This window comes from Pseudomonas sp. 2,4-D (assembly GCF_030418155.1).
GTDB lineage: Bacteria > Pseudomonadota > Gammaproteobacteria > Pseudomonadales > Pseudomonadaceae > Aquipseudomonas > Aquipseudomonas alloputida.
The window spans coordinates 1-56,522 of the sequence record NZ_JAUHUI010000004.1; the positions used below are offsets into that span (position 1 = coordinate 1).

The following is a 56,522-nucleotide window of genomic DNA, read 5'->3' on the forward strand; positions in this document are numbered from 1 at the left end:
TTCCTTGGGTTGCTCACCTCCGGCGGTGGTGGTGGTTTAAACGCAGGGATGCTGTGGTTCAACATCTTATCGCTCAAGACGGCCTACAACAGCCTGCAGAAGAGTGATGCACCGGAATACACCCTGGGGTTCGCTTCTTCTGTCTTCGGGGTGATTGGTGCAGCGGCGGCGACATTGGTCAGCGTGCGGGCGACGCAAAAGGCCATGATGTTGAAGTGGATCTCAACGGCGCCAGGCATGGCCTTTGGTAACGGCATCATCAACTTTCTGACGAGTAATCTTTTCGCGCGGGCATCAGGCTACCCGGCGATAATAATGGGGTTTTCCTCAGATATTTTTAAGGCAATACGTCAATGGCAGAACGGCAATCTTATTTCAGGCTTATATACAGCGGCTGCCAGCGCGACTACTGCTTTAGGTTCGATTCTTGTTCTAGAAGGAAGCCTTGCCATCGCAGGCACGACAGTCCTCATTCCCTTTGCAGGCTGGACAGCAGCTGGAATCGCCTTGATCGGAGCAACTTTGATCGGTGGAGGTCTATTCCTCTACTCAAAAGCTCACTCCCGCCTTCACAGCCCTTTAGAATTATGGGCCAGCAGAAGCATCTTCGGGACAAGGGAAAACGATGGAGAAATACGGGAGAATATAAAGTTAGACTTTGATAAAAAATTGCCACCCTTTCGCCACATCCACGAAGAAATCAAGTCATGGCAGATTGAATTTTTCTCACCGAAAGCATTGTTGGCACCGTACTCTGAGCAGCTCGGCTTAGGCGCCCTAACGACACATTTGGATATAAATAACAAATGGCCAACACCTGACTGGGCAACAATTATCCATACCCAGGTCACTAAACAAAACGCAACACTCGAGCTAACTATACTTTTACCAGAATTCGTAGTAGGTCAAAGCGAATGGTCAGGGAGTTTAGTGAGCCAGAATCTCGACAGGCAGACAACCCCACTCCAAATAACCCCTGACTGCCATATCACCCAAGCAGGTTTATTACTTCATTACAAAACTGATGCTAGACAAATCAGGTCTGCCACGCTAACGATTAATTACTATACCAACCAAGGACTGGATGACGACACTCCTTCTACTACCACTATTCATCTGGAACGCTAAACCTATGGCGACTATCTGGCTTTTTAATCAAGCCCACAATTCAGGATTCAAGCCAAAAATTTCCGGACAACTTATCCAAACAACCAGTTCACACTTATGCCTGCGCAACCCTTGGGTGTCCGACTCTGTATTCATGGGAAAAATCTACACTGCCATGTTTCTATTTACCTGGATATTATCATGTTACAATCTCATTAATGAAAATATAGACTACTCAATCAACGGCGGCGACATTTTCGTTGCCATCCTGATCTCACTCCCCTTTATTTTTACCCCATTCTTAGCCTACAGAATACTTTTCATAAAAAACTTATCGAACATATATTTAAATCGACACACAAAGAAAATCTACTATAAGCGATTCAAAAAACTCATAATATTTGACTGGAGCCAAGTCGCAGGCGGTCTTTTCAGTCGCACAGAATTCAGTGGTTCCTCCTTCACTACCAGCTATGCCCTCGCCTTCGCCCCCCGCCGCGAAGACGGCAGCCTGCATCAAAAAGACTGCCTCTGGATCGACAGCAACGAACCCACCGAACCGGGCGTCAAGCATGTCGCCGAGGCATGGGAATACCTGCGCCACTTCATGGACCACGGCCCGGACAAACTCCCCCCGCCCGGTGAACCCAACTGGTGGCACAAGCCACTGCACGCCATCTGCCTGACCCCGGCAGAAGCCTGGCGCCACTACGCCCCTTGGCGAACCGGTGAGCCCGGTGAAATGCAGGGCAAAAAGAACTGGCAATTGCCGTTCTGGGCGGTGCTGTTCCCCTACAACCTGACCGTCGCTCTCTGTTGGTACTGTGTCTGCAAGCTTTTCAATGTCCGTGCAGCGCCACCACCGGCGGAGGCTTTCGAAGTTGGGCCTGCTAAGCCCGAATAGTCACCACCTGAAGTGGATAGGAAGAGAACGCTACGCCCCTGGATGGCAACGCGGCAAGACAGAATGAGGATGGCGCCCAGATCAAAGGGCTGTAGGACGGCTCCTGACTTATCGCAGGCAAGCCAGCGTCCACAGGTTCGGCACAAATCTCAAGAGCGGTGCAATACCTGTGGCGCTGGCTTGCCGGCGGTGATTGGGCGCAGCGCCTGTCAGGCGAACTTGGCCCGGGCCGCGTGCAGTTTCTTGTAGCTGTCGATCAGGCGCAGGTGGCGATCAAGGCCTTCGAGCTTCATGCTGGTCGGGGTCAGGCCATGGAAGCGCACACTGCCGTCCAACGAGCCCAATACCGCGTCCATGCGCGCATTGCCGAACATACGGCGGAAGTTGGCTTCGTAGTCATCCATCTCCAGTTCGTCATCCAACTGCACTTCCAGCACCACGTTCAGCGCCTGGTAGAACAGGCCGCGGTCTACGGTGTTGTCGTTGAACTGCAAGAATGCCTCGACCAGTTCCTTGGCATCCTCGAAACGCTGCACCGCGAGGCAGATCAACAACTTCAGTTCGAGAATGGTCAGTTGGCCCCACACTGTGTTTTCGTCGAACTCCACACCGATCAGCGTGGTGATGGTGGTGTAGTCATCCACATCGCAGTTGTCCAGGCGCTTGAGCAGCAGCTTCAGCGAGCGGCTGTCGAGGCTGTGCAGGTTGAGGATGTCGGCACGGAACGACAAGGCGCGGTTGGTGTTGTCCCAGATCAGGTCCTCGACCGGGTAGATTTCCGAGTAGCCTGGCACCAGGATACGGCACGCGGTGGCACCAAGGTTGTCGTACACCGCCATGTACACTTCCTTGCCCAGGTCTTCCAGGATGCCGAACAGCGTCGCGGCCTCCTGCTGGTTGGAGTCCTCGCCGTGCCCGGAGAAGTCCCACTCGACGAATTCGAAGTCGGCCTTGGCGCTGAAGAAGCGCCACGACACCACGCCGCTAGAGTCGATGAAATGCTCGACGAAGTTGTTCGGCTCGGTCAGCGCATGGCTTTCGAAGGTGGGTTGCGGCAGGTCGTTCAGGCCTTCGAAGCTGCGACCCTGCAGCAGTTCGGTGAGGCTGCGCTCCAGCGCCACTTCCAGGCTCGGATGGGCACCGAACGAGGCAAACACACCACCCGTGCGCGGGTTCATCAAGGTCACGCACATGACCGGGAACTCGCCCCCCAGCGACGCATCCTTGACCAACACCGGGAAGCCTTGCTCTTCCAGGCCCTGGATGCCAGCGAGGATCGCTGGGTATTTGGCCAGCACCTCTTGCGGCACGTCCGGCAGGCACAACTCGCCCTCGAGGATTTCGCGCTTCACCGCGCGCTCGAAAATTTCCGACAGGCACTGCACCTGCGCCTCGGCCAAGGTGTTGCCCGCGCTCATGCCATTGCTGAGGAACAGGTTTTCGATCAGGTTGGACGGAAAGTACACCACCTGCTGGTCGGACTGGCGCACAAACGGCAGCGAACAGATGCCCCGCGCCGTGTTACCCGAGTTGGTGTCATACAGGTGCGAACCACGCAGCTCCCCGTCAGGGTTGTATATCGCCAGGCAGTGCTCATCGAGGATCTCGGCCGGCAGCGCGTCGCGCGGGCCCGGCTTGAACCACTGTTCGTTCGGGTAGTGCACGAACGGGGCGTTGGCCAGGTCCTCGCCCCAGAACTGGTCGTTGTAGAAGAAGTTGCAGTTGAGGCGCTCGATGAACTCGCCCAGCGCCGAGGCCAGCGCAGCCTCCTTGGTGGCCCCTTTACCGTTGGTAAAGCACATCGGCGACTGCGCATCGCGTACGTGCAGCGACCAGACGTTAGGGACAATGTTGCGCCACGAGGCGATCTCGATCTTCATCCCCAGCCCGGCGAGGATGCCCGACATGTTGGCAATGGTCTGCTCCAGCGGCAGGTCCTTGCCGGGGATATAGGTGCTGGTGTCCGACACCGGCATCAGCAACCCCTGGGCATCGGCATCGAGGTTGTCGACCACTTCGATCACGAACTCAGGGCCGGTCTGCACCACCTTTTTTACCGTGCAGCGGTCGATGGAGCGCAGGATGCCTTGACGGTCCTTGTCGGAGATGTCTTCGGGCAGTTCGACCTGGATCTTGAAGATCTGGTTGTAGCGGTTTTCCGGATCGACGATGTTGTTCTGCGACAGGCGGATGTTTTCGGTGGGAATATCGCGGGTCTGGCAGTACAGCTTGACGAAGTAAGCCGCGCACAAGGCCGAAGACGCCAGGAAATAGTCGAACGGGCCTGGGGCCGAACCATCGCCTTTGTAGCGGATAGGTTGGTCGGCGATCACCGTGAAGTCATCGAATTTGGCTTCGAGACGGAGATTGTCGAGAAAATTGACCTTGATTTCCATGCGGGATTACCGTGATTTAAGCGTGCAAAACGAAATTGGCCGGCATTATCCGGGTTTTCGTTGCGCAAGTCCTGTTCAACGCCGACCGCAGGCTTGATTTTTCGAAGCTGGCTTGCGTATTCCGCCGGATTACTTGCCTGATCCTCTGAAGCCACCTCCGCCACCAGACCAGCGGTCATCCTCCTGTGCTAGCGTTTCTGCACCGGGGGACAACGTATTCCCCATGCAGAAAAAACACAGCGACAACAACCGTGACGGGCAGGTGAAACCATGGAACTACGCATCAACCAGAAGACCTATCAGGTCGAGGCGGACGCCGACACGCCCCTGCTGTGGGTAATCCGCGATGACTTGGGGCTGACCGGCACCAAGTATGGCTGCGGCTTGGCCCAATGCGGCGCCTGTTCGGTGCTGGTGGACGGCACCGTGGTGCGCGCCTGCGTTACCCCGGTGGCCGGTGTGGTGGGGCGTGAGGTCACCACCATCGAGGCGATCGAGGCCGACCCCGTCGGCAAACGGGTAGTCGCCGCCTGGGTCGAGCACCAGGTGGCTCAATGCGGCTATTGCCAGTCCGGCCAGGTCATGGCAGCCACGGCGCTGCTCAAGCACACACCCAAACCCAGCGATGCGCAGATCGATACAGCCATGGTCAACCTGTGCCGCTGCGGCACCTACAACGCCATCCATGCCGCCGTGCATGACCTGGCCCAGGGGGAGCAGGCCTGATGAACACGCCAGTCGATACACCTGCCGAACTGCTCAGGCTGCAGCGGGGCGAAACGATCAATCTGTCACGTCGGCGCTTTCTTGCCGGCACCGCAGTCGGTGCCCTGGTGCTAGGTTTCGGCTTACCCATGGGCCCGGCCCGCGTGCAGGCAGCCGCCGCTGCGGCAACTGCGGAACGAGGCACCCAGGTGCCTGCATTTCTGGAGATTCGCCCGGACGGTACGGTGCGCCTGCTGAGTCCGTTCATGGAAGGCGGGCAAGGCCCGTTCACCGCCATGGCGCAGATTGTGGGTGAAGAACTGGATGTCGACCCGGCCCATTTCGTGGTCGATAGCGCACCACCGGGCGAAGCCTACGTGGTGATGGAGAACGGCATGCGCATCACCGGAGGCAGCATGTCGGTGCGCATGAGCTACCCGACCATGCGCCGTCTGGGCGCGCTCGCCCGGGGCATGCTGCTGCAGGCGGGCGCCGAACACCTGGGTGTACCGGTCGATGAGCTTTCTACCACACCGGGTAACGTAGTACATACCACGACCGGACGTTCCGTACCCTACGGTGAGCTGGCCGGTCGCGCCATGGACCTGCCGGTGCCCGACCCGGCCAGCGTCAAGCTGCGTGACCCCAGCCAGTTTCGCTGGATTGGAAAGCCCGTACGCCGCCTGGATGCCTACGACAAGTCCACCGGCAAGGCCCAGTACTGCATCGACATCAAAGTCGACGGCATGCTCCACGCTGCCGTGCAGCATGCACCGCGCCTGGGCATGACGGTTGGGAGCCTGCGCAACGAAGACCAGGTCAAGGCCATGAAAGGCGTACATTCTGTGCATCAGTTGCCAGGCGCCGTGGCTGTGGTCGCCGAGCGCTGGTGGCACGCCAAGCGTGCAGTGGAGGCGATGCAGGTGGACTGGAAAGAACCGGCCGCCGACAGCAAAGTGCGCCCGATGCCGGCCGATTTTTCCAGCGACGCCTGGCGCGAACACCTCGCGACGGTGCAAGGGCCGTCCCGTGATGAAGAGAACGAAGGGGATATTGCCGGCGCCTTGGCCAACGCCAAGACCCAGGTCGAGGCCAGCTACCACAACCAGTACCTGAACCATGCCCAGCTGGAGCCACCGTCCGCCCTCGCCCGCTTCAACCCGGACGGCAGCCTCGACGTCTGGCTGCCCAACCAGGCCCCGGACATGTTCCGTGACGACATTGCCAGACGCACCGGCCTGGAGCCTGCACAAATCAACCTGCACTCGCCGCTGCTGGGCGGCTTCTTTGGCCGCCACTTCCTGTACGACTCTGCCAACCCCTACCCGCAGGCCATTGCCCTGGCCAAAGCGGTTGGCCGGCCGGTGAAGCTTATCTGGAGCCGCGAGGAGGAGTTTTTGCGCGATGTACTGCGCCCCGTCGCAGTGGTGAAGTTCCGCGCCGGGCTGGACGCAGACGGTATGCCAGTGGCGCTCGAAGCGGTCAGCGCCACCGAGGGCCCAACCGAAGCCCTTGCTGGAAAACAAGGGGAGAAGATCGACCCGACCGCGCTTGAGGGGCTGTCAGGCAAGTCCTACGCCATCGCCAACAAGCGCATCGCCCAGATCTATGTCAAAGGCCCGGCCATGCTCGGTTACTGGCGCTCGGTAGGTAACTCGCTGAACGACTTCTTCTACGAATCATTCCTGGACGAACTGGCTGACAAAGGCGGCAAGGACCCGTTTGAACTGCGCCTGCACCTGCTGCGCGACAACCCGAGACTGACCAACCTGCTGAACGCAGTGGCCGACTTGTCCGGGGGCTGGAAGCGCGGACCGTTCACCGCCGAGGACGGCAGCAAGCGCGCACGCGGCGTGGCCATGGCCTCACCGTTCGGCTCGGAGGCTGCGGTCATTGCAGAGGTTTCCATAGACAACGGCCAGGTCAGGGTGCACGACATCTGGCAAGCCATCGACCCGGGCAGCATCGTCAACCCGGCGATCATCGAGCATCAGGTCAACGGCGCCGTCGCCCTGGGCCTGTCGCAGACGCTGGTGGAAGAAGCGGTGTACGTGGATGGCAAGCCGCGCGCACGCAATTATGACCTGTACCCGATCCTGCCGCCTTCGCGCATGGCGCGGGTACATGTGCGCATCATCGAAAGCGGGGCGAAGATGGGCGGCATCGGCGAACCACCGCTGCCCGCCGTGGCCCCGGCGGTGGCCAATGCGGTCGCGCAGCTCACTGGCCAGCGCGTGCGCAGTTTGCCATTGAGCCGCCACACCTTCAGCTGATCGCACAAGGGACGCCTCATGACCCATCGTTTCGCAAGAACCGCTGGCTGGCTGGCGCTGCCGTGCCTGGTCGCGGCGGGCCTGCTGGCCTGGTATGTCACCCGTGAACCCGCATCGCCGTTTGCCGACGCACAGGCCACTGCTGCCGACCCGGCGCTGGTCAGCCGCGGCGAATACGTAGCCCGGCTCAGTGATTGCGTGGCCTGCCATAGCCTGCCGGATGGCAAACCGTTCGCCGGCGGGTTGGAAATGGCCACCCCGCTGGGGGCGATCCACGCCACCAACATCACCCCCGACCGCGACAGCGGCATCGGTAACTACACCCTGGCCGACTTCGACCGCGCCGTGCGCCAGGGTGTCGCGCCTGGTGGCCGACGGCTGTACCCGGCCATGCCTTACCCGTCCTACGCCAAGCTCAGCGATGATGATGTCAAGGCGCTGTATGCGTTCTTCATGCACGGCGTGCAACCGGCGCGGCAGGCCAACCTGGCCAGCGACATCCCCTGGCCGCTGAACCTGCGCTGGCCCATCGCCTTGTGGAACGGCCTGTTCGCCGCCACCACGCCTTACACCGACAAGGCCGGGGAGGATGCACAGTGGAACCGTGGCGCCTATATCGTCCAGGGCCCCGGACACTGCGGCAGTTGCCATACGCCACGTGGCCTGGCCTTCAATGAAAAGGCGCTGGATGACAGCGGCAAGCCGTTCCTGTCCGGCGCACTGCTCGACGGCTGGTATGCACCCAGTCTGCGCGCCGACCACAACACCGGGTTGGGGCGCTGGAGCGAGGCAGAGATCGCGCAGTTTCTGAAGACCGGACGCAACCGGCATGCAGTGGTATATGGTTCGATGACCGAGGCGTTCAACAACTCCACGCAATTCATGCGTGACGACGACCTGGCTGCCATCGCCCACTACCTGAAGTCGCTGCCCGGCGACCCTCAACGTGACGGCGCACCATGGCAATACCAGGCCGAATCGCTAGCGACACGGCTGGACAGCCCAGGAGCGCGCACCTACGTGACACGCTGTGCGTCATGCCACGGCCTGGACGGCAAGGGCCAGGCCGAATGGATGCCCCCCTTGGCCGGGGCAACCTCGGCACTGGCCAAGGAGAGCGCCTCGGCAATCAATATCACGCTCAATGGTTCGCAGCGGGTGGTGGCTGCAGGGGTGCCGGATGCCTATCGTATGCCGGCTTTGCGCGAACAGTTGAGTGATCAGGAGATTGCCGACGTGCTCAGCTTTGTGCGTACGGCCTGGGGCAACCAAGGAGGGGCGGTGGATGCGCAGGCGGTAGGCAAGCTGCGTGGGCATACCGACCCGGCCAGCAGCAGCCCCATCATCTTGCATATGCGTTGAATTGGAGTGGCACATGTACCGACGCGAGGCTGCGCCCACAAAAACCGCGCAGCGCATGAGCCACTCTGTCACTGCCACCGCTCCAGATTCTGTTTCAACCACTGCTCGGGCAAGGCCCCGCCAACGATCTTCGCCATCTCCCGCGCCAGCGCCTCACGCAGCAGTGGCCGGTTGCAAGGCGACTCTTGTGAGATTGCCAGGTACAACCCTTCGCTGGAAACCGGTGGCTGCAATACCTGCACAGCGGCAGCGATGCCCAATGTGCGCGCCAGCGCCATGCCAGGATACTGCTCGTACACCACGTAATCGCTGCGCTTGTGCATCAGCTTTTCGAACGCCTGCCTGGCAGTGGGCACCGCCTCGAGGGTGAGATTGGCCTGAGCGTATTCATCGAACTGTTGGCCGTGGCTGTTGTTGACCAGAGTGCCACCCTTGCGGCCTTTGAGGTCGGCCCATTGCTGGTAGGCAAAGGCATTGTCCTGGCGCACCCAGATGACGCTGGGTGTGCGCAAAAACGGCGGGGCGATGAAGTCCACATGCTGTCGGCGCGCTTCGGTCAGGAAATACCCGGCCATCAAGTCGATCCGCCCGGTGCGCACTTCTTCCTGGGCTCGCGACCACGGCCCGGCGTAAACCACCTCTATGTCCATCCCCAACTGCTTGCCCAGGTATTTGAGCAGGTCGGCATTGGCACCGATCAGTCGTTGAGGGTTCAGCGGGTCGCGCCACAGGTACGGCGGGTATTCCGGGTTGCCTGTGGCGGTCAACTGTAGGCATCCATCATCCGCTGTGGCAGCCAGGGGCAGCAGTGACAGGCACATCAGGAGCAAGACGTGGCGAAAGCAACGCTCGATCATCTACGACCCTCGGCACATGAAACACCCGGCGATCCGGCGTAGTGGCCAAAGGCTGCCACCTGCCGTGGTCACCTGCAGCTATCATCTGCGCGCTGTAGACAGTCTGGACCATCAGCAACCCGCAGACGAGCCTTTCATCGTCCCGTTGATAAATCTGCCGAAGGACAGACAGTGAGCGCCTGCACGGCCGGCGACAAACTGGGCTTTTCAGGCACCCTGCCGTCGCATCGCCAGGATCGCCGCGCCAAAACCGATAAAGGTGGTGCCCACCACCCGGTTCACCCAGCGCGACAGCGATGGCCGGGTCAGCACCCCCTTGGCCCGCGCAGCCAGGGCGGCATACGCGCTCAGTGAAGTGAGTGACAAGGCCACGAAGATCCCGGTCAAGGTCAGGAACTGCGGCAATAGCGCAGCCCCTTGGTCGATGAACTGCGGGAACAGTGCTGTAAAGAACATGGTCGCCTTCGGGTTGGTCACTGCAGTCAGAAAAGCCGATTTGAACAGTTTCAGCGGCGTAGGCCGCACCTTGGCCGCACACTCTGCGGCACCCTGCTCCAGCATCGGGCTCTTCTTCAGCAGTTGTCGCGCACCCAGGTAGAACAGATAGCCCGCCCCCAGGATCTTCACGGCGTTGAACAGTATCTCAGAACTGGCCAGCAGTGCGCCTAGCCCCAGCATGGCCGCTGCCGACAGACAGAACAGACCCGTGCCATTGCCCAGCGACGACCAGATCGCGCTGCGCTGGCCATGGGCAAGGCTGTTGTTGATAGCCATCAAGGTGGCAGGGCCGGGGCTGGCGATCGCGATGGCAGCGACCAGGGTGAACGCGAACAGCGAGTGAGAATCCATTTCAGGCTCGTCAGACAGTCAGGAAAGGCTGCGTCAATTGCACGCAGGTTCAGCCGGCATTCTGCCGCTTGGCCACCTTTTTGGCGATAGCCTTCATTCGCGTCGCCGCACGCTGCACAGTGGCCATTTTCTCGGGCCTCTTCATGCCCCGCCACTTGCGGATTTCGTCACGGGTACGGCCGCAGCTCACGCACAGTTCGCTGTTGAGCTGGCATAACGAGACGCAGGGGTTGTCGATGTCTTTGGCCATGCCACTACTCAGCCAGGCAGTTCTGCCCGCGCACGTTCGCCAGCACTGTGGAAGACCTGGCGCACTTCCTCGGCCTTGACCTTGGTTACCGACCTGGCCACCAGCAACTCTTCGACCACGCGCAAGCCCTGCTCCAGGGCTGTTGCCAGTTGCTCGGCGTCGGAGGCGTCAGCGATATCACCCAGATAAGGAGCGATGAGATACACGTAACGGTCCTGCAGCTTGAGCGCTTCCAGCGCGTCGAGGGCTTTCTGGAACCGATCGGCAGCGGCAGGGCTCATGCTCAATTTATCGAAATGAATCAGGCTCACACGGTCAGTGGCCATTATGACGAATCTCCGTTTCCTGGTGCGGCCAGGCCCGCAAGCAGCAGCGCTTCTACGATGCTCGTATGTGCGGTCCCGGGTTATGCCTATCAGGGTACCAGAAGCCGAGACAGAAAGGGCCATTGCCCCCAGAACTAAAAGTATTTGCCAAGTCGCGCAATGGACGCCCCATGGCGTTATGGGGACATGAGCCGTTATCTGCTGCGCAGGATAATCCCGCCAGCAATCCACCCCGCCGAGGCCGTCATCGCGCTCGGCAGCCCACACAACAAGCCTGCGCGTTCAGGCAATACACAAATGGGGCCTCATCATACATGGCAAAGGAACACATCCCCGAAACACTCGATCTTGGCGTCACAGACCCCTCGAAAACCGCAGAAGCCCGCCAGGATCGGCATTTCGAGGGCAAGCTTGACTGGATCGTCTTTGGTTTCACCAGCCTCCTGACCATCGCCTTCGTGCTCTGGGGCTTCCTCAACCAGGCCAGCCTGGCCAGCAGCGCCTCCAGCGCGCAATCCTGGGTCATTCTCAATTTCGGCTGGTTCTTCGTGCTCACCTCCTCCCTCTTCGTGGTGTTCGTGCTGTGGCTGGCCGCCAGCCGTTACGGGCGGGTGCCGCTGGGCCGCGATGGCGAACAGCCAGAGTTCCGCACGGTGTCCTGGGTAGCGATGATGTTCAGCGCCGGCATGGGCATCGGCCTGATGTTCTTCGGCGTGGCCGAGCCGCTGTCGCACTACATATCGCCGCCGCCCGGCTCGGCCAGCGGGCAGACCAGCGAAGCGATGCAGGTGGCGATGGCCACCACCTTGTTCCACTGGACCCTGCACCCTTGGGCCATGTACGCCATCGTCGGCCTGGTAATTGCCTACGGCACCTTCCGCCGTGGCCGCTCGCAGCTGATTTCCGCCGCCTTCCGGCCGTTGATCGGCAAGCACGCAAACGGCCCCCTCGGCCGCCTTATCGACATGATGGCGATCTTCGCCACGCTGTTCGGCTCGGCCGCCTCGCTGGGCCTTGGGGCGCTGCAGATTGCCGGCGGCCTGGAATACAACGGCTGGATCGAAAGCCCCGGTAAACTGTTCTACATCTCGATCATCACCCTGCTGACCATTGCCTTCGTGACCTCGGCGGTGTCAGGCATCGGCAAGGGTATCCAGTGGCTGTCCAACACCAACATGGTGCTGGCACTGGTGCTGGCGGTGTTCGTGTTCATGGTCGGGCCGACGCTGCTGATGCTCAATCTGTTGCCGACCTCGCTCGGCATCTACATCAAGATGCTGCCGGAAATGATGGCCCGCACCAACGCCAGCGGCGGCGAGCAGATGAACAGCTGGCTGGCCGGCTGGACCGTGTTCTACTGGGCCTGGTGGATCTCCTGGACGCCTTTCGTGGGCATGTTCATCGCCCGCATCAGCCGCGGTCGCACCATTCGCCAGTTCGTTACCGGGGTGCTGTTGGTGCCAAGCCTGGTCAGCCTGGTGTGGTTCACCATCTTCGGTGGCGCCGCCATCGAGGCCGTGCGCGAGGGCGCCTTCCAGCTGGCCAACGGTGCGGTCAACAGCAACCACGCACTGTACCAGTTGCTGGACAGCTACCCGCTGGCCTCGGCAACCTCGGTGCTGGTGATGATCCTGGTGGGCATCTTTTTTGTTTCGGGTGCCGACGCCGCCTCGCTGGTGATGGGCACGCTGTCGGAACACGGCACCACCGCTCCATCGCGACGCACAGTGATTTTCTGGGGGACGCTGACCGGTACGGTGGCGGCCATCATGCTGGCGATCGGCGACCCAGGTAACCCTGGCGAAGCGCTGACCGGGTTGCAGAACCTGACCATCGTCGTGGCCTTGCCATTCGTGGTGGTGATGGTGCTGCTATGCCTGGCGCTGTACCGCGACCTGCGCAAGGACCCGATGATGCTGCGCCACCTGCGCGGCAACGAGCTGATCGAGAAGGCCGTACTGTATGGCGCGGTGAAGCATGGGGAGGAGTTCTACATTGTGGTGCAGGAGAAGAAGGCGTCGGCCAAGACAGCGGCAGAGGCCGAAGTAACCAGCAACTGACGGCGACAACCCGAAAACCACGGGCTGCCACGCAGCCCGTTCGCGATTCGAGGCCGCGCCTGCTGAAACACAGACCCGCTTCAACCTTTCAACGCCGCCGCTATCTTGGCCACATCGATCTTGCCCATCTGCATCATGGCCTCGAACGCACGCTTGGCCGCCGCACGGTCGGGGTGGCCGATGGCTTCGATGAGGATGCGTGGAGTGATCTGCCACGAAATCCCCCATTTGTCCTTGCACCAGCCGCAAACGCTGGCCTCGCCGTCGTTGCCGACAATGGCATCCCACAAGCGGTCGGTCTCTGCCTGGTCCGCGGTACTGACCTGGAACGAAAATGCCTCACAGTGCTTGAAGGCCGAGCCACCATTGAGCCCCACGCAAGGGATACCCATTACCGTGAATTCCACGGTGATCACATCGCCCTGCTTGCCTGAAGGGTAATCGGCGGGTGCCTGGTGCACAGCGACCACCCGGCTATCGGGGAAAGTTCGGGCATAGAAGTTCGCCGCCTCTTCGGCATCGTGGTCGTACCACAGGCAGATGGTATTCTTGGCAGTCATGGTCTTGCTCCAAGATCGAAGGTGAGCCTTGAGTCTAGCCCCATAGCCCCGGCGTACCGGTTCTGCCGACATTTCCGACATCAGGTAGTGAACCTGCCGACAAAAAAACGGTCTTTCGCTGACGGTCAACTCACCGACCGGTTCATCGGCCCAGTCACCGGGCCTACTTTTTGTCCTGTTTCAGTGAAGACCCAACATGCCCGATTCCCGCCCCAATCCTTCCCCCCTCCCTGCCCTGCGCATCGGCCTGATTGCCGCCTTGGTGAGTCTTGTCGCACCCGTGCACGCCGAAGAGCCTGCCAGCGATGCACGCTGGGTCAGTGACAGCCTGAGCACCTACGTGCGCAGCGGCCCGACCGACGGGCACCGCATTGTCGGCACGCTCAAGTCCGGGCAGAAGCTGACCCTGCTCGGCAGCCAAGGCAACTACAGCCAGGTGCGCGGGCAGAACGGCGATGTGGTGTGGATCCTCAGCAACGACCTGCAGACAGTACCCGGGCAGAACGAGCGCCTGCCATTGCTCGATGCCCAGGTCGCCGAACTGACCGGGCAGTTGAAGACCATCGACGACAGCTGGAAGAACCGCGTACAGGGCATGCAGGAAACGCTTGATTCGCGCAAGCAGCTGATTGACGAGCTGGAGGCGCGCAACAAGGCACTGAACGAGCAGCTCGATCAGAGCCAGTCGGACCTGCGCGATACCCAGGCCCGCCTGGGGGATGAGAACAAGCAGGTGATGATGCGCTACATGGTGTATGGCGGCAGCATTGCCGGTGCAGGCTTGCTGGCGGGGCTGATCCTGCCGGCACTGACCCGTGGGCGCAAGAAGAACGATCGCTGGTTCTGAGTTCGGCAAGGCGTCGGGGCTGGAACGTGCAGGCCTGCCACAGGTCTTGCCGCAGCGGAACCGCCCCTACCGCAACCGTTCCAGCGCCTCCAGCACATACCCCGTGGCCCGCTCCACCTGCCCTTCCCGACACGCAATACCCAACTGCCGCCACAACCCCGGCCGCAGCGGTCGGCGGGCAATGCGCCGGTCCAGTTCGGTCGCCTCCCCCTCCTGCGGCAACAATGTCGCCCCGTACCCGGCGCCAACCAGGCTCTTGATCGCATCGTTGTAGTTCAGCTCGATCCGCGGTTCGGGGTACAACCCCGCCGCTGCAAACCACTCGCCGGTAACCCGCGACAGCTGGGTGGTGCTGTCGTTCAGGATCAACGCCCGTTGCGCCAGCCACGCCGGGGTGATCCTGGCCGGTGGCTGCCAGTCGGCCGGCACATACGCCAGGATCGGGTCGCGCCGCCAGGGGGTGACCGTCAGCCCTTTGCCGGCCACCTGCGGCAAGGCCACAAGGCCGATATCCAGTGTGCCCTCACGCAAGCGCGCGAGCGACGCCCGGGAGGTCAGCACCTGGACCTGCACATCGATCCCCGGGTGCTCCACACGCAGGCGTGCCAGCGCCTGTGGCAGCAAATGGGCGATGGCACCGGTGGAGGCGCCCAGGCGCACACGCCCGGTCAACCCTGCGACCTGTCGGCGTACTTCGTCCAGCGCCAGGTCAGCGTCCGCCAGCAGGCGCCGGGCACGCCCCAGCAGTGTTTCACCGATGACGGTAGGCCGCACCTGGCCGCGGGTGCGGGTGAGCAACGGGGCGCCGATACGCGCCTCCAACTCGGCCACGTGCAAGCTGATGGTGGGCGGCGCCAGGTTAAGCTGGCGGGCGGCCTCGGCAAAGGAGCCCAGGTCGGTGATGACCACCAATGTGCGGAGGCGGTCGAGGCTGATTTCGCGCATTGTTCAGAGCCGGCCCTTTTGCGAGTAAACCCACAGGTTCACCACGCGTTTCAAACTCATTCAGAAAACCTGAATGTATCGATCATCATATTCAAATTTTCATTACCAACGCTACGGGCGAGCATAGGCTATCTTTCCCCAACCGGACCCCGAGCATGCACACCCCTGTTGTTTTCATCGACGGCGACCAAGGCACCACAGGCCTGCAGATCCATGCCCGCCTGCAGGGCCGTAGCGATCTTCGCCTGCTGACCCTCCCCGAGGCCGAGCGCAAGGACCCGCAACGCCGCTGCGAAGCGATCAACAGCGCCGACATCGCCCTGCTGTGCCTGCCCGACGACGCCGCCCGCGAGGCCGTGGCCGCAATCCACAACCCACGGGTGCGGGTGATCGACGCCAGCTCGGCGCACCGCACCACACCAGGCTGGGTGTATGGCCTGCCGGAGCTTGACGAACAGCAAGCCGAGCGCATCGCGCAAAGCAAGCGTGTCAGCAATCCCGGCTGCTATCCCACCGGCGCCATCGCGCTGCTGCACCCACTGGTCAAGGCTGGCTTGCTGCCTGCAGACTACCCCCTGAACATCCACGCCGTGTCTGGCTACTCCGGCGGTGGTCGCGCGGCGGTCGAGCGGCACGAACAGCCCGGCGCCGCCAAAGCGCCTGCGCTACAGCTGTATGGCCTGGAGCTGGCGCACAAGCACGTACCGGAGATCCAGCAGCACGCGGGGTTGTCGGCGCGGCCGATGTTCATGCCCGGCTATGGCGCCTACCGCCAAGGCATCGTGCTGAGCATTCCGCTGCAGCTTCGCCTGCTGCCTGGACAGGTCAGCGCCGAGCAGCTGCAAGGCTGCCTGGAACAGCATTACCAGGGTGCCCGCCATGTTCAGGTGATGCCTCTGCATCAGGGCCGCGCTGCGGCAAACCTCGACCCCGAGGCATTGAACGGCAGCAATGACCTGCGCCTGGCGCTGTACGCCAACCCCGAGCATGGCCAGGTACTGCTCACCGCAGTGTTCGACAACCTGGGCAAAGGTGCCTCTGGTGCTGCCGTGCAAAACCTCGACCTGATGCTCGGTGCCTTACAGGCACACGGCTGATACGGCAAAACCGGTTAGACTGTACAACCCGCGCCAACACAGCGCGGGTCGTATTCTCATCCGCCGGAGCCCCCAGATGTTCATCCTGAGCCGCCTCGACAGCGTGCCGCCCGAATCTTTCCAGAACCAGATCCGCGAGCTGGTCATTCACAATGTCGGCGAATTGAGCAGTGTCGCCATCGCCGTCGACAACCCGCTGTACCCGCTGTACCAGTACGGCGTTGGCATGGAAGTCCACCAGTACCTGCAAGCGCTGGACGGCACCCGCGGTCTGGCCGTGGCGCTTACCCTGGCGCTGGATGCCGAAGCACCGGACCAGTTGCTGGGCTTTGCGCTGTCGCTGCCAGCCCAGGACGATGGGCAGGCCTGTGCATTGGCCTTTCTGGCCGTGTGCGCCAGCCATCGCCGCCAGGGCATCGCCCGTGCTCTGCTGGGCGACCTGCGCTCACGCCATGCCTGCGTAGAGCTGAACGCCTTTGCCAACCAGGTGCCGTGGTTCGAGGCGATGGGCATGCAAGTGGTGGCCGCCAACGGCCCGCAGGTGCTGATGAGCAGTACCGGCCACCCCAGTGATGCGCTGATCGGGCGTTTGGACATTGCGCCGATTTATCAGACGGCTGAAGTGCTGCAGATTCACACCTATCTGCTTAACCAGCAGGGTGAGGATGCAATGATCGAAGCGGAGCAGATGCGCGATGAGCGGCTGGATGAGCTGACCGCTCAGGCCCAGGAATGTGTGCGCCAGCGCAAGACCGTGCATTGATCCGATGGCCTGTTCGCGGGCTTGCCCGCTCCCACAGAAAAACCGTAAGGCCCAAGGCCGGTGATGCACCTGTGGGAGCGGGCGAGCCCGCGAAGAAGCCCCATTGGCCTTTCAGCCATGCACCCAGCGCCGATGCAGCCCACGCGCCAGGGCATCCAGCACAAACCCCAGCACGCCAATCAGCAGCACCATGGCCATCAGTTCGGAATACGCCAGCCGGTCGCGGGTATCAAGAATGAAATACCCAAGCCCCGCACTCACCCCAAGCATTTCGCACGGCACCAGCACAATCCACAGAATACCGATGGCCAGGCGCACCCCCGTCAGCACGTGACCGATCACCCCCGGCACAATTACCTTGCACAAGGTTTCCCAGCGCGTTGCACTCAAGCTGCGGCTAAGTTGCAGCCAGCGCGGGTCCAGTTGACGCACCCCTGCCGCCGTATTCAGCAAGATCGGCCACAAAGCGGCAAACGCCAGCAGGAAGTAGATTGGCTGGTCACCCACGCCCATCAGCATCACCACCACAGGCATCCACGACAATGGCGATATCATGCGCAGAAACTGGAATGCTGGCGTGGTCGCCGCCTCCAGGTGCCGGTAGCTGCCTACCAGCAAGCCCAGCGGCACACCCATCAGCAGCGCCAGCAGCAGCCCGACCAGGATGCGCTTGAGGCTGACCCAGATATGCCCATAGACCTCGCCCTGCCCCAGCAGCTCGACCAGGCTGGCCAGGGTTGCCGCCGGCGAAAAGCGCGCCGACAGGCCGTCGGCCTGGCCGAACATTGCCACACCGGCCCACCATAACAGCAACAAGGCCAGCAACCCGACCAGCCCAAGGCCGGCATGTACGACATGGGTGCGCATCAGACCGCAAACTCCTCACTACGCTCGAAGTTGCCGGCAATGCCGAACACCGACGGGCCACCCACTGTCGCGATGGCGCTACGCACGAAGCGATCGTCGACCAGGTCGCGGGCGGCATACGCCGGATCCAGCCCGGCAAGGAACGCATTGTCGCCTTCGATCAGGGTGGTTTTCAGGCGCTTGACCAGCTCTTCGGTGTAACTCGGGAACGGGTATGGCTGGAAGTCGATGCGCTTTTCGTCCCACTGCTGATGGCGAATGGCGCCACTGGCAATGTAGCCAGCACGGTCTTCGGCGGCGGGCGCCAGGACCTTGGTCAGCACCGCAGGCTCGTGCGGGGTGTACTTGTTGGGGCCCGCCCTGGACAGCAGTGCGGCGGCTTCGGTGCGATGGTCACGGGTCCATTGCTGGGCCTTGACGATGGCGTTGACCACTTTCTGCGACCACACCGGGCGGTTGTTCAGGTCATGCTCGTGCATGAACACCACGCAGCACGCATGGTTGCGCCATACATCGCCGGTAAAGCGCTGCACGCGGCCGACCTTGAGGTTCTCGGCCAGTGCGTTGAACGGCTCGGCCACGATGTAGCCGGCAATACGCTTGCTGGCCAGAGCGGGTGGCATGTCGGACGGTGGCAGCACCAGCAGGTTGACTTCGTTGGCGGCCAGTTGCGCATTGGCCGGCTTCGACACGGGCGTCAGGCCGTTGTCGTTGAGCAACTGTTGCAGTACCACATTGTGGATCGAGTACCAGAACGGAATGGCCACTGTCTTGCCACCAAGCTGTTTCACGTCGGAGATATCCGGCGCAACAGTCAGGCCCGAACCGCCCACGTGGTTCCAGGCCACCACCTTGGCTGGCACCTTGCTGCCATAGCGCGCCCATACCGTCATCGGCGAAAGCAGGTGGATGACATTGACCTGGCCGGAAATGAATGCCTCGATCACCTGCGCCCAGCTGCGCAGCAGCACCGGGCGCTCGGCCTTGATGCCTTCGGCCTCGAACAGGCCGTTGTTATGTGCCACCAGCAGCGGCGTGGCATCGGTGATCGGCAGGTAGCCGATGCGCACCGGCGCGTCCGGCTCGGCAGCGGCACGCGCCTGCAAGCTCGACAGCAACGGCAATGCACCGGCAGCAGTGAGCATGGCGCCGAGCTTGAGGAAGTCACGACGCGAAGAAGAAGAACAGCAGTCATCCATGCACATGGACAGCCTCCGAGGGCAACGAGGTTGGGGTAGGTTCGACTGTGCGGCTTGCCCGCCGAAGGGTTTTTAGGATTTCGATACGCAAGGCACCCAGTTCTTCGACCCGCTGCGTCCGTGGTTGCGGCAGGTCGATGTGCCACTGGCCGAGGATGTGCGCTGGGTGGTTGCCCAGTAGCAGAACCCGGTCTGACAGCAGCAGGGCTTCGTCGATATCGTGAGTGATCAGCACGGCCGCGGTCTTGTGCGTGGCGATCAGTTGCAGCAGCAGTTGCTGCATGTCGGCGCGGGTCACCTCATCCAACGCACCGAAGGGTTCATCCAGCAGCAAGACTTCGGGCTGGCGTGCCAGGCAGCGGGCCAGCGCGGTGCGCTGGGCCATGCCGCCAGACAACTGCGCCGGGTACTGGCCACGCGCGTGGGCCAGGCCCACAGCCGCAATCGCATGGTCGATGCGTGCACGGCGTTCGGCATCCGCCAGCTTGGGCTGACGGGCGAAGTCCAGGCCGAAGGCGACGTTTTTCTCCAGGCTCAGCCATGGCAGCAGGCTTGGGTCCTGAAAGGCCACCGCCAGACGCGGGTGCGGCCCCTGCAGCGGCTGGCCGTGCAAGCTCACGCTACCACCGCCAGGCTGCTGCAGGCCTGCCAGCACCCGCAGCAGGCTGGACTTGCCCACACCACTGGGGCCAAGGATGCTCACGACTTCACCTGGCGCCAGCTGCAGGTCGAACTGCGCCAGCACCTGCTGCCAACCACCCTCACGCGGGTAGCCCAAGCGAATGTCACGGGCCTCCAGCAACACCGCGCTCATGCAACGCCCGCCTGGCGTTGCAGTTCGGCGCGCAATTGCACCAGGCTGGGCGTGACGATCGGCACGAAGGCCGACTCCCGCCAGCGGCGGGCAAACCCTTCGCCGTATTCGCTGAGGTAAGCCTTGCCGCCACTGGCCTGCAATTCCAGTTGTACCGCGTCGGCAGCACTTTCAGCCAGGATGATGCGCAGCTTGAACAAGGCCGCCGGCTGCTGCTGGAAGCGACCTTCGAGCAAGCCCTGCTTGAGTTCGCTGACGGTGTTTTCCAGGCGTTCGCTAAGCACCTGACGGGCTTCGTCGAGGAACGAGGCTCGGCCACGCAGATGCGCCTGAACCTCTTCCAGCGCTCGTCGCGCCAGGCCAATGGCCATGCCACATTGCAGCGCCAGGAATGCCGGGCGTACCCGTGGCAGGAATTCGCGTGCATTTTCATGCAGCAGCCAGTCGCGCGCCAGCGGCACCTGGTGAAAAGCCAGTGCTGCCGTGTTGCTCGACTGCAGGCCCATCAGTTGTAGATCATCAGAACGCTCAAGGCCTTGAGCGTTGGAAGGAATGGCCAGCACAAACGGCGCGCCGCCGGCTTCATCCTCGATGGCCGCCGCCACCACGAAGCCGCTTTTACGCAAGTTGGTCACCCAGTGCAGTCGCCCTTCCAGGTGCCAGCCATCGGCTGTCGGGCGGCCACGCACCTGCAGCGCTTCGATACCGGACAGGAACTTCATGGCGTTGGACAGCCCGGTGGCACCGGCCAATTCACCGGTCAACAGGCGCGGCAGCAGGCGCTCACGCAGGGGCTGGTTGGGGCTGTGCAGCAGGTATTCGATGAAGGCACGCTGGCCCCAGCAGACGAAAGCCGCAGCCAATGAGCGGCTGGCAATGGCGGCGATGGCCTCGACCGCGTCGGTCACCTGCCCGCCCGTACCGCCCAGCGCTGGGTCGACCCCCGTGCGCAGCAGCTGCGATTCTGCGATCTGGACCAGCACCTGCTGCGGTTCGCACAGGCCCCGATCAATGGCCTCGGCATTGGCATCCAGCCAGTGTCGAAATGCACACTCTTGCATGGTCTTGCTCCTTTGATAACGCCGGGGCCGCTCTGCGGCCCGTTCGCGGCACAAGGCCGCTCCTACAACGGCCAGGTAATGGCCATTATCACAGGTGGACTACGCAGAAGGCTGCCAGCGGTATTTGCCAAGCTCTTCGTTGAGTGGCGTCTGGGCGAAAACATTAGCAAAGTTGCACAGGGTTGCGAGACTTACGCCCAGAATCACCTCCAAGGCGTTGCCTTCACTGAAGCCGGCCTCACGGAAGGCCTGGTAGGTGGCTTCGCTGACATTGCCACGGGTGGCGATCACTTCGCGGGCAAAGGCGGCCAGGGTTTCGTAGCGAGCGTTCGGGAGTTCACCACGGGCACGCAGAGCATCGACCACATCCTGCGGCAGCTTGGCCTTGTTCAGCGCGACGGCCGTATGGCCGGCCACGCAAAAGTCGCAGCCATGCTGGGTGGCCGCGATCAGTTGCACCACTTCACGCTCGGCCAGGCCAAGCTCAGACTTGCCATTGAGTGCCGAAACGGTCACGTAGGTTTCAAGCGCCGCCGGCGCGTTGGCCAGCACGCCGAGCAGGTTGGGGATGAAGCCGGAATTCTTCTGCGCGTTCTCAAGGAACGGTCGTGCCGCTTCCGGGGCGCTCTGCAGCGTGTGTAAAGTAATGCGCGCGGACATGCAGTGATCTCCTTTGATGAGTGTCACTACAGTCTGTTGGTTATAAGAACTACCCTCCATATTCGTCAGTCGCCTTTCCTTGTTCCTGAGTCTTTGTATTAGATGATTTCGTCCAGCCACCTTGTCGATTGGTTATTAGAGGGCCTGGAGCTCGATGCCAGCCTGTTTCATGTCGGGCGCTATTGCGGTGGCTGGCATGCCAGCACCCAGGGCATGGGCCGCGCCAGCTTCCACCTGTTGGTGCAAGGGCATTGCTGGCTGCACATTGACGGCCAGCCGCAACCGGTGCGCCTGGAGAAGGGAGATGCCGTATTCCTGTTGCACGACCTTGCCTATCGCTTGTCCAGCGATCAGGACCCGGTCGACGCCTGTGCCCAACCGCGCCAGGCCATGCAGGCGCTGGATAGCGAAGCCAGCGACGGCGTCGGACTGGTTTGCGGCTTCTTCCATTTCCAGTCCGGCCTGTCTTCACTGATTGTCGAAGGCCTGGCCGACTGGATCCTGCTGCGCGCCGAAGACCCCGCCGGCAGTGCGGCACGGGCGCTGTTCGAGCTCATTCTGGAAGAATGCCGGCGGGCCGCCGGCCCGTCGCAGGTGTTGCTGGAGCGCCTGACGCACCTGTTGTTCCTGTACGTGCTGCGCCAGCAGGTCATTGCCGGGCAGTCACTGGGCGGGCTTGTCGCCCTCGCTCGCCAGCCAGCGTTTACCGGGCTGCTGGAGCAGTTGATCGAACAACCGGGGCAAGCCTGGACGCTGGAGAGCATGGCCGCCTGCACCGGCTTATCGCGGTCTGCGTTTTTCAAGCGCTTCAACGAACTGGCGGGGCAATCGCCAGGGCAGGTGCTGCTGGCACTGCGCATGCGCCATGCCAGCCAGTTGCTGCGGGCGGGTAATACCGTGGAGCAAGTGGGTGCGCAGGTGGGGTATCAGTCGGTGGCGGCGTTTACCCGGGCGTTTGCCAAGGCCGTGGGGGTGCAGCCTGGGGCCTATCGGCGCCAGCACGAAGGGCGCTGATCGGCGTACTTCGCTACTCGCGCAAAGGCCGGTTCGGGCAACCCCTTCACACCTGGTCTACCGGAATATCCCCAGCCCCCTTGGCCTCCCGCCGCTCACCCATCCAGGCATCGACCTGCTGGCCAAATTCAGCCGGGGCCTTGCGCCCGAAGCGCATGGCCAGGTCCAGCACAGTCTGCTGTGCCAATGACTCTTCCATGCGCTTCTGCGCCCCCAGCATCACTGCGTGGATCGCACAGGTACCCTCGGTCGCCCAACGCGGCGGCGAGCCGTCGAACAAGGTGCAACGCTCGCGCACCTCGCGGCAATCGAAGATCTTCTTTGGTCCATCAATGGCATTGACGATATCCAGCACGCTGATCTGCGCCGCCGGCCGCGCCAGGCGGAAGCCGCCGCGCACGCCTTCGGTGGCCGCCACCAGCCCGGCACGGGCCAGCTTGGTAAAGACCTTGGCCAGGTATTCCTGCGGCACACCTTGCAACTCGGCCAGGTCGCGCACGCTGGAATCACGAGTTTCACCGCGCTCGTCGACTAAAAACAACAGGCAATGGATACCGTATTCCACGCCAGCACTGTAAAGCGACATTCAAATCTCCGACCGATTTTGTCGTACATGTTACGCCGATGCCCCGACACTGACAAAGCAAGGCGTCAAAAGGTAGCTCCACCGCAAAGGGAAAAACCCTTGCCGAAGATAACTACGACCGATATAGTCGTAGTTACTCGAAGGCCATACAGCTGGCCCTCGATGCCCTCTTCGAACCTTGCGGAGCACCTTCATGAAATCCAACATCCTGATCATCGGTGCCGGCTTTGCCGGTGTCTGGAGCGCCCTGAGCGCTGCCCGCCTACTCGACCAGGCGCAACGTGCCGACCTCAGCATCAGCGTGCTGGCGCCACAGCCGGAACTGCGCATTCGTCCGCGCTTTTACGAGGCCGACGTGCATGGCATGAAGGCGCCTCTGGGTGATCTGTTCGAGGCTGTGGGCATTCACTTCTTCCCGGGCAACGCCGACAGCATCGACACCGAAGGTCGCAGCGTCAGCTATACCGATACCCACGGCCAGCCACAGCGCATCGCCTACGACCGCCTGATCCTGGCCGCAGGCAGCCAGGTTGCCCGCCCGGCAGTACCAGGCCTGGCGGAACATGCGTTCGATGTAGACCAGATGGAATCGGCCATGCGCCTGGAGCAGCATCTGGTCGATCTGGCCGCCCTGCCCGCTTCGCCAACTCGCAATACCGTAGTGGTGTGCGGCGGCGGCTTCACCGGCATCGAGACCGCAACCGAAATGCCTACTCGCCTGCGCTCGATCCTCGGGGCCGACGCGGCATTGCGGGTAGTGGTGGTCGACCGTGGTGCGCAAGTGGGGGCGGCATTGGGTGAAGGGATCACACCGTCGATTGTTGCCGCGTGTGAACAGGCCGGGGTCGAATGGCTGGCCGGCGCTTCGGTGGTGGCTGTCGATGCTGCGGGAGTCACCCTGGACAACGGCGAGCATATCGCCAGCAACACGGTAATCTGGACCGTTGGCGTCAAGGCCAGCCCGTTGACGGCGCACGTTGCCGGCGAGCGCGATACCTTCGGCCGGCTGAAAGTGGATGGCCATTTGAAAGTGCTGGGCCAGGAGCACGTTTATGCCACCGGCGACACCGCCTGGGCTGCGGTGGATGACCTGGGCAACCATGCCCTGATGACGTGCCAGCACGCCATCCCCATGGGCCGCCACGCCGGCAACAACGCCGCCGCCGACCTGCTCGGCCTGCAGCCGGTGCTGTATCGCCAGCCCAAATACGTCACCTGCCTGGACCTGGGCGACTGGGGCGCCGCCTTCAGCGAAGGCTGGGAGCGCGAACTGAAGCTGCACGGCCAGGAAGGCAAGGCCCTCAAGCGCCAGATCAACTCGGTATGGATTTATCCGCCAGCGGCTGACCGCGCCTTGGCGCTGGCCGCGGCGGACCCAATGATCGCTATCGTTTAACGGCATTTTTCCTGACAAAACCGTCAACAATTGGCGGTTTTGTCAGTCTTGGCCGTTACATTGAATGGCTGTTCAATAATGATGGCCATATGGCATCATTGAAATCAAAAAAGTCACGAGGGTGAGACACACAAACAACTCCGCAGCGCATCAAGAGCCTGGCGCCATACCGGTGACCCGGCCATCCACCCAAGCTCCTGAGGCCTGCACGCCACCGTCAAGGAGCATTCCATGCAGTTACGGAATTTGAAGATCGGCATTCGCGCTGCAAGCGTGTTCGCCCTGTTGGGCATCCTGGTCCTGTTCATGGGCTTGATCGCACTTTACGAAACCCGGCAGATGGACAAAGCCACGGATGAAATCCGGGTGACCTGGATGCCGGCCGTAATAGCCCTCGGTGACATCAGCACCAACCTCGGGCGTGCCCGCGCCGTCACCTTGCGTGCCGCGCTGGACGACAACCCCAGTGACCGCGAGCGCAACCTGCAGATGCTCAACGGCATCAATACCGAGCTGAATAATGCGCTGAAGGATTATGCCGACACGATCATCGCTGCCGATGACCGCGCCCTGTTCAATGCCTTCAGCGCTGCTTATCAGCACTATTTCGAATTACAGACCCGTGTGCTGCAAGACATTCAAGCTGGGCACATGGACGATGCCAAACAGCAGATCAGCGGCCCGCTGACTCAGCGCGCCGACAGCATGATGCAGGCCATGGCAGCGTTGATCGCCTATAACGGCACAGGTGCCGAACAAGCCTCGCAGCGCAGCAGCGACGTAGCGGACGAAGCGTTCACTGCGCTGGTTGCCTCACTGGTGGTGATCATGCTGGCCCTTGCCGCCATCGCTACCGTGCTCACCCGCAGTATCGTCGTGCCGCTGGCCGATGCACTGGCTGTGGCCGAGCGCGTGGCGACCGGCGACCTGACCCGGGAGATACGGGTAACCGGCCGCGATGAGCCGGCCATGCTATTGCGCGCCCTGAGCCGGATGCAGGGCAGCCTGCGCGATACCATTCGCCAGATCGCCGCGTCTTCCGACCAACTGGCCTCAGCCTCGGAAGAACTGCACACTGTCACTGAAGACACCAGCCGCGGCCTGCATCAGCAAAGTGCAGAAATCGACCAGGCCGCCACGGCGGTGAACCAGATGACTGCGGCAGTCGAGGAAGTGGCGAACAACGCGGTCAGCACTGCTGATGCATCCAAGGGCGCTGACCAGACCACCCGCGATGGCCGCGACCAGGTCAACCAGGCGCTGGCATCCATCCAGCATCTGGTAGCGGATGTGACCGGCACATCGGCCGAGATCGAGCAGCTGGCCAGCAACGCCAACGAGATCAGCCGGGTGCTGGACGTGATTGGTGCAATTGCCGGGCAGACCAACCTGCTGGCACTGAACGCCGCCATCGAGGCGGCACGGGCCGGAGAGGCAGGACGTGGGTTTGCCGTGGTGGCTGACGAGGTACGCGCCCTCGCCCACCGTACCCAGCAATCGACGGCCGAGATCGAGCAGATGATTGCCGGGATTCAGACCGGCACCGAGCGGGCAGTGACAGCAATGCACAGCAGCCAGGATCGCGCCACGGGTACGCTGGAAGTGGCACAAAGCGCAGGGCAGGCGTTGGAGGTGATTGCCGAGGCGATCGCTTCGATAAACCAGCGCAACCTGGTGATCGCCAGTGCGTCTGAGGAACAGGCGCAAGTCGCACGCGAGGTAGACCGGAACCTGGTGAATATTCGTGACCTGGCGATGCAAACGTCGGCGGGGGCGAATCAGACCAGTGCGGCGGCGCAGGATCTGTCGCGGTTGGCGATGGACCTGAACGGGATGGTGGCGCAGTTCAAGGTTTGATCCAAAACAGCCGGGGCCGCGTTGCGGCCCCGGCTACAGCAACAGCGATCTATCAGTCGTTGACGCTTACCACCCGCCCCGCCTTCTCGACAGCCTTGCCGCGCGTCGCCAGGCAGTAGTAAAGCGGCACGGTCACCAGCAAGCCGAACAGCCACGACAGGTCAGCCCCTTCGACAATGTTCGAGTACGGCCCCACATACAGCGAAGTATTGGCAAACGGCAGCTGCACCAGGATGCCGCAGGCATAGGCAATGATCGCGTGGTGGTTGAAGCGGCCATAGATGCCGCCGTCGGCACTGAAGATCGAGGCGATGTCGTACTGGCCCTTCTTGATCAGGTAGAAATCGATCAGGTTGATCGAAGCCCACGGCACCAGCACCAGCAGCAGCGCCAGGATCAGGCCGATGAACTGGCCGATGAAGTCCGCCGAGGCATTCAGTGCCACCATCCCGCAGCCCACCAGAATGACCGAGGCCAGGATCACCCGTACCCTGATGCTCGGCGTCCACTCGGCCATGAAAGTCTGGATCGCGGTCACGATCGACAGCACGGCGCCGTAAAGGTTGAGGGCGTTGTGGCTGATGATGTTGAGCAGGAACAGCACCATCAGGATCGGGCCCAGCCAGCCGGTGGCCTGCTTCACCGCATCCATTGCGTCGGTGCCTTCCGGCACGCACAGCACCGCCACCGTACCAAAGCTGAAGCACAGGATGGTGCCCAGGGTGGCGCCGAAGTAAGTGGCCCAGAACGGCTTGGCGATGCCTACTTCACGGGGCAGGTAACGCGAGTAGTCAGAGGTGTACGGCGAGAAGCTGATCTGCCAGATCACACCCAGCGACACGGTGGCAATGAAGCCCGACAGGTTGAACGCGCCACGGCTGAAGAAGTCAGCCGGCAGATCCTGGACGAACATCATGATGAAACCGGCCAGCAATGCCGAGCCCATCACCCAGGTACCGATGCGGTTGAGGATATGGATAAAGCGGTAGCCGATCACGCCAATGGCAGTCGCACTCAGGGCACCGATCACGATCGCGCCGGGCATCGGCACGCTCGGCGCGATGCCGTGAATGGTCTTGCCCGCCAGGACGATATTGGAAATGAAGAAGCCGACATAGATCAGCGCGGTGAAGAACACGATCAGCAAGGCACCGTAGCGGCCAAACTGGCCACGGCTCTGCACCATTTGCGGAATGCCCAGCTGCGGCCCCTGTGCAGAGGCCAGGGCGATGACCACGCCCCCGACCAGATGGCCCAGGACGATGGCTATCAACCCCCACAACAGGTTCAGGTGGAACACCTGGACCACCATGGCACCGGTAACGATAGGCAGTGGCGCAATGTTGGTACTGAACCAGAGGGTGAACAGGTCGCGCGCCTTCCCATGGCGCTCGGCAGGTGGAACGTAATCGACCGTGTGATTCTCGACAAACTGGTGCTGCGACGACGGTTGGGACATGGTTTTCAGCTCGAAAGGTCGTTTTTATCTTTGTAAGGAAACCGCATCAAGGCGGCCTCTCAGCTGAGGACCATATTATGGTATTCCAAACTTTTGACAACACTGAACCGCATGAAAAAACGGCCACTGATCCGCTTGCGAAACCCCTGCGACAAACCGCCTCACCGCTCAAGGCCACGGTTTTCGTGGCTTGTGGCCGTTCATCGCGAAAACCCAGGGTTGAAAATTCCGCTTGCAAAATAGGTATTACGGTATACCATCAGACACATCAACGATAAAAACCGCGGACCACCGCAGCCCTTCAGAGGTACTCCCGATGATCGACGCAACTGTCTACAAGAACGTTCTGGGCTCCTTTCCGTCCGGCGTTACCGTCATCACCACCCAGGACGACGACGGTTCGGTCGTCGGCCTGACCGCCAGCGCCTTCTCCTCCCTGTCGATGGACCCGCCGCTGGTGCTGTTCTGCCCCAACTACACCTCCGACTCCTACCCGGTACTGATCAAGCAGAAGCGCTTTGCCATTCACCTGCTGTCCGGTGAACAGCAGGCCGAAGCCTACGCGTTCGCCAAGAAGGGCAAGGACAAGGCCAGCGGCATCGAGTGGACCCTGAGCGAACTGGGCAACCCGATCCTGGCCGGTGCCACCGCCGTCATCGAATGTGAACTGTGGCGTGAATATGAAGGTGGCGACCACGCCATCATGGTCGGCAAGGTACACAACCTGATCGCCCCTGCCGAAGCGCCACGGCCGATGGTGTACTGCCGCGGCAAGATGGCCAGCCTGCCGGCCTTTGCCTGAAGCCTGCAGTTGGACGCAGCCCGCTCCCACACGAAGCCCGATTGACTGACGGGCAATAACAAGCGTTGAGGAAAAACCCATGAAATTTTCGTTGTTCGTACACATGGAACGTTGGGATGAACAGGTCAGCCACCGCCAGCTGTTCGAAGACCTGACCGAACTGACCCTGATGGCCGAAGACGGCGGTTTCAGCACCGTTTGGATCGGTGAACACCACGCCATGGAATACACCATTTCGCCAAGCCCGATGCCGCTGCTGGCCTACCTGGCCGCGCGCACCGAGAAGATCCGCCTGGGCGCTGGCACCATCATCGCGCCGTTCTGGAACCCGATCCGCGTCGCTGGCGAATGCGCCCTGCTCGACGTGATCAGCAACGGCCGCATGGAAGTGGGCCTGGCCCGTGGTGCCTACCAGTTCGAGTTCGACCGCATGGCAGGTGGCATGCCGGCCACCGACGGCGGCAAGGCGTTGCGCGAGATGGTGCCGGTGGTGCGCAAGCTCTGGGAAGGCGACTACGCCCACGACGGTGAAGTCTACAAGTTCCCGACCTCCACCAGCGTACCGAAGCCGTTCAACGCCACGCCGCCTATGTGGATCGCCGCCCGCGACCCGGACTCGCACAACTTCGCCGTTGCCAATGGTTGCAATGTCATGGTCACCCCGCTGATGAAGGGTGACGAAGAAGTGCTGGACCTCAAGAACAAGTTCCAGGCCGCCCTGGACAACAACCCAGGCGTGCCGCGCCCGCAACTGATGGTGCTGCGCCACACCCACGTGCACAGCCCGGCTGATCCGGAAGGCTGGAAGGTCGGCGCCCAGGCGATCTCGCGCTTCTACCGCACCTTCGATGCCTGGTTCGGCAACAAGACCACCCCGGTGAATGGCTTCCTGGAGCCGAGCCCGGAGTCGAAATTCGCCGAAGTGCCGGCGTTCCAGCTGGAGAACATCCGCAAGAACACCATGATCGGCACGCCGGAAGAGATCATCGCACGCATCAAGTACTACCAGGAACTGGGCGTCGACGAGTTCAGCTTCTGGTGCGACAACAGCTTGCCCCACGCCGAGAAGAAGAAGTCGCTCGAGCTGTTCATCAAGGAAGTGGTGCCGGCGTTCGCCTGAATTCCCATTGCCTGAATCATTGCGGGACGCGCCCGCTCCCGTGGGCCCCTTCGGCCTGCGTGAGCGGGCTTTTTTTTGAAACCTGTGCAGTCCCTGTGGGAGCGGGCAAGCCCGTGAAGAAGCCAGTACAGACAACAGAGAAATCAAGGCATCAGGCCACCTTTCGTCCCCCGACAAGAGAAATTTCCTGACACCTCTTGCACAACAAATATTATGGTATACCATCAGACAACAAGAGCTGATAACCCTCACCAGGAGCCATCCATGAGTTTCGAAATCCGCAAGATCGTCACCTACTCCGAAGAGACCCGCATCGAAGGCGGCAAGGCCACCGACAAGCCGGTGACCATGGTCGGCCTGGCCGTCGTGATCAAGAACCCGTGGGCCGGTCGCGGTTTCGTTGAAGACCTGAAGCCGGAAATTCGCGCCAACTGCTCGGAGCTGGGTGCCCTGATGGTCGAGCGCCTGACTGCTGCCATTGGCGGTGCCGACAAGATCGAGGCCTACGGTAAGGCCGCCGTCGTCGGCGCCGATGGCGAAATCGAGCACGCCTCGGCCGTGATCCATACCCTGCGCTTCGGCAACCACTACCGCGAGGCAGTTCAGGCCAAGAGCTACCTGAGCTTCACCAACAAACGCGGCGGCCCAGGCACTTCTATCCAGATCCCAATGATGCAGAAGGACGACGAAGGCCTGCGTTCGCACTACATCACCCTGGAAATGCAGATCGAAGACGCTCCGCGTGCCGATGAAATCGTCGTGGTCCTGGGCGCAGCCGATGGCGGCCGCCTGCACCCGCGCATCGGCAACCGTTACATCGACCTGGAAGAACTGGCTGCCGAAAAAGCCAACGCTCAATAACAACAACCAAGACGGGCCGGGGCGTGGCGTGCTTACCCGCCGCGCCCGACCTTCAAGGAGCGCCCTCCATGATTCAGCCTGTCGCTGAACGCACACCTGCCGGCACCAGCTATCTGGATGTCGGCCAGGGCCAACCCGTGGTGCTGATCCACGGCGTGGGCCTGAACAAGGAAATGTGGGGCGGTCAGTTCGTTGGCCTGGCCAACGACTACCGCGTCATCGCCTACGACATGCTCGGCCACGGTCAAAGCCGCGTACCGGCCACCGACACGCCGCTGGAAGGCTATGCCGACCAGCTCGCCGAACTGCTTGACCACCTGCAAATTGCACAAGCCACCGTGATCGGCTTCTCCATGGGCGGCCTGGTTGCCCGTGCATTCGCCCTCAATTACCCGCAACGCCTGGCTGCACTGGTCGTGCTCAACAGCGTGTTCAACCGCACCCCCGAGCAAAGTGCCGGGGTGATCGCCCGCGCTGCCCAGGCGGCGGAGCTGGGCCCAGACGCCAACGTCGATGCTGCCCTGGACCGCTGGTTCAGCCGTGAATACAAGGCTGCCAACCCGGCGCAGGTCGCCGCCATTCGCCAGGTGCTGGCGAGCAACGACCCGCAGGGCTACCACACCACTTATTCGCTGTTCGCTACCCAGGACATGTACCGCGCCGACGACCTGGGCAGTATCCAGGTGCCGACGCTGATCGCCACCGGCGAACTCGACTCGGGCTCCACCCCGGCCATGACCCGCCAGCTCGCCGCCAGCATTCCTGGCGCACGCAGTGTGGTCCTCGCCGAGCAACGGCATATGATGCCGGTGGAAGCACCGCGTGAAGTCAACAAGATGCTGCTGGACTTCCTTACCCAAGCCCGCACCCTCACCGAATCCGCCAAGGGGATTGTTGCATGACCCTCGTTCGTTTCCAGATGTGCATCGACGGCCAATGGCGCGATGCCCAGAGCGGCAAGACCTTCGACAGCCTCAACCCGGCCACCGCCCAGGCCTGGGCGCAACTGCCCGACGCCGATGAAGCCGATGTGGAGCTGGCCGTTCAGGCCGCCCAGCGTGCCTTCGACAGCAAGGCGTGGCGCAGCATTACCGCCACCGCCCGCGGCAAGCTGCTGCGTCGTCTGGGTGACCTGATTGCCGAGAACAAGGAGCACCTGGCCCAGCTGGAAAGCCGTGACAACGGCAAGCTGATCCGCGAAACCCGCGGCCAGGTCGGCTATCTGCCGGAGTTCTTCCACTACACTGCGGGCCTGGCCGACAAGCTCGAAGGCGGCACCCTGCCGCTGGACAAACCCGACCTGTTCGCCTACACCGTGCACGAGCCAATCGGCGTGGTTGCCGGGATCATCCCGTGGAACAGCCCGCTGTACCTCACCGCGATCAAGCTGGCCCCTGCCCTGGCTGCCGGCAACACCATCGTGCTCAAACCGTCCGAGCACGCCTCGGCGACCATCCTCGAGCTGGCCCGACTGGCCCTCGAGGCCGGCTTCCCGGCCGGCGTGGTCAACGTGGTCACCGGCTACGGCCCCAGCACCGGCGCGGCGCTGACCCGCCACCCGCTGGTGCGCAAGATCGCCTTCACCGGCGGTGCCGCCACAGCCCGCCACGTGGTGCGCAGCAGTGCCGAAAACTTCGCCAAGCTGTCGCTGGAACTGGGCGGCAAGTCGCCGAACATCATCTTCGCCGACGCCGACCTGGACAGCGCCATCAATGGCGCCGTGGCCGGCATCTATGCCGCGTCCGGTCAAAGCTGCGTGGCCGGTTCGCGCCTGCTGGTGCAGGATGAAATCTTCGACGTGTTTGTCGAGCGCCTGATTGCCCGCGCCAAGCGCATCCGCATCGGCAACCCAGAGGACGACGCCAGCGAAATGGGCCCGATGGCCACCGCACAGCAGCTGGCAGTCGTCGAAGGCCTGGTGGCTGCGGCCAAGGCCGAAGGCGCCAAACTGCATATGGGCGGAAAGCGTGCCGACGTTGAAGGTGACGGTTGGTTCTACGAGCCGACCCTGTTCGAGTGCGACAGCAACGCGATGACCATCATGCAGGAAGAAGTGTTCGGCCCGGTCGCCGCAGTGATTCGCTTCAAAACCGAAGAAGAAGCCCTGGCCATAGCCAACGACTCACAGTTCGGCCTGGCTGCCGGCATCTGGACGCGCGATCTGGGCCGTGCCCACCGCCTGGCCCGCGACGTGCGTTCGGGGATCATCTGGGTCAACACCTACCGCGCTGTGTCGGCCATGGCACCGATAGGTGGTTTCAAGAACAGCGGCTACGGCCGTGAGAGCGGCATCGATTCGGTGCTGGCCTATACCGAGCTGAAGACCGTGTGGATCAACTTGTCCACCGCGCCGATGCCCGACCCGTTCGTGATGCGCTAGGAGGAACACGAGATGATCGAACCCGGCATCTACAAAGACGTGATGGGCTCCTTCCCGTCAGGCGTCACGGTAGTGACCACCCTGGACGCCGACGGCGGCATCGTCGGCATTACCGCCAGTGCGTTCAGCGCGCTGTCGATCGACCCGGCGCTGGTGCTGTTCTGCCCCAACTATGCCTCCGACACCTACCCGATCCTGCGCGACAGCAAGCAGTTCGCCATCCACCTGCTGTCCGCCGACCAGACCGCCGAGGCCTATGCCTTCGCAGGCAAGGGCAAGGACAAGGCCAAGGGCGTCGAGTGGCACCTGAGCGAGCTGGGCAACCCCCTGCTGGCCAAGGCCACGGCGATCATCGAGTGCGAATTGTGGCGCGAGTACGACGGCGGTGACCACGCGATCATTGTCGGCGCGGTGAAGAACCTGGTGTTGCCTGAGCAGCCGATGACCCCGATGGTGTACCACAAGGGCAAGCTCGGCGCCCTGCCGCCGCTTGGCTGATACATCTTGAACTCGGTGTTGGCCTCTTCGCGGACTTGCCCGCTCTTACAGGTATCGCACAGATCCTGGAAGCTGTGGGAGCGGGCAAGCCCGCGAAGAAGCCAACCCCGATGCCACTGTTTTCAGGGGTCGCGCTAATCGTCTCACCCTCGATTGCGGCCCCTGTTTTATGCCGGAGTACTGCACATGAGCAATGAAAAGTACGAAAAGGGTCTGAAAATCCGCACCCAGGTGCTGGGCGAGGACTACGTCAACCGCTCAATCCAGAACGCAGATGAGTTCACCAAACCGTTGCAAGAGCTGGTCACCGAGTATTGCTGGGGTCACGTCTGGGGCCGCGAAGGCTTGTCGCTGAAAGAGCGCAGCATGATAAACTTGGCCATGATTTCCGCGCTCAACAGGCCCCACGAGCTCAAGTTGCACATTCGCGGTGCCCTGCGCAATGGCCTGAGCCGTGAACAAATTCGCGAAATCCTGCTCCAGGTCGGCATTTATTGCGGCGTACCCGCGGCGGTGGACAGTTTCCGCCTGGCCCGTGAAGCCTTTGCCGAAGCCGATGCGGAGCCAACCCGTTAACAACGGGCTGTTCGAACCACTGCATGGAAAGCCTCGGTTCGGGGCATTCCGCGATGTTGGCGCAACAGCCTCATAAAGAGCGCACCTGATGAAACGCCAGCCACTCGACGACAGCTTCAAGGTCAACCGCAACCCCGTTACTCTGCGCGAAATCGTGCTCGACAAGCTGCGCACCGCAATCATGAACTTTCATCTGCTGCCCGGCGACCGCCTGGTCGAGCGCGACCTGTGCGACCGCCTCGGCGTCAGCCGCACTTCGGTACGTGAAGCGCTGCGTCATCTGGAGTCCGAAGGCCTGGTGGAGTTCGCCGACGCCAAAGGCCCGCGCGTGGCCATCATCACCCTGGAAGACGCACGTGACATCTATGAGCTGCGCTGTGTGCTCGAAGGCCTGATCGTGCAACTGTTCACCCTCAACGCCAAGGCCAAGGACATCCGTGCGCTGGAACGCGCGCTGGAAGTGAACCGCGAGGCACTGGAAGAAGGTGAGCTGCAACAGGTGCTGGATTCGGTACAAGGTTTCTACGATGTGCTGCTGGAAGGCTCTGGCAACCAGGTGGCGGCCCAGCAGCTGCGCCAGTTGCAAGCACGCATCAGCTACCTGCGCGCCACCTCGGTATCGCAGGAAAACCGCCGCGGCGCCAGCAACCGCGAAATGGAAAAGATCGTCGAGGCCATCAAGGGCGGTGACCCGCTGGTAGCCCACCAGGCCTCGGTCGACCACGTCCGCGCCGCCGCCAAGGTGGCCTTGGACTACCTGCGCCAGAAGCAGGATGACAACGCCAAGGTGCGCGACATTGTCGAACCCTTGGCCCTGAAGGAACCCCGCATAGGTCGCTGATCATGCCCAATGCCCCGCGCTACTGCCCGCACTGCACCAAGGAACTGGCCCGGGGCGTTCCCACAGGCGATACCCACGAACGCCTGCATTGCGCCGGCTGCGGCTACATCCACTACATCAACCCCAAGATCATCGCCGGCTGCATCATCGAGCGCGATGGAAAGTACCTGCTGTGCCAGCGCGCCATCCCGCCGCGCCCCGGCACCTGGACCTTGCCTGCGGGGTTCATGGAGGCTGGCGAAACCACCGAACAGGCGGCGCTGCGCGAGGTATGGGAAGAAAGCGGCGTACGTGCAGACATCGTCTCGCCGTATTCGATCTTCAGCGTGCCAAAGATCAGCGAGGTCTACATCATCTTCCGAGCGATCGTCACCGAAGAAACCGGGCAGTACGGGCCTGAGACGCTGGCGTACAAGTTCTTCGAGCCGGACGAAATCCCGTGGGATGAGATCTACTACCCGGCCATCCGGCAAATTCTCGAGCGCTACATCCTTGAGCGGCAGGCCGGAGTGTATGGCATTTACATGGGCAATGATGACACCGGCAAGGTGCACTTCATGCGCTAGCCGGTCCGGCCTCTTCGCGGGTGAACCTGCACTCACCCGGATCGCGCAGTTACAGAGGCTAGTGCAGTGGCACAGCCCCTCACAAAACCCTCGCCAACGGTCTATTCTCGGTGCACCCTAAGGGCCTTGAGAAAGAGGACCGGCAAAGCACATGGCTAGATGGCTAGACGGCGGCGGGCTAATGGCCGAACGCATCCGCAACCACGAATGGGCCAGCACTCCCCTGGGCCCGCTGGAACATTGGCCCGACGCCCTGAAAACGACGATGTCTCTGTGCCTGGCCTCGCGCTTTCCGCAGGCCGTGCTGTGGGGCCCGGACTTGATCACCCTGTACAACGATGCCTTCACTCCGATTCTCGGTCGCAAGCCCCTGGCCTTGGGCATACCCTTCCGCGACGTGTGGCACGAAGCCTGGGATGAAATCAGCAGCATGGCGGACCGTGCGTTGGCAGGTGAAGCGGTGTACATCGAAGACTTCCCGCTGATGATCGACCGCAACGGCGGCCTGGAGCGGGCCTATTTCACCTTCTGCTACAGCCCGATTCGCGGCCATGATGGCGAGATACTGGGTATGCTCGACACGGTCACCGAAACCACCGCCAGCGTGCTCACCAACCAGCGCCTGAACTTTCTCGATACCCTCGGGCGAGCCGTGACCGAGGCAACCGACCCGGACCAGATCATGGCCATCACCACCCGCATGCTGGTCGAGCACCTCGGCCTGTCCAGCTGCGCCTATGCGGTGATGGACCCCGACGAGGACGGTTTCACCATTTGCGGCGATGCGGTGACACCCGGCTCACCACGCCTGTTGGGCCACTATCACCTGCATGACTTCGGCCGCCTGGCGGTCAGTCGCCTGCGCAGCGGCCTGGCCCTGGTGATCAACGACAACCTGCGCGAACTGGCCACTGACGAGGCGGCGACTTTTCAGGCCATCGGCATTACGGCCACCATCTGCATGCCACTGATCAAGGGTGGCAGGCTGACCGCGCTGATGGCGATTCACGACCGCGTACCTCGGGCATGGACCGACTACGAGCAAACACTGATCAGCGAAGTGACCGAGCGATGCTGGGCACACATACAACGGGCCCAGGCCCATGCCGAAGTGCGCGAAGCGATGGCGGCCCTTGAAGCGCTCAACACCAACTTGGAACATCGCGTCGAAGAACGCACCACTCAGTTGCTGCACACCGAGGCCGTGCTGCGCCAAGCCCAGAAGCTGGAAGCCATTGGCCAGCTGACCGGCGGCGTAGCCCATGACTTCAATAACCTGCTGACCATCATCCGCTCGTCGCTGCACTTCCTGCAGCGCCCCAACCTGGCCGAGGAGCGCCGCGAACGCTACCTCAAGACCATGTCCGACACGGTCGACCGTGGTGCCAAACTGACCGGTCAGCTACTGGCCTTCGCCCGCCGCCAGGCCCTCAGCCCACAGGTGTTCGAGGCCGGGCCTCGGCTGGAGGCCATGGCCGACATGCTCGATACCGTCACTGGCGCGCGCATTCGGGTCGAGCTGCAGTTACCGCAAGCGCCCTGCCACATCCGCGCCGACCTCAGCCAGTTGGAAACCGCGGTGATCAACCTGATGCTCAACGGCCGCGATGCCATGGCTGGCGAAGGTGCCTTGCAGCTGCGCCTGCAGGCCGACCAGTGCCTGCCGGCCTTGCGCGGTCAGCCTTCACAGCCAGGCCCGTTCGCGGCGATATCGGTGAGCGACAACGGAGTCGGTATCGCCACCGAGTTGCTGGAGCGCATCTTCGACCCGTTCTTCACCACCAAGGCCCCAGGTGAAGGTACCGGGCTCGGGTTGTCGCAGGTGTTCGGTTTCGCCAAGCAATCCGGGGGCGATGTACAGGTGAACAGCATCCCCGGCCAGGGCACCACCTTTACCCTGTATCTGCCGCAGGAGGCCCCAGCTGCGGCCTCGCCCGAAGACGCCTCGGCCGGCAGCCAGCCACAGGTACAGGGCGAGCGGCGACGAATACTGGTGGTAGAAGACAACCCCGACCTGGGCAGCTTCACGGCTCAGCTCCTCGAGGACCACGGCTACCAAATCAGCTATGCGCGGTCGGCAGAAGAAGCGCTGGCGCAGTTGACTGGCCCGTCAGGTGATTTTGATGCGGTGTTTTCCGATGTGGTCATGCCCGGCATGGGTGGCTTGGCACTGGCCCGCGAACTTCGCCGCCAGCGCCCGCAGTTGCCGGTGATCCTTACTTCGGGCTATAGCGAGGCGATTGCCGAAGGCGGGCACCAAGGGTTCACCTTCCTGGCCAAACCCTACTCGGCAGAACAGGTGTGCCAGATACTCGGCAAAGTATTCGGCCACTGATACCTTGCATCGCAATGGGCGATCAACGGCGCCCTTCTGACAGCATGCGCACCGCCAGCCCCGCCAGCACCGTTCCCATCAACCAACGCTGAACCTGTTGCCACAGCGGCCTGCCAGCCAGGAACACGGCGATGGAGCCGGCCATGATCGCAATCAGCGCGTTGACCGTAACGCTGATGGCGATCTGCGTTGAACCCAGCACCAGCGACTGCAACAGCACGCTGCCGTGGCCCGGTTCGATGAATTGCGGCATGAGCGACAGGTACATGACGGCAATCTTGGGGTTGAGCAGACTGGTGGCAAACCCCATGGTGAATAACCGCCGCGGGCTGTCGGCGGGCAGTTCACGGAGCTGGAACGGCGAACGGCCACCCGGCCGCAGCGCCTGCCAGGCCAGGTACAACAGGTACAGCGCGCCACCGATGCGCAGCGCGTCGTAGGCAAAGGGTACTGCCATCACCAGCGCCGTGATGCCCATTGCCGCGCAGAGCATGTAGATCACGAAGCCCAGAGCCACACCGCCAAGCGAAATCAACCCGGCTTTGCGGCCCTGGCATATCGAGCGGGAAATCAGGTAGATCATGTTCGGCCCTGGGGTCAGGACCATGCCGAGGCAGATCAGGGCGAACGTGAGCAGTTGCGAGGTTTCGGGCATGGCGCACTTCCTGGTTGTGCATTAGGGTGCAGCGAGTGTATCTGAAGTCATTCTGAACCGGTAAATTCAGGTCAATTGCCCGGCTATCAGGCCCACGGCCACGGTAATCATCGCCATCCCAGACACCCGCCCGACCAGCTTTGCCGCACCCGGCCGAGTGCTCAGCACCGCTTTGGCGCCATAGCCGACCAGCGTGTAGATCACCAGCGAACTGCACAGGTGGACCAGCCCCAACAACAAGATCTGCAATGGCACAGGCCAGCTCGACTGCGGGTCGGTGAACTGCGGTAGCAGGGCCAGGAACAGCAGGAATACCTTGGGGTTCAGGCCGCTGACGCAAAAACCCTTCAACGCCCAGCGCGAGCCCGACTCCCCCGCGCCGCCCTGCCCGGCCGCCGGCAAGGATGGGCTGAGCAACAGGTTGCCACCCAGCCACAGCAAATAGGTGCACCCCGCCAGGGTCAGCAAGGTCAGCGCCAACGGGTGACCAGCCAGCAGGCTGCCAACCCCGGCCGCCACCACCAGCGTGGCCAGGAAATGCCCCGACAACATACCCGCCACGGCTGGCATCACCCAGCGACCGCGCATGCCTGCAGAGATGGCATAGGCCCAGTCTGCACCCGGGGTAATCACGAACAGCATCGACACAGCCCAGAACGCCGTCAGCACACTGATAGCCACTTGAATCTTCCTTATCTACTGCATTGGGATGTCGAAAGATTACGGATTTCGTTCGGGGATATTCTTTCGTATATTTCCCCTTAGCATTCATGAATTGGAAGATTCTTCCCAATGGATAGAACTGATCGAAAAATCCTTGCCGAGCTGCAAAAAGACGGGCGCCTGTCGGTAACCGAACTGGCCGACCGCGTAGGGCTCAGCCTGTCCCCCTGCCATCGGCGTTTGAAGACACTGGAAGAGTCCGGAGCCATTCTGGGCTATCACGCACGGCTGGCGCCAAGCGCCCTTGGGCTGAACTTTGCCGCGTTGGTGTTCGTGACGCTACGCGAGGTGACCCGCCAGCCGGTGGCGGACTTTGAAACGGCACTGGCGCAGATCCCGCAGATTGTCGAAGCGCAACGGCTGTTTGGCGACCCGGATTACCTGCTGCATGTGGTAGCCAAGGACCTGCCGGCGTTTCAGAAGCTGTATGACGAGCATCTGACCAGTATTCCCAATGTGAAACGCTTGAGCTCGACCTTGGTGATGAAGGAAGTGATTCAGGATCGGTTGCTCCCCATGTAGCTGTTTCCTCTTGTGCCGGCCCCTTCGCGGGTAAACCCGCTCCTGCAAAGGTGACGTAGCCCGTTGTAGGAGCGGGTTTACCCGCGAAGAGGCCGGCCCAGGCAACCTTTCATCTGCCCTGAAAACGCGCACATCGCACCAACCCAGCCCACCGTGATCCGGTTGCCACCCCCGCCGCCCCTCTACCCCAAGGCCTTCAGCCAGCTGGCACTCTCCTTGCTACCGTCACCCGCTTAAGCTTTTGTCAGCCTTAGTTTTTTTAACGCTTATGGGTACATATTTACTAATTTCTCGTTATCCCCGCGCCCCTCATCATCGCTCCAACAAGAACGCGTCGCCCACCGCCGGCACGCCCCCGGGCAGTTCCCAATGCCCTACCTTGCCTTGGAGTCAGTCATGACCAGTGCAGCCAATTCGGCACCCCTGATAGAAAAACACACGATCGGCTACGTGCCCCCGCAAGACCGCCATGGAAAGGTAAGGGATCTGTTCACACTCTGGTTCGGCGGCAACATCGCGCCATTGCCCATCGTCACCGGCGCGCTGGGTGTGCAGCTGTTCCACCTGAACCTGGTATGGGGCATCGTCGCCATCCTCGTCGGTCACCTGGTCGGCGGGGTGCTGATGGCCCTGCACTCGGCCCAGGGCCCGCAAATGGGCATTCCGCAGATGATCCAGAGCCGCGCCCAGTTCGGCACCCTCGGCGCGCTGCTGGTGGTGGTGATCGCCGGCGTCATGTACATCGGTTTCTTCGCTTCCAACATCGTCCTTGCCGGCAAGTCACTGCATGGCGTGGTCGACGCCGTTCCGGTACCGGTGGGCATCGTCATCGGTGCGCTGGGCTCAGGCATCATCGGCATCATCGGCTACCGCTTCATCCACGTGCTCAATCGCATTGGCACCTGGGTACTGGGCATCGGTATCGTGGTCGGCTTCGGCTACATCTTCACCCATGTACAAAGCGACGATTTCCTCACCCGTGGCAGCTTCAACCTGGCCGGCTGGCTGGCCACCGTTTCGCTGGCGGCGTTGTGGCAAATCGCCTTTGCGCCCTATGTGTCGGACTACTCGCGCTACCTGCCGGCAGATGTCAAAGTCAGCTCGACCTTCTGGACCACCTACCTGGGTTCGGCCCTGGGCTCGAGCCTGTCATTCATCTTCGGCGCCGTGGCCGTGCTGGCGATTCCGGCCGGCATGGACACCATGGACGCGGTCAAGCTGGCCACCGGCACGCTGGGCCCGATCATGCTGGTGCTGTTCCTGCTCAGTGTGATCAGCCATAACGCTCTCAACCTGTATGGCGCGGTGCTGTCGATCATCACCCTGGTGCAAACGTTCGCCTACCGCTGGATCCCCACCGCCAAAAGCCGTGCAGTGCTGTCGCTGATCGTGCTGTCGGCCTGCTGCGTGGTAGCGGTGTTCGCTTCGGCAGACTTCATCGGCCACTTCGTTGACATGGTGCTGGTACTGCTGGTGGTGCTGGTGCCGTGGACGGCGATCAACCTGATCGACTTCTACGCCATTCACAAAGGTGACTACGACATCCAGTCGATCTTCCAGGTCGATGGTGGGATCTATGGGCGCTACAACCCGCAGGCACTGATCGCCTACGCTGTGGGTATCGTGGTGCAGATACCGTTCATGAACACCCCGCTGTACGTCGGGCCGATTTCCGAGCACATCAACGGGGCTGACCTGTCGTGGCTGGTAGGGTTGGCGATCACCTCGCCGCTGTACTGGTGGCTGGCGAGCCGTGACAGTGCCTACCGTCGTCGGCAGACCAGCGCCAAGCTGGCAGCGGTGGCTTAATCCGTACTGGCCTTTCGTAGCAAAAGATGAAACGGCTGGGTGCAGGCGTCCGAACGCCTGGTGCAATTCAGGCGGAAAACAGCGAACCCTTCGATTGGGAATAAATGGCGAAAAATGGGCCGGCTTCAGAAGGCCGGCCCGTTTCGCTATTTAGAAGTTGAAGGTGTAGCGCATGATCAGGCGATTTTCATTAGCGCTGTCAGCGTAAGTCGAGCGGTTCGTGGAGTTACGCCACTGGAACGAAACACCCTTCGCCGGACCACTCTGTATAACATAAGAGATATCAGTGACCCGCTCCCATTCTTTGCCATCCTCCCCGTTGAGGCGGAGTGAAGCAGCTTGGCGGCTCGTCAGCAGATCAGGATTGACATCATCACCTTTCATGTACCGAGTGGTGAACAGCAAGCCCGGTACACCCAACGCGGCGAAATCAAAGTCGTACCTTGCGAACCACACTCGCTCCTCAGGGGCAGTGAATGTACTGACCAGCGATTCGCCGAACAGATAGGTATCCGTGCCGTTCACGAACGCAAACGAGGTGTCGCCCCAGGCCTTCTGGTAACCGCCACCGATGGTGTGTCCCTTGATGCTGTAGGCGAAGTAGCTACTCAGCGTTCTGTTGTCCACCTCACCCAGTTTTTTGGAGCCCGTCTCGCTGGCATCGAACACGCGAACATCCGCGATCACATTGCCTTCCCACAATGGCTTGATGACTTTAATGCCGGCGAAGTAGGATTTATAAAGATCTTCAAGTTCGGCGGCGTGCAAACTGAAGGTCATGTCCTTCGCAGGCTTGAAGTCAAATGCCAGGTAGTTGTAGTGATCCGCCTCAACCGGGGCATAGCCAGTGGCTGTGAGTGATTCGAAATCGGTGGAATTACGCTGCTTCACTGCGTTGACTCTTGTAGCTGTTACCGTCAATTTATCGATATCGTTGACGGTCAGCGAACCACCGCGAAAGATCTGAGGCAGCAAGCGGCTGTTATTACTCCAGAGTAGAGGCATCAGAGGGTTTACCCCCCCTATCCTCAACTCCGTCTTACCCATCCTCGCTTTGGCGGTGGCCACGAACTTACCGTATTCCTCCTCAACCTGCCTGTCGGAATCGTAGGCCAGCAGCCCTGATCCCGTTCTGTCCGGGCTGGAATCAAGCTTCACCCCCAGCAAGCCCATCGCATCAATACCGAAGCCCACTGGCCCTTCTGTAAAACCGGATTGCAGGTTCAAAGTAAAACCTTGCGCCCACTCATCGCGCTTGGACTGAGTGGCGCCATCATTGCGAAAATCCCGATTATAGTAAAAGTTACGGAGTTCGAGACTGCCTTTGAAGTCTTCCACGAACGCGGCAGAAGCATAAGGCGCGACTAGCAGTGTTGCTGAACAAGCCAACGTTTTTTTAAAAGCAATAGACATCACAGGCACCTTGTTCTTGTTGTGTGCTTGAGCATGGTCCGCCGCTAAGCGCCCCATGCAATGCCAGTCCTACAAATGGGTTAAGGCCCGCTTTAGCGGAATGATCGAAACAGTATCACCCTGCCCGACGCCAAACTTGCACAGAGCGCACGCCAGGTTTTTTATTCTGAGTGAAAGGTAGTGAATGCACGCACGGGTTCACGGCCAGTAACCAACGTGTTCTCAATGCTGCCATCATCGGCATAACCCAAGCTCATCCCACAGACGAGCATTTGGCTCTTCGGTATTTCCAGCATTTCAGTGATGATGCTGTGATATTTAAGGAATGCTGCCTGTGGGCAGGTGTGCAAGCCTCTTCCCCGTGCGGCAATCATGAGGCTTTGCAGGAACATGCCATAATCCAGCAGGCTCCCTTCCTGAAGCACGCGGTCAATCGTGAAGAACAGGCCAACAGGCGCCCCGAAGAAGCGATAATTCCGGCCGTGTTGCTCATGCATCCTTTGTTTATCGCTTCGACTGATGCCCAACAAGCTATAGAGCCCCCACCCTACCTCCCTGCGCCGCTCGATGTAGGGAGACGTCCACTCCCTGGGGTAATACGCGTAGGGATCAGAAAAGCGTTGGTCATCAGCCGGATGGTCATCAACCTCAGCAAGTGCTGCGGACAACCGTGCCTTCATATCACCGGTAACAACATGCACATTCCAGGGCTGCAGGTTGACGCCTGTTGCGCTAAAGCGAGCAACGTTCAGCATCGCTTCGATTTCCTCTAGCGGAACTGGGGTTGGGAGGAACGACCTGATGCTCCGACGTGAGACAATTGCCCAGTCGATCAAACGGGCTGTTTCGTCCGAACCTACCGGTGATTCGCGCAAGCGATCAATAAGCATACTTGGCACCTGTCTCTCAGAATTACGGTCAGGTCAGCTCGTGGGCAACCGTGGCCTTCTTCCTCACTACAGCCGAGTCCGAGCGGGATTGGTTGATCATGGTCACTGCAACAGCCCCTACCAGGCCGGCGAGCGCGATTGCCATGAAGTTCTGCTCCAGCGGCAACGCCATCGACACCAAGGCACCAATCAAAACAGGTGCGACAATCGCCCCGACGCGACCGACCCCCGATGCAAAACCGACGCCAGTCGAGCGGATGGTGGAGGGATAGAAATCGCCGGCGTATGCATAGGCCAGAAGCTGTGTGCCAAGGGTCGAGGCCCCCACGATGAACACGACGACAAAGAGCAGTTCGGTGGAGCGGGTATACCCCAGCAACGTGAGTGCGACCGCGCCCACTACATAGAACACCACCAAGACGTGCTTGATGCTGAATTTATCGCTAAGCCATCCACCCAGAATTGCACCGAAGATCGAACCGAGGTTGAACACGATGACGAAATTCAGGGCTGAACCGAGGCTGAAGCCCGCCATGGCCATCAACTTGGTGAGCCACGAATTGAGCGCATACACCATGAACAGCCCGGTCATGAATGCCATCCAGATCATGACCGTGCTGTATCCACGGCCTTCCAGGAAAAGGCTTCGTACCGGCTTGTCTTGAGCAGAGATAATCTGCGGATTGCCAACGAATTGCGTGTCATCCTTGATCACAAGGTCAGGACGAAGGCGACGCGCGATGACTTTCAACTCGTCTTGTCGCCCCTGCTTCAACATAAAGCCGATAGAGTCGGGCATTGTCTTGAGAATGAAAGGAATCAATACCACTGGCAGGACTGCCACGTAAAACACGTATTGCCAACCGTAGCTTTCGATCAGTTGTTTACCCGTCAGCGCTACCAGAATTCCGCCCACCGAATAGCCTGCGAAAACGATGGTCACCAGCCGGGTGCGAACTTTCAAGGGCGAGAACTCACCCATCTGCGCCGTACAGATGGGCAACACACCGCCAATTCCCAAGCCGGCGATAAAGCGCATGATACTGAAGGTCAGCGGGCTGTCAGTGAACCCTGCCGCAGCGGTGAAAATGCTGAACAGCGCGACACACATCGCGATCATTTTCGGCCGGCCAATTCGATCTGCCAATGTGCCTAAAAAAATCGCGCCCAGCATTGTCCCGAACAATGCTGAGCCAGCCATTACCCCGGCGCTGGTTGCGTCAATTTGCATATCGGCCATGATGGCTGGCAGGGCAGCCCCCACCACTGCCAAGTCGTAACCATCGATAATCAGAATCAACACGCACCAGAACAGAATAAGTCCATGAAAGCGGTTAAACTTCGACTCTTCGGTCAACGTGTACATATTCAAAGAACTCATACCGTGTCTCCTTCAATCTTATTGTTGTGTTTTTGAAGTCCACATACGTATAGCGATCTGGCACAACTCGACCACACGCACAGGTACGCATGGTTCCGCGTGTGAGTCGGGAGAGTTGAGAGGCACCAGCTAGACGGCGCCCGAGAAAAATCGTAGGCCTTATGGCAAGCGCCAACCATGCCCAATGGCATCATTCTGCTTGACCGGAACGGGCAGTTTTGGAAAAAACCAGATAGCTTCGAACAGAAGCGATCAGCCCAAGCGCAGCGGACTAGTCCCCTCGAGGGCTACGCAACGAGCGTCTGTAAGCACCAGGGGTGATACCCGTCCATTTCTTGAATGCCCTGTGGAACGCACTGGTCTCAATGAAGCCAACCTCTGACGCAACGCCATCCACCGTCATACCTGCCCGGCACAGCAGACTGATGGAAATATCCCGCCTTAGATTATCTTTGAGCCGTTGGTAGGTGAAACCCTCAGCATAGAGCCTTCGCTGTAAGGTGGAACTGGACATGCTCAAGTCGCGGGCGAGCTCATCGAGTTCAGGCCACGTGTGTGGAGAGAGCAGTTTTAATCGCCGCCGGATCATAATGCTCGTACTGTCGTCGTTACGGTATTTCACAAGGAAGTTACTTGGCGTGCCTTTTAGAAAGGCAGGAAGAGAAGCGGGCGTTTGGCAAACCTTGTACGCCAGAAAGCTCTTCTCGAACACAGCGGAGGTTCTATCGGCCCTCCACTCGATTTCCTCACAAAAGCGCATTCGATAGTCGCTGTCGTCCACCGGCTGAGGAGGACGCATCGATAACTTCACAATAGGAATGCGCCTGTCGCACAGCCAGCAAAGCAGGCCGTGCACGAGCACCAGCCAGGCACCGTAACAAAACACCCTTCGCAACTCACCATGATCATGAATGATAATTGCAGCATGCTCTCCCTCGCATTCCACCGACCCGTAGATGTCATCAAGGGCAGTCCTGAGAAACGCCAGAATCCGCTTGAGCGCCTGCCCAATGGTGTCGCAGCCGAGGGCCAATTGCGCCATCAGCTTGAAGCTACCTCTGCGAAGGGGATGACTGTCTGCCGCAAAAAACTCATCGTCGAGCAAATCCGCTAACGCAATCCACAATCTGGAGAACGTACCAGCAGGTACCCTGGCATAGCGCTGGTCCAGCAGAAGTGGATCAATATGCGCGTGGCTGAGCACAGTAGCGACATCCAGGCCACGCAGTTCTGCTCCTTGAAGTGCGTCCCGCACGAGGCTGATCGACGTGGTGCCTTTGTAGGCAGAAAACTCCATCTGGGGCTCCGTTGCTAACTCGATACCGAAGGCTGCCTTGCAAAGCATACACGCCGATCCATATAGCCAATACCCTATGTTCAGAAGCCACCAAGGGTTGAATTGGCGTCCAACTTCCTGGGGGCAGTCCAGATACAGCACCGTCTTCAAAAATCTGTGCTGTACCTGTGGCGGGCACGTCCGCGAAGAGACCAGTACAGTCAACCCACCTCTTGCATGGCAACACACAATTCAAGAAACCGCGAGGCAGCCCGCGAAGGCGTAGCCGCATGCGGCAACAGAATGGAAAAACGCCGCACCAGCGCCTGCGGCGCTACCTGCAACCGGTGCAGCGCCCCATCTTCATGACGAATGGACATCGCCGACACAAAGCCAACCCCCATCCCGGCCCGGACCGCCTCTTTTACCCCTTCAACGCCCGCGATCTCCAGCGCCACACGCATCGCCACGCCATCACGGGCAAACGCCCGCTCGACGATCTGCCGCACACCCGAGCCGCTTTCACGCAGTACCAAGGGGTAGGCGCCGAGCGCCGCCAGCGTCTGCTGGTCACTGCCTGCCAGCGGATGCCCGCGGGGCACAATCGCCACGATCTCGTCCTCGCGCCACGGCGTCACTTGCGTACCCAACGGCAACTCCTGCCCGGGCGGCCCCTCGATCAGGGCGATATCAACACTGTCCAGGGCGGCGACGATCTCTGCCGTGTTGCCATGCGAGGTGGTGACCAGCACATCCGGATAACGCCCGTGAAAATCGGCGATCAGGTAAGGCAGCAGGTAACTGGCAGGCGTGGTACTGGCGCCGATGCGCAAGGTGCCGCGCTCCAGCCCGCGCATGGCCTCGCGCAATGCTTGCGCCTGTCGGAAGGTTTCGCGCAGGCGCTCGGCATGCGCCAGCAACTGCTCACCGGCCGCTGTCAGCCGCACACCGCGGCCGGCACGTTGGTAAAGGGGTTCGCCAAACGCCTCTTGCAAGAGCTTGAGCTGGCCGGACACCGCCGGCTGCGACAGGTGCAGGGCTTGAGCGGCATGGCTGATGTTGCCGTGTTCGGCAACCGTGGCGAATGTTATCAGCTGTTCTGGGGTCATTTTTGAAAAATATCAGTTTTGCGGATATTTGCCATCCTAAATTACGATTTTTTATAAGCTTATAACCAGATTAACGTAGGCCTTGTCGAAACACCTTTTCCGGAGGACTCACATGGCCACGGTTCCGTCCAACCCTGCCTTTGCCCCTACCCTCTCCACCCGAGGGCGGCTCAATGGCATTCTGTTCGTCGCGCTGTTCGCGGTCGCAGTCACGCAACTGGCGGCCCTGCCCGCTATCGCCAACCTGGGCATCAGCCCGCTGATCGTGGGTATCGTCGCAGGTGCCTTGTATGGCAACGCGCTGCGTGACGGCGTACCGGCAAGCTGGGCAGCGGGCATCAACTTTTCCGCTCGCGGCCTGTTACGCATTGCCGTGGCATTTTTCGGCCTGCGGGTAAGCCTGCAGGAAATTGCCGAAGTCGGCTGGTCGGGGCTTATCGTCTCGGTGCTGGTAGTCACCAGTACCCTGCTGATCGGTCTGTGGTGTGGCATGAAAGTGTTCAAGCTCGACCGCGATACCGCCTTGCTGACCGCCGCCGGCAGCGCCATCTGCGGCGCCGCCGCCGTGCTGGCATTCGAATCGGCGCTGCGCAGCGCCCCCCATAAAAGCGCCATGGCAGTCGGAAGCGTAGTGCTGTTCGGTACCTTGTCGATGTTCCTTTACCCACTGGCGATCAATGCCGGCTGGCTGCATCTGGATACCATGGGCGCCGGGCTGTTGCTGGGCGGCACTGTCCACGAAGTGGCGCAGGTGGTTGGCGCGGCCAGCAATGTCAGCCCCGAAGCCACGCATGTCGCCACCATCGTCAAGATGACCCGGGTCATGCTGCTGGTGCCGGTACTGCTGGTGGTGGGCCTGTGGATCAGCCGTTCGCGCAAGGCTGGCCAGGCGCAGGGCAACGGGCGCATTGCCATGCCTTGGTTCGCTTTTGGCTTCCTGGCCCTGGTCCTGGTGAATTCACTGCAAGTGCTGCCTGGCAGCGTGACCCAGGCCGTGAACAGCCTGGACACCTTTGCCTTGACCATGGCCATGACGGCGTTGGGCATGGAGACCCGCTTCAGCCAGATTCGCCAGGCTGGGCCACGGGCGCTGGCCACCGGGGCGATCCTCAACCTGTGGCTGGTTGGCGGGGGGTTGGCGATTACCCTGGGGGTGCAGAAGCTGTTGGGCTGACTGGAGACCGAGTCGGCTGCTTCGCGGGTAAACCCGCTCCTACAGGTGGGTGCTGCCCTGAAGACGGCAAGGCCCCTGTAGGAGCGGGTTTACCCGCGAAGCAGGCCACCCGGTCTCAAGGTTTTTCCACGCCCCCCTCGTTGCCGTCCACATTTCTCGGTATGGTGGTGTCAAAGAAGGATGTTTTACCCGCACAGGAAAGACTTAGATGCCTCAACGCCATGTCATCAATGCATCCGTCAGCCCCAAAGGCAGCCTGGAGACGCTGTCACAACGTGAAGTGCAGCAACTGAGTGAAGTCGGTACCGGTAGCCTTTACACACTGTTCCGCCAGTGCGCCCTGGCAATCCTCAACACTGGCGCCCATGTCGACAATGCCAAGACTATCCTTGAGGCCTACAAAGACTTCGAGGTGCGTATCCACCAACAGGACCGCGGCGTGCGCCTGGAGCTGCTGAATGCCCCAGCCGACGCCTTCGTCGACGGTGAAATGATCGCCAGCACACGTGAAATGCTGTTCAGCGCCTTGCGCGACATCGTCTACACCGAAAGCGAGCTGGCCAGCCAGCGCATCGACCTGGAAAGCTCCCAGGGCATCACCGACTACGTTTTCCACTTGCTGCGCAACGCGCGTACCTTGCGCCCGGGCGTGGAGCCGAAGATGGTGGTGTGTTGGGGCGGCCACTCTATCAGCACCGAGGAATACCAGTACACCAAGAAGGTCGGCCACGAACTGGGCCTGCGCAAGCTGGATGTCTGCACCGGCTGCGGCCCGGGCGTGATGAAAGGCCCGATGAAGGGTGCCACCATCGCCCACGCCAAGCAACGCATGCATGGCAGCCGCTACCTGGGCCTGACCGAGCCCGGCATCATCGCCGCCGAAGCGCCCAACCCGATCGTCAACGAACTGGTGATCCTGCCAGACATCGAGAAGCGCCTGGAGGCCTTCGTGCGTGTCGGCCACGGCATCATCATCTTCCCGGGCGGTGCCGGCACGGCGGAGGAGTTCCTGTACCTGCTGGGCATCCTCATGCACCCGGACAACCACGACCTGCCGTTCCCGGTGGTGCTCACCGGCCCGCGCAGCGCCGAGCCTTATCTGCAACAGTTGCACGCTTTCGTCGGCGCCACGCTGGGTGAAGCGGCCCATCGCCTGTACGAAATCATCATTGATGACCCGGCGGAAGTCGCCCGGCACATGGTCGAAGGCCTCAAAGCGGTCAAGCAGTTCCGCCGCGAGCGCAACGATGCCTTCCACTTCAACTGGCTGCTGAAGATCGAGGAGAGCTTCCAGCGACCGTTCGACCCGACCCACCAGGCCATGGCCGACCTGGACTTGCGCCGCGAGCTCCCGCCCCATGAACTGGCGGCCAACCTGCGCCGGGCGTTTTCCGGGATTGTCGCAGGCAACGTCAAGGACAAAGGCATCCGCCTGATCGAGGAACACGGGCCGTATCAGATCCATGGTGACAGCGCCGTACTGGACCCGCTGGGCCGGCTGCTGCAGGCATTCGTCGACCAGCACCGGATGAAGCTGCCCGGCGGCGCCGAGTATGTACCGTGCTATCAGGTTGCAACCTGACCACGCTGTTTTGCCGATGACGGGCATGGATGCCCGTCAAACGCGGGGGCCGAGTGACGGGAGCGCCTGTACGGATCACCCACATGGGTTACATGAAAGCTCACCCACCTAGGTGATTCGCTCATTGCCGGAGTTCAACCATCGCCCGCTCGAAAAACCGAATGCTGTCGCGCCCCCCACGTTTGGACTGGTACAACGCCACATCCCCCTGCTCGATCAACGCCGCCAGGCTCGCCGGCGGCTGATCGAACACGTTGGCACCAATGCTCAAGGTAACCGCATGGGGCGTAGGCACGGTCTTGTCGGCGTACTGCTGGAACTGCTCACGCAGCCCACTACCCAGTTCCATGACCCGTTCACTGCTCGCGCCACTGAGCAAGATGACGAATTCATCCCCGCCCAATCGCGCCGCCAGCGAGCGCTCGGGCAGCGTCGTACGGATCATCTCGCTCAAGGCAATCAGCAAACGGTCGCCGGCGATATGCCCGTGCAGGTCGTTGACCAGTTTGAAGTTATCAATGTCGATCAACAGCAATGCCCCGGGTTGCGCCGGGCTCACGTCCTTGAAGAAATGCCCCGCCCGCACCTCCAGTGCACGCCGGTTGTACAGCGCAGTCAGCGGGTCACGGGCTGCCAGCCGGGCAATCCGCTCTTCACGCCGGTAACGTACGGTGCCGGTCATCGACAAGGCAATCAGCATGATCGCCATCGCGCCTTCCACCAGCGAAACCTGAATGATCAGCCCGCCAAAGGTCGCCAGGTCAATCAGCGTGCCTGGCGTGATCGCGATGGCCGCCTTGGCCACATAGAACAGCCCATGGATCAGCAACACATAGCGCAGTTGCACAGCCCCGACACTCAGCGATTTGCCATGTGGCCGCAGTAGGAAACTGGCCTTGAGCGTCAGCGAGGCCACCAACAACGAGTTGACCATCAGTATCACCTTCGACCACTGCGGGCCCACGGGCAGCAGCAGCAAGGCGAACCAGACCAGCACAATCATCAACCACGCACCTGACAAGCGCTCTTGGGTGAAGCGCAGCACGCCGATCAGGAAAAACACGTGGGCCACCACCAGCAAGCCATTGGCGAACCAGATTCCGATGAACAGAAAGCCGACCCCGCGCAACAATGCCAGGATGCTACCAACCGTAATCGTGGCGAAACCCGCACTCCAATACAGCAACGAGGTTTCGCGCACGCTGCGCCATTCAATCGCCAGGTACAAGGCGGCCGCAGCAGCCAAAGCGACTGAAATAGTCAGCATCGTGGGTGGATCTAACGCCATATACGCATTGGCCTGTCTGGTTAACGGGAAAAGGCCCGACTGTATGCGATCGTGATCACGTTCAGAGGGGCCTTGCACGGTTGCCTGCACATTGTAAACCAGCCCCAGACAAAGGGCCGTGGGTAGCAATATCATAATGACATCAATGCACCGTTCGCACCACTCTGGCCCTGTCGCTGGCTTGCCGGCGACAGGGCCAGTACAGGCGATGTCAGAGCACCCGTTTGATCAACGGTTCCAACCGGCTATAGCGCAATCGACGCAGAAACTTGCGTACTTGCTTGGGATGTTCGGCCTTCTCCCCCAGCGCCTCTGCCGAATCGATTCTCGGCGCAAAGCGCCGCAGTTCGGTCAACTCTGCTTCCCGTGGCGCCAGCCATTGACCCTGCGGGTCGTCGATCAGCAGGCCGTTCTCAAGGTCCAGGTTGAACCCGCGCGGGTTCAGGTTGTTACCGGTCAACAGCGAATAACGCTGGTCGATCCACACGCCCTTGGCATGGAAGGTATGTCCCGGGTCGTTCCAGATGCGTACTTGCAGCTGGCCGCTGGCAATCGCGGCGTAGCGGCGGCGGGCGAAGGCGCGCAGGTTGTCCTCGTACAGATAGGGCAATGCACCACTGGCACTGAACGGTTCGCCAGGGGCGATGTAGAAGTCGTTGGCGGTGCGGTCACCGACAATCAGTTCCACCCCAACCCCCCGCGCCAGGGCATGGTCAAGTTCGCGTATCACGACCTGTGGCGGGTTGAAATACGGCGTACTGATGATGATCTGCGTGCGCGCCACTGCCAGCAAGGCGCACAGCGCCCGGTTCAGTGGATTGCCACGGCCCACCCCCAGCAGCGGGATTACCTGCAAGCCCTGCCCCGTCACGCTGGCCGGTACCTCGTAGGCCATGCGCCGCAGCCGTGCGCGCAAACGCCGAATGTCACCGCGCAAGCTGCGGGTAGAGGGTGGCGCCGGCAGGTCGAGGCGCGGTGTGGCGGTATGGTGCAGCAACCGCTGAACCAGGCCGACCATGGCATCGGCCAGTGCCGGTGACTGGAACAGGTGGTAGCGGTCCAGGCGATAGCGGTCGAAACGATGCAGGTAGACGTTGTTCAGACTGGCGCCGGTGTAGATCACGCAATCGTCGATGATGCTGCCTTTGAGGTGCAACACCCCGAACAGTTCGCGGGTCTGCACTGGCACCCCATGGATCGCGATGTCCAGCCCACGCAACTGGCGCTGGGCCTGATACCAGGCGGCATTGCCCGGCTGACGCCCGGCCCCCAGCAGCCCGCGCCTGGCGCGGAACCAGTCGACCACGATGGTGATCTCCAGGCCTGGCCGCGCGGCCTTGGCCTGGTACAAGGCATCCAGCACTTCCTGACCGGCCTCGTCCTCCTGCAGGTACAGCGCAACAATAACGATGCGCCGAGTCGCCGTACGGATGCGCTCGAACAGGCAGGCGCGGTAAGCCCTGGCATCGGGCAGCACCTGGATCGCTTCGGGGGCCATGGCGTAGCCTGGCAAGCCCGCCAGCATGGTTTCGGGGTTCACTGACGCTCACCTTCTCTGTCAATCACTGTCGGCCCAGCCAGCCGGCGGGGCCATTCCTGGCCGCTGCATCCGGGGTGTATGATCGACCCGGCAACGACCCATAACAACAAGAACCACGCGAGGCTCTGCTTTCTCACTGCCCCTGACCAACCAGGCCTCAGCTTGCACAGGAACAGCGCAATGGTCCACCCCGCTTCTGCAAACCTATCGCCGTCTAGTGTAAAGAATTGTTCGGCAAAGACCTTTGGCTTCCTTATTTTGCCCAATTTCACCACCATCGGCCTTGCGTCGGCGGTAGAGACCCTGCGCATGGCCAACCTGGCCGCGCGCAAGCCACTGTATCGCAGTGTGCTGATCGCCGCAGACGACGCGCCGGTGGTAGCCAGCAACGGCATGCGCGTACTGCCCGACTACAACATCGCCAACGCCCCCGCGCTGGATGCCTTGCTGGTGGTCGGCGCCAACCCGATTGACCGAAGCCGTAGCAACCGCCCATTGATCGACTGGTTGCGCCAACTGGCCCGCCAGCGCTTGCCACTGGGCGGTATCTGCACCGGTAGCTACCTGCTGGCCAAGGCCGAATTGCTCAAGGGTTACCGCTGCACCATCCACTGGGAAGACCTGCCGACGTTGCAGGCACACTTCCCCGGTATCGTGATCTCAAGCCAGCTGTTCGAACTGGACCGCGACCGTTACACCTGCTCAGGCGGCGTGGCAGCCATGGACATGATGCTGCAACTGGTGGCCCGGGATACTGGCGGCCAGGACATCGCGGCCAAGGCCGCCGAGCTGTTGCTGTGCGACCGCGTACGCGGTGAGCGTGAGCGCCAGCGTGTACCGCTGCGCACCCTGCTCGGCAGCGCTCAGCCCAAACTGAGCCAGGTGGTGGCGATCATGGAGGCCAATCTGGAGGAACCGCTGGGGCTGGAGGAACTGGCCAGCCTCAACGACGTGACCGTGCGCCAATTGGAGCGGTTGTTCCACAAGTACCTGCAGCGCACGCCCAGCCAGTATTACCTGGAGCTGCGGCTGTCGCGGGCGCGGGAGTTACTGCTGCGCAGCGACGTGCAAGTGCGTGAGGTAGCGCTGGCCTGCGGCTTCAGTTCGCCTGCGCATTTTTCCAAGAGTTATAGCCGGTTCTTCGGGCTGTCGCCTTTAGGGGAGCGGCGGCAGGCCTCTCTCCATTGAATGGGGTCCTGTACTGGCTTGGCTGGCCTCTTCGCGGGCAAGCCCGCTCCTACAATGGATGCACATCGGTGGTCCGGCACAGGCCGTCGTAGGCGCGGGGTTGCCCGCGAAGAGGGCAGTGCAGGTCAACTAATCTTCAAGGGCCGCGTGCGCCGTCTCCCGACACATCAGCATGGCCACAAGCGCCACCAGTGCTGCCGCCAGCAAGTATCCTGCCGGGGCCAGCTTGCTGCCCGTCACCTGAATCAGCCAGGTGGCAATGAACGGCGCAGTCCCGCCAAACAGCGCATTGGCCACATTGAAGCTCAGGGCAAACCCGCTGAAGCGCACCCGGGTCGGAAAGATTTCGGCCAGCAGGCACGGCAAGGTCCCGTCGTTCATCGCCAGCATCGCACCGAAAAGGATCTGGATTGCCAGAATCACCAGCAGCGGCTGGCCGTCCAGCAGGCGAAACAACGGCACGGTCAACCCCAGGAACAACAGCGAGGCCACCACCAGCATGGTCTTGCGACCAAACTGGTCGGACAGCCGCCCCATCAGGAAGATCAAGCCGATATAGGTGGCCAGCGACACCGTCGAGGCGATGAACGAGTCCCGCTCGCTCATGCCCATTTCACTGGACAGGTAGGTCGGCATGTAACTGAGCAACAGGTAGAACGCAACCGCATTCAGGCAGGTGACACCCATGCCGATCGCCAGGCTGCGCCGGTGCTGGCCCAGCAGTTCGCGCAGCGGCGTCGTGGCCATGCCGGCCTTGGTTTCCAGGCGCTGCTCCATCTCCAGGAACTTGGGCGTGTCCTGCAGGCTCATGCGGATATAGCGCCCTACCAGGCCGAACGGCGCCGCCAGCAGGAACGGCAGGCGCCAGCCCCACTCATGCAGGGCTTCACTGCTGAGCAGCTCATGCAGCACCGCAACGAACGCCGCACCGAACAACAACCCCGCCGCCGTGCTGGCCGGCACGATGCTGGTGTACAAGCCACGCCGCCCAGGCGGCGCGTACTCGGCCAGGAACGCAGCGGCCCCGGCGTACTCACCCGAGGCGGAAAACCCCTGTACCAGGCGGATCAGCAACAGCAAGGCCGGTGCCCACAGCCCGATCTGCGCATAGCCCGGCAACAAGCCGATGCAAAAGGTAGATACCGACATGATCAGGATCGACCACGACAACGCGTTGCGCCGACCGTGTCGGTCGCCGAAATGGCCCCAGACAATGCCGCCCAGCGGGCGTACCAGGAAAGACAACGCGAATACCGCGAAGGTAGCCAGCAGGCCGGTGGTCTTGTCAGTTTGCGGGAAGAAGGTGGCGGCGATGATGGTGGCCAGATAGCCGTAGGCAGCGTAGTCGAACCACTCGACGAAGTTGCCCATGAAGCTGGCCCGGGCGGCCTTGCGCAGCGCCTGGCGTTCGGCGTTGTGCGCGGGGCCGGCGATGGCGGATGGGTCTAGGGTGGTGCTGGACATGACGGGTACCCTCTGGTTCTTTTAATTGGAGGCAGGGTCTGGTGGTCATACAGGGATCTTGTTGTTGTCTGGGCCAGCCTTTTCGCGGGTGAGCCCGCTCCTACGACAACGGTGAAATCTTTGTAGGAGCGGGCTTGCCCGCGAAGCAGCCGACGCCGATGCTTATTTGCGAATGATGTTGTGCTCCGGCCCATACGGGAACCTGGTGATGTTCTCGGCGCCGCTGTCGTTGACGATCAGAATGTCATGCTCGCGATAACCGCCCGCCCCCGGTCGCCCTTCAGGCAGCATGATCATCGGCTCGATCGACACCAC

General features: G+C 61.5%; 51 protein-coding genes and 1 pseudogene (1 of these 52 running past the window's edge). 27 read left to right on the forward strand and 25 right to left on the reverse strand.

The genetic code is table 11. From position 1 onward, the window contains the following. Nucleotides 1–1,128 (forward strand): annotated as a pseudogene (locus QYE47_RS05015) (hypothetical protein); the annotation flags it as partial. Between the two features lie 4 nt (nucleotides 1,129–1,132). Then, the gene (locus QYE47_RS05020; protein ID WP_070383800.1) at nucleotides 1,133–2,011 is read left to right on the forward strand and encodes a DUF6708 domain-containing protein; all 879 of its coding nucleotides are present in this window, start codon (nucleotides 1,133–1,135) and stop codon (nucleotides 2,009–2,011) included. 209 nt (nucleotides 2,012–2,220) lie between these two features. Here the strand turns inward: QYE47_RS05020 and QYE47_RS05025 are convergent, their stop codons facing one another. Further along, entirely contained in the window at nucleotides 2,221–4,407 is a 2,187-nt protein-coding gene (locus QYE47_RS05025) for an OsmC domain/YcaO domain-containing protein (RefSeq protein ID WP_014590666.1), read from the reverse strand. A 270-nt stretch (nucleotides 4,408–4,677) separates the two neighbouring features. Between QYE47_RS05025 and QYE47_RS05030 the strand changes: the two genes are divergently transcribed. The 3 genes from QYE47_RS05030 to QYE47_RS05040 are packed head-to-tail and all read left to right on the forward strand — an operon-like array spanning nucleotide 4,678 to nucleotide 8,747. Continuing rightward, complete coding sequence (locus QYE47_RS05030) at nucleotides 4,678–5,133, forward strand: (2Fe-2S)-binding protein (protein ID WP_014590665.1); 456 nt, start codon at nucleotides 4,678–4,680, stop codon at nucleotides 5,131–5,133. Next, entirely contained in the window at nucleotides 5,133–7,385 is a 2,253-nt protein-coding gene (locus tag QYE47_RS05035) for a molybdopterin cofactor-binding domain-containing protein (protein ID WP_014590664.1), read from the forward strand. Before QYE47_RS05030 ends, QYE47_RS05035 begins: the two co-directional genes overlap by 1 nt. Before the next feature lie 18 nt (nucleotides 7,386–7,403). Further along, nucleotides 7,404–8,747 carry a cytochrome c gene (locus QYE47_RS05040; RefSeq protein ID WP_014590663.1) on the forward strand — a complete coding sequence of 448 codons (1,344 nt, stop codon included), beginning with the start codon at nucleotides 7,404–7,406 and terminating at the stop codon, nucleotides 8,745–8,747. Between the two features lie 68 nt (nucleotides 8,748–8,815). Here the strand turns inward: QYE47_RS05040 and QYE47_RS05045 are convergent, their stop codons facing one another. The 4 genes from QYE47_RS05045 to QYE47_RS05060 form a co-directional block, all read right to left on the reverse strand. After that, nucleotides 8,816–9,604, reverse strand: coding sequence for an ABC transporter substrate-binding protein (locus tag QYE47_RS05045; RefSeq protein ID WP_014590662.1), 789 nt, complete (start codon nucleotides 9,602–9,604; stop codon nucleotides 8,816–8,818). A gap of 207 nt (nucleotides 9,605–9,811) precedes the next feature. After that, entirely contained in the window at nucleotides 9,812–10,453 is a 642-nt protein-coding gene (locus QYE47_RS05050; RefSeq protein WP_014590661.1) for a LysE family translocator, read from the reverse strand. 49 nt (nucleotides 10,454–10,502) lie between these two features. Continuing rightward, nucleotides 10,503–10,703 (reverse strand): DUF1289 domain-containing protein, encoded by a 201-nt coding sequence (locus tag QYE47_RS05055; protein WP_014590660.1) that lies wholly within the window; start codon nucleotides 10,701–10,703, stop codon nucleotides 10,503–10,505. A gap of 8 nt (nucleotides 10,704–10,711) precedes the next feature. Beyond that, on the reverse strand, nucleotides 10,712–11,029 hold the full coding sequence (locus tag QYE47_RS05060) for a hypothetical protein (RefSeq protein WP_004577480.1): 318 nt from the start codon (nucleotides 11,027–11,029) through the stop codon (nucleotides 10,712–10,714). Between the two features lie 314 nt (nucleotides 11,030–11,343). On the opposite strand from QYE47_RS05060, the gene QYE47_RS05065 reads away from it, so the two are divergent. Beyond that, nucleotides 11,344–13,089 carry a BCCT family transporter gene (locus tag QYE47_RS05065; RefSeq protein WP_014590659.1) on the forward strand — a complete coding sequence of 582 codons (1,746 nt, stop codon included), beginning with the start codon at nucleotides 11,344–11,346 and terminating at the stop codon, nucleotides 13,087–13,089. 80 nt (nucleotides 13,090–13,169) lie between these two features. Here QYE47_RS05065 and QYE47_RS05070 read toward each other — a convergent pair whose 3' ends face one another. After that, nucleotides 13,170–13,649: a VOC family protein gene (locus QYE47_RS05070; RefSeq protein ID WP_014590658.1), complete on the reverse strand. Its 480-nt coding sequence runs from the start codon at nucleotides 13,647–13,649 to the stop codon at nucleotides 13,170–13,172. Between the two features lie 196 nt (nucleotides 13,650–13,845). On the opposite strand from QYE47_RS05070, the gene QYE47_RS05075 reads away from it, so the two are divergent. Then, a complete protein-coding gene (locus tag QYE47_RS05075) occupies nucleotides 13,846–14,496 on the forward strand; it encodes a TIGR04211 family SH3 domain-containing protein (RefSeq protein ID WP_070383799.1) in 651 nt (216 codons plus the stop codon). A gap of 66 nt (nucleotides 14,497–14,562) precedes the next feature. Here the strand turns inward: QYE47_RS05075 and QYE47_RS05080 are convergent, their stop codons facing one another. Further along, nucleotides 14,563–15,441 carry a LysR family transcriptional regulator gene (locus tag QYE47_RS05080; RefSeq protein WP_070383798.1) on the reverse strand — a complete coding sequence of 293 codons (879 nt, stop codon included), beginning with the start codon at nucleotides 15,439–15,441 and terminating at the stop codon, nucleotides 14,563–14,565. A gap of 155 nt (nucleotides 15,442–15,596) precedes the next feature. On the opposite strand from QYE47_RS05080, the gene argC reads away from it, so the two are divergent. Next, nucleotides 15,597–16,538 (forward strand): N-acetyl-gamma-glutamyl-phosphate reductase, encoded by a 942-nt coding sequence (gene argC, locus QYE47_RS05085; RefSeq protein ID WP_070383797.1) that lies wholly within the window; start codon nucleotides 15,597–15,599, stop codon nucleotides 16,536–16,538. A gap of 76 nt (nucleotides 16,539–16,614) precedes the next feature. Next, complete coding sequence (locus QYE47_RS05090; RefSeq protein WP_014590654.1) at nucleotides 16,615–17,301, forward strand: GNAT family N-acetyltransferase; 687 nt, start codon at nucleotides 16,615–16,617, stop codon at nucleotides 17,299–17,301. Between the two features lie 111 nt (nucleotides 17,302–17,412). Here the strand turns inward: QYE47_RS05090 and QYE47_RS05095 are convergent, their stop codons facing one another. The 5 genes from QYE47_RS05095 to QYE47_RS05115 form a co-directional block, all read right to left on the reverse strand. Beyond that, a complete protein-coding gene (locus tag QYE47_RS05095) occupies nucleotides 17,413–18,168 on the reverse strand; it encodes an ABC transporter permease (RefSeq protein ID WP_014590653.1) in 756 nt (251 codons plus the stop codon). Continuing rightward, nucleotides 18,168–19,373 carry an ABC transporter substrate-binding protein gene (locus QYE47_RS05100; protein WP_070383796.1) on the reverse strand — a complete coding sequence of 402 codons (1,206 nt, stop codon included), beginning with the start codon at nucleotides 19,371–19,373 and terminating at the stop codon, nucleotides 18,168–18,170. The genes QYE47_RS05095 and QYE47_RS05100 overlap by 1 nt, the downstream gene beginning before the upstream one ends. Further along, nucleotides 19,360–20,181: an ABC transporter ATP-binding protein gene (locus QYE47_RS05105; protein WP_014590651.1), complete on the reverse strand. Its 822-nt coding sequence runs from the start codon at nucleotides 20,179–20,181 to the stop codon at nucleotides 19,360–19,362. The genes QYE47_RS05100 and QYE47_RS05105 overlap by 14 nt, the downstream gene beginning before the upstream one ends. Next, a complete protein-coding gene (locus QYE47_RS05110) occupies nucleotides 20,178–21,242 on the reverse strand; it encodes an acyl-CoA dehydrogenase family protein (protein ID WP_014590650.1) in 1,065 nt (354 codons plus the stop codon). The genes QYE47_RS05105 and QYE47_RS05110 overlap by 4 nt, the downstream gene beginning before the upstream one ends. Before the next feature lie 99 nt (nucleotides 21,243–21,341). Beyond that, nucleotides 21,342–21,902, reverse strand: a complete 561-nt coding sequence (locus QYE47_RS05115; RefSeq protein WP_070383795.1) for a carboxymuconolactone decarboxylase family protein — start codon at nucleotides 21,900–21,902, stop codon at nucleotides 21,342–21,344. Nucleotides 21,903–22,004: 102 nt separating this feature from the next. On the opposite strand from QYE47_RS05115, the gene QYE47_RS05120 reads away from it, so the two are divergent. Continuing rightward, entirely contained in the window at nucleotides 22,005–22,916 is a 912-nt protein-coding gene (locus QYE47_RS05120; RefSeq protein WP_070383794.1) for an AraC family transcriptional regulator, read from the forward strand. A 46-nt stretch (nucleotides 22,917–22,962) separates the two neighbouring features. Here the strand turns inward: QYE47_RS05120 and QYE47_RS05125 are convergent, their stop codons facing one another. Next, a complete protein-coding gene (locus QYE47_RS05125; RefSeq protein ID WP_014590647.1) occupies nucleotides 22,963–23,502 on the reverse strand; it encodes an Rrf2 family transcriptional regulator in 540 nt (179 codons plus the stop codon). 193 nt (nucleotides 23,503–23,695) lie between these two features. Here QYE47_RS05125 and QYE47_RS05130 point away from each other — a divergent pair, with 193 nt between their 5' ends. After that, on the forward strand, nucleotides 23,696–24,898 hold the full coding sequence (locus QYE47_RS05130) for an NAD(P)/FAD-dependent oxidoreductase (RefSeq protein WP_004577488.1): 1,203 nt from the start codon (nucleotides 23,696–23,698) through the stop codon (nucleotides 24,896–24,898). 231 nt (nucleotides 24,899–25,129) lie between these two features. Continuing rightward, a complete protein-coding gene (locus tag QYE47_RS05135; RefSeq protein ID WP_070383793.1) occupies nucleotides 25,130–26,755 on the forward strand; it encodes a methyl-accepting chemotaxis protein in 1,626 nt (541 codons plus the stop codon). 52 nt (nucleotides 26,756–26,807) lie between these two features. Here the strand turns inward: QYE47_RS05135 and QYE47_RS05140 are convergent, their stop codons facing one another. After that, nucleotides 26,808–28,214, reverse strand: coding sequence for a cytosine permease (locus tag QYE47_RS05140; RefSeq protein WP_012052008.1), 1,407 nt, complete (start codon nucleotides 28,212–28,214; stop codon nucleotides 26,808–26,810). Nucleotides 28,215–28,530: 316 nt separating this feature from the next. Between QYE47_RS05140 and QYE47_RS05145 the strand changes: the two genes are divergently transcribed. The 10 genes from QYE47_RS05145 (at nucleotide 28,531) to QYE47_RS05190 (ending at nucleotide 38,193) form a co-directional block, all read left to right on the forward strand. Continuing rightward, the gene (locus QYE47_RS05145) at nucleotides 28,531–29,016 is read left to right on the forward strand and encodes a flavin reductase family protein (RefSeq protein ID WP_014590644.1); all 486 of its coding nucleotides are present in this window, start codon (nucleotides 28,531–28,533) and stop codon (nucleotides 29,014–29,016) included. A gap of 79 nt (nucleotides 29,017–29,095) precedes the next feature. Further along, nucleotides 29,096–30,136, forward strand: coding sequence for an LLM class flavin-dependent oxidoreductase (locus tag QYE47_RS05150; protein WP_019438211.1), 1,041 nt, complete (start codon nucleotides 29,096–29,098; stop codon nucleotides 30,134–30,136). Between the two features lie 264 nt (nucleotides 30,137–30,400). Beyond that, nucleotides 30,401–30,997, forward strand: coding sequence for an amino acid synthesis family protein (locus tag QYE47_RS05155; protein WP_003256068.1), 597 nt, complete (start codon nucleotides 30,401–30,403; stop codon nucleotides 30,995–30,997). 68 nt (nucleotides 30,998–31,065) lie between these two features. Then, the gene (locus QYE47_RS05160) at nucleotides 31,066–31,899 is read left to right on the forward strand and encodes an alpha/beta fold hydrolase (protein WP_014590642.1); all 834 of its coding nucleotides are present in this window, start codon (nucleotides 31,066–31,068) and stop codon (nucleotides 31,897–31,899) included. After that, nucleotides 31,896–33,377, forward strand: a complete 1,482-nt coding sequence (locus tag QYE47_RS05165) for an aldehyde dehydrogenase (RefSeq protein ID WP_070383792.1) — start codon at nucleotides 31,896–31,898, stop codon at nucleotides 33,375–33,377. Before QYE47_RS05160 ends, QYE47_RS05165 begins: the two co-directional genes overlap by 4 nt. A gap of 12 nt (nucleotides 33,378–33,389) precedes the next feature. Then, a complete protein-coding gene (locus tag QYE47_RS05170) occupies nucleotides 33,390–33,875 on the forward strand; it encodes a flavin reductase family protein (protein WP_014590641.1) in 486 nt (161 codons plus the stop codon). A 186-nt stretch (nucleotides 33,876–34,061) separates the two neighbouring features. Beyond that, nucleotides 34,062–34,451: a carboxymuconolactone decarboxylase family protein gene (locus tag QYE47_RS05175; RefSeq protein ID WP_003256073.1), complete on the forward strand. Its 390-nt coding sequence runs from the start codon at nucleotides 34,062–34,064 to the stop codon at nucleotides 34,449–34,451. 88 nt (nucleotides 34,452–34,539) lie between these two features. Continuing rightward, a complete protein-coding gene (locus QYE47_RS05180; RefSeq protein ID WP_010954490.1) occupies nucleotides 34,540–35,292 on the forward strand; it encodes a GntR family transcriptional regulator in 753 nt (250 codons plus the stop codon). A 2-nt stretch (nucleotides 35,293–35,294) separates the two neighbouring features. Then, complete coding sequence (locus QYE47_RS05185) at nucleotides 35,295–35,858, forward strand: NUDIX hydrolase (RefSeq protein WP_014590640.1); 564 nt, start codon at nucleotides 35,295–35,297, stop codon at nucleotides 35,856–35,858. A 151-nt stretch (nucleotides 35,859–36,009) separates the two neighbouring features. Further along, a complete protein-coding gene (locus tag QYE47_RS05190) occupies nucleotides 36,010–38,193 on the forward strand; it encodes an ATP-binding protein (RefSeq protein ID WP_041166949.1) in 2,184 nt (727 codons plus the stop codon). A 22-nt stretch (nucleotides 38,194–38,215) separates the two neighbouring features. Here QYE47_RS05190 and QYE47_RS05195 read toward each other — a convergent pair whose 3' ends face one another. After that, nucleotides 38,216–38,848 (reverse strand): LysE family translocator, encoded by a 633-nt coding sequence (locus QYE47_RS05195; protein ID WP_014590638.1) that lies wholly within the window; start codon nucleotides 38,846–38,848, stop codon nucleotides 38,216–38,218. 66 nt (nucleotides 38,849–38,914) lie between these two features. Then, entirely contained in the window at nucleotides 38,915–39,529 is a 615-nt protein-coding gene (locus QYE47_RS05200; RefSeq protein WP_019438213.1) for a LysE family translocator, read from the reverse strand. A gap of 111 nt (nucleotides 39,530–39,640) precedes the next feature. Here QYE47_RS05200 and QYE47_RS05205 point away from each other — a divergent pair, with 111 nt between their 5' ends. Next, complete coding sequence (locus QYE47_RS05205; RefSeq protein WP_014590636.1) at nucleotides 39,641–40,093, forward strand: Lrp/AsnC family transcriptional regulator; 453 nt, start codon at nucleotides 39,641–39,643, stop codon at nucleotides 40,091–40,093. A gap of 396 nt (nucleotides 40,094–40,489) precedes the next feature. Beyond that, nucleotides 40,490–41,902 carry a cytosine permease gene (locus QYE47_RS05210; protein ID WP_014590635.1) on the forward strand — a complete coding sequence of 471 codons (1,413 nt, stop codon included), beginning with the start codon at nucleotides 40,490–40,492 and terminating at the stop codon, nucleotides 41,900–41,902. Between the two features lie 150 nt (nucleotides 41,903–42,052). Here QYE47_RS05210 and QYE47_RS05215 read toward each other — a convergent pair whose 3' ends face one another. The 5 genes from QYE47_RS05215 to QYE47_RS05235 form a co-directional block, all read right to left on the reverse strand. Then, a complete protein-coding gene (locus QYE47_RS05215; RefSeq protein ID WP_070383791.1) occupies nucleotides 42,053–43,372 on the reverse strand; it encodes an OprD family porin in 1,320 nt (439 codons plus the stop codon). A 104-nt stretch (nucleotides 43,373–43,476) separates the two neighbouring features. Next, nucleotides 43,477–44,205 (reverse strand): nitroreductase, encoded by a 729-nt coding sequence (locus QYE47_RS05220; protein WP_019436941.1) that lies wholly within the window; start codon nucleotides 44,203–44,205, stop codon nucleotides 43,477–43,479. A 28-nt stretch (nucleotides 44,206–44,233) separates the two neighbouring features. After that, nucleotides 44,234–45,586: an aromatic acid/H+ symport family MFS transporter gene (locus QYE47_RS05225; RefSeq protein WP_064493012.1), complete on the reverse strand. Its 1,353-nt coding sequence runs from the start codon at nucleotides 45,584–45,586 to the stop codon at nucleotides 44,234–44,236. 271 nt (nucleotides 45,587–45,857) lie between these two features. Further along, nucleotides 45,858–46,883: an AraC family transcriptional regulator gene (locus tag QYE47_RS05230; RefSeq protein ID WP_026031838.1), complete on the reverse strand. Its 1,026-nt coding sequence runs from the start codon at nucleotides 46,881–46,883 to the stop codon at nucleotides 45,858–45,860. A 200-nt stretch (nucleotides 46,884–47,083) separates the two neighbouring features. Further along, on the reverse strand, nucleotides 47,084–47,971 hold the full coding sequence (locus tag QYE47_RS05235) for a LysR family transcriptional regulator (protein WP_019437196.1): 888 nt from the start codon (nucleotides 47,969–47,971) through the stop codon (nucleotides 47,084–47,086). Between the two features lie 112 nt (nucleotides 47,972–48,083). Between QYE47_RS05235 and QYE47_RS05240 the strand changes: the two genes are divergently transcribed. Then, nucleotides 48,084–49,145 carry a YeiH family protein gene (locus QYE47_RS05240; protein ID WP_014590578.1) on the forward strand — a complete coding sequence of 354 codons (1,062 nt, stop codon included), beginning with the start codon at nucleotides 48,084–48,086 and terminating at the stop codon, nucleotides 49,143–49,145. A 208-nt stretch (nucleotides 49,146–49,353) separates the two neighbouring features. Next, nucleotides 49,354–50,727, forward strand: a complete 1,374-nt coding sequence (gene ppnN, locus QYE47_RS05245) for a nucleotide 5'-monophosphate nucleosidase PpnN (RefSeq protein WP_014590577.1) — start codon at nucleotides 49,354–49,356, stop codon at nucleotides 50,725–50,727. 121 nt (nucleotides 50,728–50,848) lie between these two features. Here the strand turns inward: ppnN and QYE47_RS05250 are convergent, their stop codons facing one another. Next, nucleotides 50,849–51,994, reverse strand: a complete 1,146-nt coding sequence (locus QYE47_RS05250; RefSeq protein ID WP_070383790.1) for a GGDEF domain-containing protein — start codon at nucleotides 51,992–51,994, stop codon at nucleotides 50,849–50,851. Nucleotides 51,995–52,226: 232 nt separating this feature from the next. Continuing rightward, nucleotides 52,227–53,555 carry a CDP-diacylglycerol--serine O-phosphatidyltransferase gene (gene pssA, locus QYE47_RS05255; RefSeq protein ID WP_014590575.1) on the reverse strand — a complete coding sequence of 443 codons (1,329 nt, stop codon included), beginning with the start codon at nucleotides 53,553–53,555 and terminating at the stop codon, nucleotides 52,227–52,229. 180 nt (nucleotides 53,556–53,735) lie between these two features. Between pssA and QYE47_RS05260 the strand changes: the two genes are divergently transcribed. Continuing rightward, on the forward strand, nucleotides 53,736–54,743 hold the full coding sequence (locus QYE47_RS05260) for a GlxA family transcriptional regulator (RefSeq protein ID WP_014860028.1): 1,008 nt from the start codon (nucleotides 53,736–53,738) through the stop codon (nucleotides 54,741–54,743). 129 nt (nucleotides 54,744–54,872) lie between these two features. On the opposite strand, the gene QYE47_RS05265 is transcribed toward QYE47_RS05260, so the two are convergent. Next, on the reverse strand, nucleotides 54,873–56,207 hold the full coding sequence (locus QYE47_RS05265) for an MFS transporter (protein WP_010954505.1): 1,335 nt from the start codon (nucleotides 56,205–56,207) through the stop codon (nucleotides 54,873–54,875). A gap of 162 nt (nucleotides 56,208–56,369) precedes the next feature. Further along, nucleotides 56,370–56,522: the final stretch of a M24 family metallopeptidase gene (locus tag QYE47_RS05270; RefSeq protein WP_014590572.1), read on the reverse strand. 1,059 nt of this gene lie beyond the right edge of the window; 153 of the gene's 1,212 nt are visible here — the last part of the coding sequence; its start codon lies off the right edge, out of view; its stop codon occupies nucleotides 56,370–56,372.

What these genes read in the sequence shown, in the direction of transcription:
- QYE47_RS05100 (WP_070383796.1), bottom strand. Translation starts at nt 19,373, where the DNA reads ATGTGCATGGATGACTGCTGTTCTTCTTCTTCGCGTCGTGACTTCCTC.
- QYE47_RS05240 (WP_014590578.1), top strand. Translation starts at nt 48,084, where the DNA reads ATGGCCACGGTTCCGTCCAACCCTGCCTTTGCCCCTACCCTCTCCACC.
- QYE47_RS05135 (WP_070383793.1), top strand. Translation starts at nt 25,130, where the DNA reads ATGCAGTTACGGAATTTGAAGATCGGCATTCGCGCTGCAAGCGTGTTC.
- QYE47_RS05040 (WP_014590663.1), top strand. Translation starts at nt 7,404, where the DNA reads ATGACCCATCGTTTCGCAAGAACCGCTGGCTGGCTGGCGCTGCCGTGC.
- QYE47_RS05145 (WP_014590644.1), top strand. Translation starts at nt 28,531, where the DNA reads ATGATCGACGCAACTGTCTACAAGAACGTTCTGGGCTCCTTTCCGTCC.
- QYE47_RS05150 (WP_019438211.1), top strand. Translation starts at nt 29,096, where the DNA reads ATGAAATTTTCGTTGTTCGTACACATGGAACGTTGGGATGAACAGGTC.
- QYE47_RS05180 (WP_010954490.1), top strand. Translation starts at nt 34,540, where the DNA reads ATGAAACGCCAGCCACTCGACGACAGCTTCAAGGTCAACCGCAACCCC.
- QYE47_RS05195 (WP_014590638.1), bottom strand. Translation starts at nt 38,848, where the DNA reads ATGCCCGAAACCTCGCAACTGCTCACGTTCGCCCTGATCTGCCTCGGC.
- QYE47_RS05070 (WP_014590658.1), bottom strand. Translation starts at nt 13,649, where the DNA reads ATGACTGCCAAGAATACCATCTGCCTGTGGTACGACCACGATGCCGAA.
- QYE47_RS05065 (WP_014590659.1), top strand. Translation starts at nt 11,344, where the DNA reads ATGGCAAAGGAACACATCCCCGAAACACTCGATCTTGGCGTCACAGAC.
- QYE47_RS05110 (WP_014590650.1), bottom strand. Translation starts at nt 21,242, where the DNA reads ATGCAAGAGTGTGCATTTCGACACTGGCTGGATGCCAATGCCGAGGCC.
- QYE47_RS05225 (WP_064493012.1), bottom strand. Translation starts at nt 45,586, where the DNA reads ATGAGTTCTTTGAATATGTACACGTTGACCGAAGAGTCGAAGTTTAAC.
- QYE47_RS05125 (WP_014590647.1), bottom strand. Translation starts at nt 23,502, where the DNA reads ATGTCGCTTTACAGTGCTGGCGTGGAATACGGTATCCATTGCCTGTTG.
- QYE47_RS05035 (WP_014590664.1), top strand. Translation starts at nt 5,133, where the DNA reads ATGAACACGCCAGTCGATACACCTGCCGAACTGCTCAGGCTGCAGCGG.
- QYE47_RS05140 (WP_012052008.1), bottom strand. Translation starts at nt 28,214, where the DNA reads ATGTCCCAACCGTCGTCGCAGCACCAGTTTGTCGAGAATCACACGGTC.
- QYE47_RS05160 (WP_014590642.1), top strand. Translation starts at nt 31,066, where the DNA reads ATGATTCAGCCTGTCGCTGAACGCACACCTGCCGGCACCAGCTATCTG.
- QYE47_RS05220 (WP_019436941.1), bottom strand. Translation starts at nt 44,205, where the DNA reads ATGCTTATTGATCGCTTGCGCGAATCACCGGTAGGTTCGGACGAAACA.
- QYE47_RS05045 (WP_014590662.1), bottom strand. Translation starts at nt 9,604, where the DNA reads ATGATCGAGCGTTGCTTTCGCCACGTCTTGCTCCTGATGTGCCTGTCA.
- QYE47_RS05265 (WP_010954505.1), bottom strand. Translation starts at nt 56,207, where the DNA reads ATGTCCAGCACCACCCTAGACCCATCCGCCATCGCCGGCCCCGCGCAC.
- argC (WP_070383797.1), top strand. Translation starts at nt 15,597, where the DNA reads ATGCACACCCCTGTTGTTTTCATCGACGGCGACCAAGGCACCACAGGC.
- QYE47_RS05170 (WP_014590641.1), top strand. Translation starts at nt 33,390, where the DNA reads ATGATCGAACCCGGCATCTACAAAGACGTGATGGGCTCCTTCCCGTCA.
- QYE47_RS05250 (WP_070383790.1), bottom strand. Translation starts at nt 51,994, where the DNA reads ATGCTGACTATTTCAGTCGCTTTGGCTGCTGCGGCCGCCTTGTACCTG.
- QYE47_RS05210 (WP_014590635.1), top strand. Translation starts at nt 40,490, where the DNA reads ATGACCAGTGCAGCCAATTCGGCACCCCTGATAGAAAAACACACGATC.
- QYE47_RS05030 (WP_014590665.1), top strand. Translation starts at nt 4,678, where the DNA reads ATGGAACTACGCATCAACCAGAAGACCTATCAGGTCGAGGCGGACGCC.
- QYE47_RS05165 (WP_070383792.1), top strand. Translation starts at nt 31,896, where the DNA reads ATGACCCTCGTTCGTTTCCAGATGTGCATCGACGGCCAATGGCGCGAT.
- QYE47_RS05130 (WP_004577488.1), top strand. Translation starts at nt 23,696, where the DNA reads ATGAAATCCAACATCCTGATCATCGGTGCCGGCTTTGCCGGTGTCTGG.
- QYE47_RS05115 (WP_070383795.1), bottom strand. Translation starts at nt 21,902, where the DNA reads ATGTCCGCGCGCATTACTTTACACACGCTGCAGAGCGCCCCGGAAGCG.
- QYE47_RS05020 (WP_070383800.1), top strand. Translation starts at nt 1,133, where the DNA reads ATGGCGACTATCTGGCTTTTTAATCAAGCCCACAATTCAGGATTCAAG.
- QYE47_RS05155 (WP_003256068.1), top strand. Translation starts at nt 30,401, where the DNA reads ATGAGTTTCGAAATCCGCAAGATCGTCACCTACTCCGAAGAGACCCGC.
- QYE47_RS05095 (WP_014590653.1), bottom strand. Translation starts at nt 18,168, where the DNA reads ATGCGCACCCATGTCGTACATGCCGGCCTTGGGCTGGTCGGGTTGCTG.
- QYE47_RS05120 (WP_070383794.1), top strand. Translation starts at nt 22,005, where the DNA reads ATGATTTCGTCCAGCCACCTTGTCGATTGGTTATTAGAGGGCCTGGAG.
- QYE47_RS05215 (WP_070383791.1), bottom strand. Translation starts at nt 43,372, where the DNA reads ATGGGGCGCTTAGCGGCGGACCATGCTCAAGCACACAACAAGAACAAG.
- QYE47_RS05205 (WP_014590636.1), top strand. Translation starts at nt 39,641, where the DNA reads ATGGATAGAACTGATCGAAAAATCCTTGCCGAGCTGCAAAAAGACGGG.
- QYE47_RS05025 (WP_014590666.1), bottom strand. Translation starts at nt 4,407, where the DNA reads ATGGAAATCAAGGTCAATTTTCTCGACAATCTCCGTCTCGAAGCCAAA.
- QYE47_RS05175 (WP_003256073.1), top strand. Translation starts at nt 34,062, where the DNA reads ATGAGCAATGAAAAGTACGAAAAGGGTCTGAAAATCCGCACCCAGGTG.
- QYE47_RS05185 (WP_014590640.1), top strand. Translation starts at nt 35,295, where the DNA reads ATGCCCAATGCCCCGCGCTACTGCCCGCACTGCACCAAGGAACTGGCC.
- ppnN (WP_014590577.1), top strand. Translation starts at nt 49,354, where the DNA reads ATGCCTCAACGCCATGTCATCAATGCATCCGTCAGCCCCAAAGGCAGC.
- QYE47_RS05050 (WP_014590661.1), bottom strand. Translation starts at nt 10,453, where the DNA reads ATGGATTCTCACTCGCTGTTCGCGTTCACCCTGGTCGCTGCCATCGCG.
- QYE47_RS05235 (WP_019437196.1), bottom strand. Translation starts at nt 47,971, where the DNA reads ATGACCCCAGAACAGCTGATAACATTCGCCACGGTTGCCGAACACGGC.
- QYE47_RS05060 (WP_004577480.1), bottom strand. Translation starts at nt 11,029, where the DNA reads ATGGCCACTGACCGTGTGAGCCTGATTCATTTCGATAAATTGAGCATG.
- QYE47_RS05055 (WP_014590660.1), bottom strand. Translation starts at nt 10,703, where the DNA reads ATGGCCAAAGACATCGACAACCCCTGCGTCTCGTTATGCCAGCTCAAC.
- QYE47_RS05075 (WP_070383799.1), top strand. Translation starts at nt 13,846, where the DNA reads ATGCCCGATTCCCGCCCCAATCCTTCCCCCCTCCCTGCCCTGCGCATC.
- QYE47_RS05105 (WP_014590651.1), bottom strand. Translation starts at nt 20,181, where the DNA reads ATGAGCGCGGTGTTGCTGGAGGCCCGTGACATTCGCTTGGGCTACCCG.
- QYE47_RS05260 (WP_014860028.1), top strand. Translation starts at nt 53,736, where the DNA reads ATGGTCCACCCCGCTTCTGCAAACCTATCGCCGTCTAGTGTAAAGAAT.
- QYE47_RS05230 (WP_026031838.1), bottom strand. Translation starts at nt 46,883, where the DNA reads ATGGAGTTTTCTGCCTACAAAGGCACCACGTCGATCAGCCTCGTGCGG.
- QYE47_RS05080 (WP_070383798.1), bottom strand. Translation starts at nt 15,441, where the DNA reads ATGCGCGAAATCAGCCTCGACCGCCTCCGCACATTGGTGGTCATCACC.
- QYE47_RS05190 (WP_041166949.1), top strand. Translation starts at nt 36,010, where the DNA reads ATGGCTAGATGGCTAGACGGCGGCGGGCTAATGGCCGAACGCATCCGC.
- QYE47_RS05090 (WP_014590654.1), top strand. Translation starts at nt 16,615, where the DNA reads ATGTTCATCCTGAGCCGCCTCGACAGCGTGCCGCCCGAATCTTTCCAG.